Source organism: Rhizobium sp. M1 (assembly GCF_002531805.1).
GTDB classification, from domain to species: Bacteria; Pseudomonadota; Alphaproteobacteria; order Rhizobiales; family Rhizobiaceae; genus Rhizobium; species Rhizobium etli_C.
In genome coordinates, this window is the sequence record NZ_NWSW01000014.1 from 114,086 (window position 1) to 171,756 (window position 57,671).

A 57,671-nucleotide genomic window follows, 5' to 3' on the forward strand; every position below is an offset into this window, starting at 1 on the left:
CCCGAATTGCGGCGGCAATCTCGTTGCGAGGCCCATCCGGCCGGCGGCCATGCTCGCCAAACATCCGGCATCGACGAAACGCGTGCTGAAGGCCGAGGGCTGCGCGCCCAGGGCAGCTTGAGGGGAGCAAGATGATTCCAGGCGAGATCATTGCCGCAAGCGGCGACATCGAACTCAACGCCGGCGCACCGACGGTGACGCTGGAAGTTTCCAATACGGGCGATCGGCCGGTGCAGGTCGGCAGCCACTATCATTTCGCCGAGACCAATGCCGGCCTTTCTTTCGACCGGGCGGCGGCGCATGGCAAGCGGCTGGATATTCCAGCCGGAACGGCCGTGCGCTTCGAGCCGGGACAGACGCGATCCGTGACGCTGATCCCGCTTGCCGGCAAGCGCGAGGTCTATGGTTTCCGTCAGCTGGTGATGGGCAAGCTTTAACGGGAGGGATGCATGCGTTTGAACATCTGCCTCATCGGGGCGGCGATGCTGCTGGCCGCGGGTGGTGCCTCTGCTCAGGACATCGATTGCCAGAATCCCAAGACGCAATCGGACATGACCTCCTGCGAGGCGGCGCGCCACGAGACCGCGGACAAAGCTTTGAATGCGCAATATAAGAAGACCCGGGCGGCTCTTGCGGCGATCGACAAGGATCTCGATGGCGACATGAAGGGCGCCGAGCAGGCGCTGGTCAAGGCACAACGCGCCTGGATCGATTATCGCGACGCCGAGTGCGACGCCTTCGGTTTCCAGGCCCGTGGCGGCACGATGGAGCCGATGCTGGTCGCCGGATGTCTCGCCAACATCACTGACAAACGCACGCAAGAGCTGAAAGAGCTCGAAGACACGATGAGCAACTAAGGTGATCAGGAAGATCGTGATCGTCGGCAATGGCGAGGTTGGTGAGGGAGAGGCGGGCATCATCGATGCCGCCGATTTCGTCATCCGCTTCAACGATTGTCGTTCCTATGGCGCCGGCGGCAGCCGGACGGATGCCGTCGCGGTCTGCAATACCGGCCGGCCGGCCAAGGCGATGCTCGGTTCGCGTGAGTGGCGGACCCATCCTGGCGTCGTTTCGGCGCGGGAAATCTGGAGCGTGCGCGACCCGAAGAAATTCGCCGCCATGCGGGCGCCGCTTGCGGTCTCGCATCCCGATCTCGACGATTTCTGCGACGACTATACCGACGCGTTCAGCGTCTTCTGCGCGGAGACCGGCAAGACACATGTCGTCATCGACACGTCGATCCACGAGGCCGTCGATGCCTCGCTCTCGGTCTTTGCGCCCGCGCCCTATGTCGTGCCGAGCAGCGGCATGATCGTCATTGCCGAGGTGCTGAACACATACGCCGATGCCGAGGTGATGCTCGCCGGCTTCGGCCACGTCGGCTGGGAATGGCACCCGTTTGCGGCCGAACGGCAGCTTGTCGATAGTTATATTGCCGCGGGCCGCCTCAGGCGGCTCGGCGGAAAAATGCTTATCTCTTCCTCCCACGGAGCTTGATGAATGCCCTATAAGATCTCGCGCGCCGCCTATGCCGGCATGTTCGGACCGACGACCGGCGACAAGGTGCGCCTTGCCGATACGGAGCTCTTCATCGAGATCGAGAAGGATTTCACCACCTATGGCGAGGAGGTGAAATTCGGTGGCGGCAAGGTGATCCGTGACGGCATGGGCCAGAGCCAGGTGACGCGGGCGGACGGCGCGGTCGATACCGTCATCACCAATGCGGTGATTGTCGATCACACGGGCATCTACAAGGCCGATATCGGCCTCAAGAACGGGCGCATCGCTGCGATCGGCAAGGCCGGCAATCCGGATATGCAGCCCGGCGTCAATATCATCGTCGGCCCGGGCACGGAGGCGATCGCCGGCGAAGGCAAGATCGTCACGGCTGGCGGCATGGACAGCCACATCCACTTCATCGCGCCGCAGCAGATCGAGGAAGCGCTGATGTCGGGCATGACCTGCATGCTCGGCGGCGGCACGGGACCGGCGCACGGCACGCTCGCCACCACCTGCACGCCCGGCCCATGGCATATCGCGCGGATGATCGAAGCGGCCGACGCCTTCCCGATGAACCTCGCCTTTGCCGGCAAAGGCAATGCCTCGCTGCCCGGCGCGCTGACCGAGATGGTGCTGGCCGGCGCCACTTCGCTGAAGCTGCACGAGGACTGGGGGACGACGCCGGGCGCGATCGACTGCTGCCTGTCGGTCGCCGACGACTATGACGTGCAGGTGATGATCCACACCGATACGCTGAACGAAAGCGGCTTCGTCGAGGATACGATCGGCGCCATCAAGGGCCGCACCATCCACGCCTTCCACACGGAAGGGGCAGGCGGAGGGCACGCACCCGACATCATCAAGATCTGCGGTCAGCCGAACGTCATCCCGTCGTCCACTAATCCGACGCGACCCTATACAGTCAATACGATTGCGGAGCATCTCGACATGCTGATGGTCTGCCATCACCTGTCGCCGTCGATCCCCGAGGATATCGCCTTTGCCGAAAGCCGCATCCGCAAGGAGACGATCGCGGCCGAAGACATATTGCACGATATCGGTGCCTTCTCGATCATCTCGTCCGACAGCCAGGCCATGGGCCGCGTCGGCGAAGTGGCGATCCGCACCTGGCAGACGGCCGACAAGATGAAGCGTCAGCGCGGCCGGCTGAAGGAAGAAAAAGGCGACAACGACAATTTCCGCGTTCGCCGCTATATCGCCAAATACACGATCAATCCGGCGATCGCCCATGGCCTCAGTCATGAGATCGGCTCGGTCGAGGTCGGCAAGCGCGCCGATCTGGTGCTATGGAACCCCGCCTTTTTCGGCGTGAAACCCGATATGGTGCTGCTCGGCGGCTCGATCGCGGCAGCACCGATGGGCGATCCGAACGCTTCGATCCCGACGCCGCAGCCGGTGCATTACCGTCCGATGTTTGCCTCTTACGGCAAGAGCCTCACGAATTCCTCCGTCACCTTCGTCAGCCAGGCTTCGCTCGATGCCGGCCTGAAGGGCAGGCTTGGCGTTGCGAAGGAGCTGGTGGCGGTGAAGAATACCCGCGGCGGCATCTCCAAGGCATCGATGATCCACAATGACCTGACGCCGGAGATCGAGGTCGATCCGGAGACCTATGAAGTCAGGGCGAACGGCGAATTGCTGACATGCGAGCCGGCGACGGTGCTGCCGATGGCGCAGCGCTATTTCCTGTTCTAGGCCCGCTCGTTCCGTGCGCGCCGGACGGTTCCGATGAAAACAGGCATCCGCTGGCTGTTGCGGATCGTATTGCTGGTCGTTGCTCTGGCGACGGCCGGAACCTTCATTCCCCGGCCGCTGATTGCGCCGGTCGAAGCATCGTCCGCGCCGGCGGCCCACCGGATCTTGCTTCTGTCGGGACCGATCCATACCGATATTGCCATTCCGCTCGACGAGGAGACGCGGGCCGCCTTTTCCTTCCTCGACGATCCTGGTTTTCCGCTCGGCCATCCGAACGCGGAATGGCTCGTCATCGGCTGGGGCGGCCGCGCCTTCTATCTGGAAACGCCGACCTGGTCGGAGCTGAAGCCGCTGCCGGTGCTGCGGGCTCTGACGATCGACCGTTCGGTGCTGCACGTGGATCTCGCCGGTCATATCACCGAGCCGCAGCCGGCCGTTACGGCCTTCGATATCGGTGACGAACAATTGGCGCGGCTGCGCAGCTTCATCTCCGATAGTTTTGTCCGCGATGCCGGCGAGGTGAAGCTGATCTCAAACGCAGGTTACGGCGAGATCGACAGGTTCTTCGAGGCCAAGGGATATTTCAACGCCCTATTCGGCTGCAACACCTGGACTGCCGCAGCACTCCGTTCGGCCGGGCTTCGAACCGGCTTATGGAATCCGCTTCCGCAATCATTGCGATTATCCGCTGGTGTCTACAATTGACGCAGCTGGGGATCGGTCCCGGTGTAAACGGAATTGTGAACGGGACTCCCCATTTGGTTGTAAAAATCGCTGGGAAGCCGTGCGTTTTCCACAGGTAAACCATTCTGGAACAGGCAGGCTTTCCAACTGGAAAAAAGCGTTTAATATCAATTATCTCGACGTCCTTCCGCCCTGTCCGATTCAGGGATCGGATGTTTGCATCCCCTGCTAGAAAAAATCTGTCCGTCAAATCGTCCAAAACCATTCGAATTTTAACGAGCCGATTAAGACACCCGCAGCAATTGGGCTCTTATCAATGCCGTGAAACGCCCGGGCAGGAAGGTCGATTCTCATGAGAAGCTGGATGTCGCTGCAGGCCGGTTTCGGCGATTTTCAATATCGCAGGAACGTCTATCTCTTTGCGCTGAGGATGAGCTTTCTTGCCGTCATTCTTTCAGGCGTCATCCTCGCGCTGACGATACCGCCACTCGGTTTTTTCGGACTGCTGCCGGTGAACCTTTCGCATGCGATCGGCTTCGGTGCCGTTTTTTCCTGGCTTGTCGGCGGCACGGTTTGCGGCATGCTGTCGCTGACCGCAGGGTTTACCATGCATGAGTTGACAGTTTCGCGGGCGGAGTTCGAAAAGCTCAGCCGCACGGATACGCTCTCCGGCCTCTTGAACCGCCGCGCCTTCACGGAGGCGCTCGACAAAACCGAGGGCAATGCCTCGCTTGTCATTTTCGACGTCGACCGCTTCAAGGCGATCAACGACCGTTTCGGCCATGCCTGCGGCGATGCCGTCATCACCGCGGTCTCGGCCATGCTCATATCCGCCTTCGACGAAATGTCCGTCATTGCACGGCTGGGTGGGGAGGAGTTTGGCGTCATCGTCTCCGGCGAACCGCTGGAGGCGCGGATGGAACGCATCGAAGAGGTGCGAGCCCGGATCGCAAGCGGCGCCATCGCGGCCGAGGGGCACGATATCCGCATCACCGTTTCCGGCGGCGTTGCCGATCTCGCCGCCGGGCGCAGCAAGCAAGCGGTGTATGCCTCGGCGGACCGGGCGCTCTACCTCGCCAAGGCGCTCGGGCGCAATCGCGTCGTGCACGAACGGGAAGGCCTGCATCATGCCTGGCACGGGCTCGTTGAAAATGGCCTCGATGCCAAGGGCAGGGGAGCTGAGAGCGACAACGTGATGCAGGCCTACGGGATATAAACGCCCCGGTCTGAGCAAAAGGCCATTGGTGATTGCATCAGGAAAGACTATTTTGCATGTTCGTCTCAGCAAAACGGACATATCATGCAGCGCGTCACTTCCTATCTTCCCGCCGGTACCCCGTCCTCCCATCCGACCGCCCAGGTCAAGCTGCCGCACGATCTGCGCCATCTGCGCCGCAAGCTGCTGCATCTGGAAAATGGCGAGATGGTCATGCTCGATCTCAAGGACCCGGTGCTCTTCGCCAATGGCGATCTGCTGGTGCGCGAGGATGGGGAGCTGATCGAGATTCTGGCTGCCGACGAGAAACTCTTCGAAATTCGCGGACGCGACCGCACGCATCTCGTCGAGCTCGCCTGGCATCTCGGCAACCGCCATCTTGCCGCCCAGATCGAGGAAGACCGCATCGTCATCCTGCGCGACCATGTCATCCGCTCGATGCTGCAGGGCCTCGGCGCCACCGTGCTTGAGATCGACGAACCCTTTCAACCCGCGCGCGGAGCCTATCATTCCCATGGCGGCCATGCGCATGATCACGGCCATGCCGCTCACAGCCATGATCATGGACATGAACACGGTCACGCGCATGGCCACGACCATCAGCATGATCACAGCTGCGATCACGACCACGATCACGGGCATCATCACGGCCACAAGCACGATTGAGGCGCGATGACAGGGGACCGCCAACTGCAGGCATTGCTGCGCCTGACGGCGTGGCTCTCGCCGGCCTTTCCCATCGGTAGCTTCGCCTATTCGGGTGGGCTGGAGCGGGCGGTGGCCGATGGGCTCGTCGTCGATGCGGCTTCGCTTGCAAACTGGATCGGCACGCTGATCGGCCATGGTGCCGTCTGGAACGATGCGGTGCTTCTGGCCGAGAGCCACAGGCAACAGGCAGATGCCGCGCGCCTTGCTGAAACCGCCGCCCTCGCCGAGGCTCTTGCCGGATCGCGTGAGCGCCATCAGGAAACCATGCTGCTCGGTGACGCCTTCCTCGCGGCGGCGCGGGCTTGGCCGGACGAAGTGTTCGAGAGGCTGCCCGGCAAGACCGCTTATCCCGTCGCGGTGGGCGCGGTTGCCGGTGCGCATGGCATAAGGTCCGAGCAGGTGCTCGCAGTCTTCCTGCACGCCTATGCCTCGCAAGCGGTTTCGTCCGGTATCCGCCTCGGCGTTGCCGGGCAGAGGGACGGTGTTGCCGTGTTGGCCGGCCTTGAAGAGCCCATTGCGGAGGTTGCCCGACGGGCGGCGGCGTCGTCGCTCGACGATCTCGGGTCGGCGACCGTGCAGGCCGATATCGCCAGCCTGCGCCACGAGACGCAGGCGACGCGGTTGTTCCGCTCGTGAGGATATAAAGTTATCCGCAGAAACTGCGTCATTTGACGGTGGCGCGCGCCGCCGCCGTCGTTATCATCCGGTTCGATTGGAGTGAAACACATGAAATCAAGGAACGGACCTCTGCGCGTCGGCATCGGCGGGCCGGTCGGCTCGGGCAAGACGGCGCTGACGGAAAAGCTCTGCAAAGCGATGCGCGACGACTATTCCGTCGCCGTCGTCACCAACGACATCTATACGACCGAGGATGCCGAGGCGCTTGTGCGCATGCAGGCCTTGCCCTCGGAGCGGATCGTCGGCGTCGAAACCGGCGGCTGCCCGCATACCGCCATCCGCGAGGATGCGACGATCAATCTGCAGGCGATCGCCGGCCTCAACGAGCGCATACCCGATCTCGACGTCGTCTTCATCGAATCCGGCGGAGACAATCTGGCGGCGACCTTTTCGCCGGATCTTGCCGATATTACCATCTACGTGATCTCCGTCTGCCAGGGCGAGGAAATCCCGCGCAAGGGCGGGCCCGGCATCACCCGGTCCGACCTGCTTGTCATCAACAAAAAGGATCTGGCGCCCTATGTCGGCGCCGATCTCGAGGTGATGGACCGGGATGCGACGCGTATGCGCGCGAGCCGCCCGTTCGTCTTCTCGGACATGAAGCGCGGCGACGGCATCAGTTCGATCGTCAATTTCCTCAGGGAGCAGGGCGGGCTCTGAGCGGTCGGACCTGCCGCAGCAGCGAAAACGGCAAAACGAACGGGCCGGGAGTAATCTCCCGGCCCGTTTCATTGTCTGGATCTTGCTTATTCGGCTGCGAAAGGCGGCAGCCGTAGAACGTTGGTGTCGTTGCCTTTGGCACTCTTGCGCTTGCCTTCCGGCTTTTCGATCGCCGTCAGGCGCTCGTCCAGCGCATCGATATCGCTGCGGTTCTCGCGGGTCACGCGGGTGAGATCCTCGGGCGACAGAGGCAGTTCCTCCTCGTCCTTCCTGCCGACCATGCGGCCGAACATCCATCCGAGCAGGCGGGAGAGATCGTCCATGATCAGGAAGAAGGAGGGCACGACGACGAGCGAGAGGACCGTCGAGACGATGATGCCGCCGATCACCGCGATTGCCATCGGCGCGCGGAAGGAGCCGCCTTCGCCGACGCCGAGCGCGGAAGGCAACATGCCTGCCGACATGGCGATCGAGGTCATGATGATCGGCCGGGCGCGCTTGCGGCCGGCTTCGACCATGGCTTCGACACGGGCCATGCCCTGATGGCGCATCTCGATCGCGAAATCGACGAGCAGGATGGCGTTCTTGGTGACGATACCCATCAGCATCAGAATGCCGATCATGACGGGCATGGACAGCGGATTGCTGGTGATGATCAGAGCCGCCGCGACGCCGCCGATGGCCAGCGGCAGCGAGAACAGGATGGTGAAGGGCTGGATCACGTCCTTGAAGAGCAGGATCAGCACCGTCAGCACCAGCAACAGGCCCATCAACATGGCGTTGACGAAGCTCTGCTGCATCTCTGTCTGCACCTTGGTATCGCCGCTTTCGGCAAGGCGTACGGAGGCCGGGATGTTGGCCGCCTCGACGATCTCGCGGAAGCGGGCCGAAGCCGTGTCGAGCGCCACGCCCTGCGGCAGATCGGAGCCGATAGAGACGACACGGTTGCGGTTGTTGCGCTTGATCGAGCTTACGCCTTCCGAATAGTCGATATTGGCGACGCTCGAGAGCGGAACGGTGCCGCCGCTGGCGGTCTGGATCTTCAATGCCCGGAGGGCCGCAAGATCGCGGCGCATGTCGAGTGCCGCCTGCACCCGGATCGGGATCTGGCGATCGTCGAGCGAGATCTTGGCAAGCGCCGCATCGACATCGCCGATAGTGGCGACGCGGATCGTCTCGGAGATCTGCTGCGGCGTGATGCCGAGGCGGGCGGCCTCATCCTTACGCGGGTAGACCTGCAGTTCCGGACGGGGCAGGGCGCCGTCGGCGCTGACATTGGCGAGCAGCGGGTCGGCTCGGAGCTTGGATTCCAGGATGCCGACGGCGTCGTTCAGATCCTTCTCGTTCTTGGAGAGGAAGTTGAAGGAGAGGTCGCGTTCGCCGCGGTCGTTGAGTTTGAGGATATGGACGTCGGGAATGTCGCGCACCTTCGCGAAGACTTCCTTTTCGATATCCCATTGCGGGCGTTCACGGCCATGGACTTCCACCTTCGGCAGCATCGGGCCGATGACCGGGATGTCACCGAGCACATCGTTGACCACCTTCTTGACCAGCGACTGGTCAAGCTTGTCGAGTGCCAGCGTGATGGTCGCACGGCGCAGTTCGAGATCGCCCTTCGGCGATGCGCCGCCGAGGACGAAGACACTTTCGACGCCGTTGATGTCCTTGACCCTGTCATAGATCGCGTCCGTCGTCTTCTCGGTATCGTCAAGCCGCGCATTCGGCGGCAGTTCGACGGAGAGAACGATACGCGAAGCGTCTTCCGGCGGCAGGAAGCTGCCGGGCACGAACATGACCAGCGCGATGACCGAACCAACCGTGAAGAGGAGGGCCACAATCAGCGTCGTATAACGCCAATACCACCTGCGGGTCGTGCCGCTGACAAGGCGCGTATAGCCCTTCATCAGCAGGCTGTCATTGTCGTGATGGTCGTCAACGCCGTCTTCGGCGCGCATGAGATAGGCGGCCATCATCGGCGTGATCAGGCGCGCCACCATTAGCGAGAAGAAGACCGAGAAGGCGACTGTCAGGCCGAACTGGATGAAGTACTGGCCCGGAATGCCCGGCATGAAGGAAACCGGCACGAAGACGGCGATGATGGTGAAGGTGGTGGCGATGACGGCAAGGCCGATTTCATCCGCCGCCTCGATCGCCGCCCGATAGGGCGTCTTGCCCATCTTGATATGGCGGGCGATGTTTTCGATTTCGACGATCGCGTCGTCGACAAGGATACCGGTCGCAAGCGTCAGGGCGAGGAAGCTGACGAGGTTCAGCGAGAAGCCCATCATGTCCATGACCCAGAAGGTCGGGATCGCGGAGAGGGGGAGAGCGATCGCCGAAATCAGGGTCGCGCGCCAGTTCCGGAGAAAGAGCAGGACGACGATGACGGCGAGCAGCGCGCCTTCGAGCAGCGTGTGGATGGCGGCTTCGTAGTTGCCGTAGGTGAAATACACCGAATCGTCGATCATCTCGATCTTCACATTCGGGTTTTCGCTTCTGACCTTCTCGAGGCTCTGCGCTACGGTTTCGGCGACGCTGACCTCGCTGGCGCCCTTCGAACGGAAGACGCCGAAGGTGACAACAGGCGTATCGTTGAAGCGCGAGAAGGATTTCGGCTCTTCATAAGTGTCCTTGATGACGCCGAGGTCGGACAGCTTGACGAAACGGCCGTTCGGCAGCGCGATTGTCGTGTCGGCGAGTTCGGCGACATTGCGAGCATCGCCGAGGACGCGGATCGCCTGTTCGCTACCGGCCACCTGGCCGCGGCCGGAGCCGAGGTCGACGTTGGTGCCGCGCAGCTGCTGGTTGACGCTTGCCGCGGTGATGCCATGGGCATCGAGCTTGGCGGGGGTGAGTTCGATGCGCACTTCGCGCTCCGCGCCGCCGTAACGGTCGACGCGGCCGATACCGGCCTGGCCCTGCAGGGCGCGCTTGACCGTATCGTCGACGAACCAGGAGAGTTCTTCGAGCGACATGTCGGGCGAGGAAACGGCGAAGGTCTGGATCGCCTGGCCCTCGACGTCGACCTTGGTGACGATCGGCGTTTCGGCCGTCGCCGGCAGATCGCTGCGGATGCGATCGATCGCGTCCTTGACGTCCTGCACAGCCTGTTCCGTCGGCACTTCCATGCGGAACATGACATTGGTCTGCGAGCTGCCGTCGGTCACCGTCGACTGGATCTCGTCGATGCCGGTGATCGAGGCGATCGCGTCTTCGATCTCCTTCGTTACCTGCATTTCGAGTTCGGCCGGCGAAGCGCCGCTCTGCGTCACGCTGATCGAAACCAGCGGCACGTCGATGTTCGGGAAGCGCGTGATCGGCAGCGTGTTGAAGGACTGGATGCCGATGAATATCAACAGGCAGAAGGCCAGCAGCGGCGCGATCGGATTTCGAATGGACCAGGCTGAAAAATTCATCGGATGGTCTCTTTAGTTGGAAGCCGAGGGCTGTTCACGCACCGGCGTGATGTGATCGCCGTCGCGGACATAGGCGCCCGCCTTGGCCACGACCTCATCGCCGCTCTTCAATCCATTGACGATCTCGACATAGGCGCCGTCCTGGATGCCGGTCTCGATCTTGGCGAATTTTACCACACCATCCTCGACCTTGCGGGCCGACGAGCCTTCATTGCCCGTCAAGACCGCGGTCAGGGGAAGCGATACGCCTTGGGTCTCGCGCACGATGATCTCGGCACTGCCATACATGCCGGAGCGCGCCTTGCTGTCATCGTCGATGGAGATATGGACGAGGCCGAGGCGGGTGGTCGGATCGACGGTCGGCGACACCAGCCGCACTGCGCCGGAAAGCTTCTCGCGGCTGCCGGAAAGCGAAATCGTCGCCTTCTGGCCGGCCATGATCCTGACGATGTCGCTTTCGGCGACTTCTGCGACGAGCTCGATATCACCGTCGCGGATCAGGGTGAACAGCGGGTCACCGGTGCCGGCGGCAATGGCGCCGACCTTGGCGTTCTTTGCGGCGATCGTGCCGGCGACCGGCGTCTTCACATCGGTGCGGGCGAGCTTCAGATCGGCATCGGCGATCTGGCTGTCGAAGACCTTCAGATCGGCTTCGGCGACCTCGATCGCCTGTTCGGCGGAGACGACGCGGGCATTGGCGGCGGCGGCGGTTGCATCGGCCTGTTCGACCTGGGCAGTGGAAACCGTGCCCTTCTTGCCCATTTCCTGGGAGCGGGCCTGCTGCTGCCTGGCCTGTTCGGCGTTGGCCTGGGCCTCGATGAGCTGCGCGCGCAACTGGGCGAGGCTTGCCTCGCCCTTGGCCTTCGTCGCCATCATCTGGCTCTTCTCCAGCACCAGCGCGTCATCGTTGAGCGTCGCCAATGTGCTGTCGGCCTGAACCTTGTCGCCGACGTCGGCTTTCAGCGTGCGGATCGACAGGCCCTCGACCTGCGGCTGGATATAGACTTCCTCGACGGGTTTGACCGTTCCCGTGCCGATGACTCGGTCGACGAGAGTGCGGTTTGTCGCCGTGGTAACGACGATCGCCGGCAGGTTCTGCTGCGGTTTTGCGACTGGCGCTTCCTGCGAACATGCGGTGGATGCAGCCAGTGCCGCCGCAAAAAGGGTGGATACGCCTAAAATTCCAATCGGCCTGCGTGCCATGCGTCGTCGTCCAATCCTGTAACAAGGTTGGCCGAACTCGCGCGTCTGTCCTTCAGCTCGCGACCAGGCCACTGCCTTTCCTGCATTCTCAAGGGTATCCGCACATCATTTGCCGTCTTCATCCCTCGTCGGCAAATCGGCTTCTAATTGGTATCGATTTGCTCGATATGCAAGCCCGGCAGAAAACAATTCCCCATGAGCCGATAATAATTACCATCAGAACCTGAATCAATCACCGAAGGGTTATGCGAGCATGACGATGATTGATCCCGCCTCTACCGCAATGACGTTTGACGCCGGACAAATGCGACAGTTGCAGGGTGATTTTTCGTGCAAGCAGGAAAAATACGAAACGCGCGGAGATCTTCCCCGCGCGTTTCCCTCGCAATGTTGCCGCGATTACTTGGACGCAGCGTCGGTAATGTCGTGCGTCCAGGCGCCCGAGGGCTCCTTGCTGATGATCTTCTGATCAAGCAGCGCCTTTGCTGTGCGGGCATAGAGCGCCTCGTCCAGCTTGCCGGAGCCGTCACCGACGAGCTTGGCGACTTCGCCCATCATGCGCTTCTGGTGGTTTTCGTCCTGACCGCCATTGTCCATGACGATCTCGGCGGCTTCATCGGGGTTTTCGGTCGCATATTTCCAGCCTTTCATCGAGGCGCGGACGAACTTGACCATCTTCTCCTTGAAGGCCGGATCCTTCAGCTTGTCCTCCATCACGTAGAGGCCGTCTTCCAAGAGGTCGTTGCCCATCTCGGTATAGTTGAAGACCGTCAGTTCCTCCGGCTTGAAGCCGGCATCGATCGCCTGCCAGTATTCATTATAGGTCATGACCGAGATGCAGTCGGCCTGCTTCTGAACAAGCGGCTGCACGTCGAAGCTCTGCTTCAGCACAGTGACACCGTTCGGGCCGCCGTCGGTGGACAGGCCCAGCTTGTTCATCCAGGCGAAGAAAGGATATTCGTTGCCGAAGAACCAGACACCGAGCGTGTGGCCTTTGAAATCGGCCTCGGTCTTAACAGGGCCGTCCTTGCGGCAGATCATTTCCAGGCCTGACTTCTGGTAGGGCTGGGCGATATTGACGAGCGGTACGCCCTTTTCGCGGGCAACGAGAGCGCCGCCCATCCAGTCGACGATGACATCGGCGCCGCCGCCGGCGATCACCTGTTCGGGAGCAATGTCCGGGCCGCCCGGCTTGATGTCGACGTCGAGGCCTTCCTCTTTGTAAAAGCCTTTGTCCTTGGCGACGTAATAGCCGCCGAACTGGCCCTGCGTGACCCATTTCAGCTGCAGCACCACCTTGTCGGCGGCCATCGCGTGTGCGGCGGCCAGCGTCATCGCGCTCGCCATCATTGCAACCATCAACTTTCTCATTTTTTTATCCTTACCCTCTGAAGTTATGCCCGAACCCCGTTTGCGAAGCCCGTGCGCGTCTAGCCACCACGGATAGACGGATGCCAGAATGTCACCGCCCGTTCCGTCAGGGCGATGACGCCATAGAAGATCGAGCCGGCCAGCGCCGCAACGGCGATTTCCGCCCAGACCATATCGACATTCATGCGGCCGATCTCGGTGGAGATGCGGAAGCCCATGCCGACGATCGGCGTCCCGAAGAATTCGGCAACGATGGCACCAATCAGCGCCAGCGTCGAGTTGATCTTCAGTGCGTTAAAAATGAACGGCATGGCTGCCGGAAGCTTGAGCTTGAGCAGCGTCTGCCAATCGCTCGATGCATAGGTGCGCATCAGGTCGCGCTCCATGCTGCCGGAGGCGGCAAGGCCGGCGACGGTGTTCACCAGCATCGGGAAGAAGGTCATGATGATGACGACGGCGGCCTTCGAAGGCCAATCGAAGCCGAACCACATGACCATGACCGGAGCGACGCCGATGATCGGCAGGGCCGACACCATGTTGCCGATCGGCAGAAGGCCGCGGCGCAGGAAGGTGATGCGGTCAGCCAGTACGGCGACGGCGAAACCGCTGAGGCAGCCGACGGCATAACCGATCAGGACAGCCTTGAAGATCGTCTGCCTGACGTCATCGCCGAGGATCGGCAGGGAGGTCATGATGCGGGCGCCGATGGCGCTCGGCGGCGGCAGGATGATGAAAGGAATGCCGGCGCCGCGCGTTGCCGCCTCCCAAAGGATAAGGATCCAGGCACCGAAGATCGCCGGGATCAGCAGCTGGAGTGTCGATTTGCCGAAGGCGGTGACGGGTTGCTGTTTCGACAGCTCGGTGACGCATCGCCAAGCCAGCAGCCAGCAGGAAAAGAGCAGCAGGAAGAATGCCCGCGTCGCCATGCCCTCGTTGCCGGAGAGCGCGGAAAGCAGCATCCAGGCGGCGCCATGGGCGCCGATAAACAGCACGGTGGCGCGGTAGGCCGGCGGTTGCGGCGCGAAGGACAGCAGGGCGGCGGCGATGACGATGGTGAAGACGAGGCTTGCGGTGCCGTCGGTGAAGGGCTGCGCCGCGCCGTCGGCCAGCAGCGGCAGGCTGATCAGCGCTGCAAGGCAGAGGAGGAGGGCGGTCACGCCCTGCCAGGAGAAGGTCAGATGTCTCATGCCGGCCTCCCGCCCATGGCGCGGTCGACGATCTTGGCGGCAAGGCCGACGATCGCAACCAGAATGCCGGCCAGCAGCGATCCGGCGACGAGGGCCGCCCAGATATCGATGGTCTGGCTGTAATAGGAGCCGGCAAGCAGTTTCGAGCCGATGCCGGCGACTGCCCCCGTCGGCAGTTCGCCGACGATGGCGCCGACGAGGCTTGCGGCGATTGCGACCTTCATCGAGGTGAAGAGGAAAGGAATCGAGGCCGGAACGCGCAGCTTCCAGAAGGTCTGCATCGGGCTGGCATAATAGGTGCGCATCAGGTCGAGATGCATAATCTCAGGCGACCGTAATCCCTTCACCATGCCGACGGCGACGGGGAAGAAGGAGAGATAGGTGGAGATCAGCGCCTTGGAGACGAGGCGGGAGGCGTCGGAATCGAGGTTCAGGAGATGGGCGAGCGCATTGTCACCGGTCAGTACATTGTAGGAAATGATAACGATCATCGGTGCGATGGCGAGGATCGGTATGGTCTGGCTCGCCACCAGCCACGGCATCAGCGAGCGGTCCATGGCGCGGTTGTGCACGATCAGCACGGCAAGGAGAATGCCGAGCAGCATGCCGAAACCGAAACCGAGGAGGGTGGAGGAGAGTGTCACCCAGCTGTGATAGACAAGGCTGCGGTTGCTCGAAAGGCTGCGTAGCACGGTGTTCTCGTAGACATTTTGCGCCACCTGATGCGGCGCGGGCAGAATCGGCTTCGGCTGCGCCAGCGTCTTGCCGATGAATTCGAGCGTCGTCGGGGTGGCGCCGGCGCGACCGTCCATGTCGCGTTGGAACGGCGCGTTCATCAGGACCGCGGCGGCATACCAGATGGCGATGAGGACGAGCAGGATGGTGGTGACGGGGACGATCTTGTTTTTGAGGGTGTCGGGTTTCACGCTACGCGCTCCTTCAAAAAGGGAGCGGCGTGTTTTTCGACAGTCAAAAACACGTAGTCGGGGCCGTCCAACACTTGAGCGTTGTCGAAGCGCAGCACGTTGAAACCTTGATTGCGCAGGAACGCGTCCCGGACAAGATCATGTCGGCGGCCAGCAATTGTTTCGTGGCTATCACCGTCGACTTCGACGATTAGTCTTGCTGAAAGCCAGGCGAAATCGGCGATATACGGGCCGATCGGCGTTTCGCGCCTGAACCGGGCGCCATACGGCCTGAGATCTCGAAGCATATCCCACATGGCTGCCTCTGCCTTTGTGAGTTCACGGCGGAGGCGTTTTGCGGTTTCGCGGGTTTTTGGGGTGATGTTCGAATGTGGCATCTAGACCCCTCCCCAACCCCTCCCCACACGGGGGAGGGGCAAACCTGGGGCGCTCGCCGAGTTCTCCAGCGACCGGCGCGAAAGAGTATCAAGGCCGGCGGCGAGCTCGACGCTAAAGCCCCTCCCCCTTGTGGGGAGGGGTTGGGGAGGGGTCTTTTCCAACGACACGCGGCTACACCTCATGGCTATGCCCCGTCCTCAACCCCTCGCGGACGCGATGGGCGATCTTCAGAAACTCAGGGGTGTCGCGGATGTCGAGCGGGCGTTCGGCCGGCAGCGGCGAGTCGATCACGTCGGTCACACGACCCGGGCGCGGCGACATCACCACGATCTTGGTGGAGAGGTAGACGGCCTCGGGAATGGAATGGGTGACGAAGCAGATCGTCTTGTTGGTGCGGGCCCAGAGTTTCAGCAGTTCTTCGTTCAGATGGTCGCGGACGATCTCGTCGAGCGCGCCGAAGGGCTCGTCCATCAGCAGCAGGTCGGCGTCGAAGGCGAGCGCGCGGGCGATCGAGGCGCGCTGCTGCATGCCGCCGGAAAGCTGCCAGGGGAATTTCTTCTCGAAGCCGGACAGGCTGACGAGGTCGAGCGCTTCGGCGATGCGCCGCGTGCGGTCGGCACCGGAATATCCCATGATCTCCAGCGGCAGGGCGATGTTGTTTTCGATGGTGCGCCAGGGCAGGAGCGCCGGCGCCTGGAAGACATAGCCGTACGCGCGGGCCTTGCGGGCTTCTTCCGGCGTCATGCCGTTGATCGAGATCTCGCCCGACGTGCTCTTTTCGAGATCGGCGATGACGCGCAGGAAGGTCGTCTTGCCGCAGCCCGACGGGCCGATGAAAGAGACGAAGTCGCCCTTGCGGACATCGAGATTGACATCGCTGAGGGCCTGCACCGGGCCGTCATTCGCCTGGTAGGTGAGACAGAGATCCTTGGCGGATACGACGGAGGGTGCTTGCATCAATGCGACCATTCTTGTTTTCGCCGCGGGGAGGCGGTTTGCATGTTACCATCGCCACAGGCCCTGCCGGCGGCACATTTCATGGAGGAAGAGAATGGACGCGACATCACAACCCACCTGCCACATCGTTCGCCCCAAACATGCCTATGACGGCAAGCAGGGGCTGAGCTATTTTGAAGGGATCGCGGCCGAGACGGTCGGCGCCAAAGGGATCTGCATGCATCTGCTGACGATCCCGCCCGGCGTGCGCGCCAAGGCGCATCTGCACGAGGCGCACGAGACGGCGATCTACATGCTCTCCGGCGAGGCCCATACCTGGTACGGCGACCGGCTCGAGCACCACATCGTCGTCCATGCCGGCGACCTTTTCTATATCCCGGCCGGCGTGCCGCACATGCCGGCAAACCTCAGCAGCACGCCATGCACGGCGGTCATCGCCCGCACCGACCCGAACGAGCAGGAAAGCGTCGTGCTTCTGCCGGAACTGGACGCGCTGGTGCCGGCGTGAGGTCATCCGCATGGAGGCGTCGTTCCCCGGTTGATGGCCGTATCGTGGTGCACCATGTCACACGCCCGTTGCCGGAATGCCGCTGCGCTCAACCTTGCGCGGAGAGGTGATCTCCTTCCAGGTGGAGAGTGCCTTGCTGACGGCCGTCACTGGTTCGCGCCGGACGAACTCGCCATGGCCTTCCTGGGTCTTGATGGTGCCTTCCTCGATCGCGACGACGCCGCGCGTCAGCGTGTAGCGCGGCAGGCCGGTCACTTCCTTGCCCTCGAAGACATTGTAGTCGATCGCCGATTGCTGGCTCTTGGACGAGATGACCTTGGACCGCTTCGGATCCCAGACGACGATATCGGCATCGGCGCCGACGAGGATCGCGCCCTTCTTCGGGTAGATGTTGAGGATCTTGGCGATGTTGGTCGAGGTGACGGCGACGAATTCGTTCATCGTCAGCCGGCCGGTGTTGACGCCGTGCGTCCAGAGCATCGGCAAGCGGTCTTCCAGGCCGCCGGTGCCGTTCGGGATCTTGGTGAAGTCGCCGACGCCGAACCGCTTCTGCGCCGTGGTGAAGGCGCAATGGTCGGTGGCGACCACCTGCAGCGAGCCGGAGGCAAGGCCGGCCCAGAGACTGTCCTGATGCTGCTTGCTGCGGAACGGCGGCGACATGACGCGGCGGGCGGCGTGATCCCAGTCGGGGTTGGAATATTCGCTCTCGTCGAGCGTCAGATGCTGGATCAGCGGCTCGCCGTAGACGCGCATGCCCTTGGCGCGGGCCCGGCGGATCGCTTCGTGCGCCTGTTCGCAGGAGGTATGGACGATATAAACAGGGCAGCCGGCCATGTCGGCGATCATGATGGCGCGGTTGGTGGCCTCGCCCTCGACTTCGGCGGGGCGGGAATAGGCATGCGCCTCGGGGCCGTTATTGCCTTCGGCGAGCAGCTTGGCCGACATCGAGGCAACGACGTCGCCGTTTTCGGCGTGCACCAGCGGTAGGGCGCCGAGTTCAGCGCAGCGCTGGAAGGAGGCGAACATCTCGTCATCATCAACCATCAGCGCGCCTTTGTAGGCCATGAAATGCTTGAAGGTGTTGATGCCCTTGTCGCGAACGATGGTCTCCATCTCCTTGAAGACCTGCTCGCTCCACCAGGTAACCGCCATGTGGAAGGAATAGTCGCAATTGGCGCGGGTCGATTTGTTGTCCCACATGGTCAGCGCTTCGAGCAGCGACTGGCCGGGGGCGGGAAGAGCGAAATCGACCACCATGGTCGTGCCGCCGGAAAGCGCCGCGCGCGTGCCGCTCTCGAAATCGTCGGAGGAATAGGTGCCCATGAAGGGCATTTCCAGATGGGTGTGCGGGTCGATGCCACCCGGCATGACATAACAGCCGGAGGCGTCGAGCGTCTCGTCGCCAGAGAGGTCCGGACCGATCTCGACGATCTTGCCGCCGTCGATCTTGACGTCAGCCTTGTAGGTGAGGTCGGCCGTGACGATGGTGCCGTTCTTGATGACTGTGGTCATGGCTGCTGTTCCCTATTCTCTATCGTTGTTCGGCAGGCGCATAAAAGCTCGGCAATTCGGAGCTGAATTCGAGCCGGCCCTGCAAGGCCGCAAGGATCGTTTCGAGTACGGAGCGCCGCTCGCGCGAGATTTCCTGATTCCAGAAGCGCAGGACCGAATAGCCATTGGCATTGAGCCATTCGGTTCGGCGTTGATCGGTCGCGCTCTCGGCATGCTGGAAGCCATCGACTTCTACAATCAGTCGCTCTTCGCGACAGAGGAAATCGACGATGAAGGGGCCGAGCGGAACTTGTCGCGCGAATTTGTAGCCGTTCAGGCGTCGTGCGCGTAAGTCGCTCCAGAGGTGGTATTCCTCTTCGGTTTCGTTGCGGCGAAGCTGGCGGGCTTGCCCGGTTTTTGCGGGACGATGTTTACGGATATCCTGTCTGATAATTTTCGTCTCGCCCGGAGCCCGCTCATCCGCCCTTCGGGCACCTTCTCCCCGAGGGGAGAAGGGGGAAGCCGCAACGCCAGCCGTTCCCTTCTCCCCAGCGGGGAGAAGGTGGCCCGCAGGGTCGGATGAGGGGGCTCCGGGCGCGACATGAGACATCACACCACAATCTCCGCCGTCTCCACCACCGCATGGAACAGCACATCGGCGCCGGCCGTCGCCCATTCCTTGGAAATCTCCTCCGCCTCGTTGTGGCTGAGGCCACCCACACACGGACACATGACCATGGTCGCAGGCGCGACCTTGGCGGCCCAGCAGGCGTCGTGGCCGGCGCCGGAGATGAGGTTCATGTGGGTGTAGCCGAGGCGTTCGGCGGCGGAGCGGACCGAGGCAACAAGCTTTTCGTCGAAGGTAACAGGTGCGAAATGGCCGATCGCCTCGACGGAACAGCCGACACCGAGCGCGTCGCAGATGCCTGGCGCTTCCGCCTCGATCTTTGCCCGCATGCGGTCGAGCTTGGCCTTATCGGGCGAACGGATATCGACGGTGAAGACCACCTTGCCCGGCAGCACGTTGCGGGAGTTCGGCGAGAAGAAGACCTGGCCGACGCCGCCGACGGCGCCCGGCTGTTCACCCATCGCCACACTTTGCACCATTTCCAGGATGCGCGACATGGCAAGGCCGGCGTTGACGCGCATGTTCATCGGCGTCGAGCCGGTATGGGCCTCTTTGCCGGTCAGGGTGAATTCCAGCCACCACAGGCCCTGACAGTGGGTGACGACGCCGATCTGCTTGTCTTCGGCCTCGAGGATCGGGCCCTGTTCGATGTGATATTCGAAATAGGCGTGCATCTTGCGGGCGCCGACTTCTTCGTCGCCGACCCAGCCGATGCGCTTCAGCTCGTCGCCGAACAGATTGCCCTCGGGATCGCGGCGATTATAGGCAAAATCGAGGCTGTGCACGCCGGCGAAGACGCCCGAGGCCAGCATGGCCGGGGCAAAGCGTGCGCCTTCCTCGTTCGTCCAATTGGTCACAACGATCGGATGTTTGGTCTTGATGCCGAGATCATTCATGGTGCGCACGACTTCGAGGGCCGCGAGCACCCCGAGCACGCCGTCATATTTGCCGCCGGTCGGCTGGGTGTCGAGATGCGAGCCGACATAGACGGGCAGGGCATCGGGATCGGTGCCGGGGCGCGTGGCGAACATCGTGCCCATCTGGTCGACGCCCATGGTCAGGCCCGCTTCGTCGCACCATGTCTTGAAGAGGCCGCGGCCCTCGGCATCCGAATCCGTCAGGGTCTGGCGATTGTTGCCGCCCGCGATACCGGGGCCGATCTTCGCCATGTCCATGAGGCTGTCCCAGAGACGGTCGCCATTGACGCGCATGTTCTCGCCTGGTGCTGCCACCATTTTTATGCCCTCACCTGTTTGCGGCAGTCATGTGAAGTGACATGCCCGCCTGTTCCCGTGGTCTATTCCTGCGCCTCTTATTGGTTTTGTCGAGCGCCGGAAAATCGCCAGTTGCCTTTGTTTTTCATCTGGCGGATAATTTGACCGATTGGTAAACATTACAACTTCCACCGCCGGGCTCAAGACGAAAATCACGAAAATTGCCGATAAAAAAACGGGCAGTTGCTCAAGAAAGAGGCCGGTGTGCTTCCAGCCAAAACTTGAGCGAAGAAGTTGAATTTCAAGGGGAAACGACAGCCTGTGACCATACCGAGAGCAGCGAAAACCCTGAGGCGGACGCGAATCCAGGAGGAGAAGGAAGAGCAGATCCTGGAAGCGGCGCTCGACGTGTTTTCGGCAAGCGGCTTCCGCGGCTCGACCATCGACCAGATCGCCGAAGTGGCCGGCATGTCGAAACCCAACCTGCTCTATTATTTCCGCACGAAGGAAGCCATGCATCGGGCGCTGATCGACCGGGTGCTTTACACCTGGCTGGAGCCGCTGCGCGCCTTCGATGCCGACGGCAATCCGGAAGAGGAAATCCGCAGCTATATCAGACGCAAGCTGGAGATGGCGCGCGACTTTCCGCGTGAAAGCCGGCTCTTTGCCAATGAGGTGCTGCAGGGCGCGCCGCATATCGAGGACGAGCTGAAGGGTCCGCTGAAGGAACTGGTCGACGAGAAGGCGGAGGTCATCCGCGCCTGGACGAAATCGGGCAAGATCGTCAAATGCGACCCCTACCATCTGATCTTCTCCATCTGGTCGACGACCCAGCATTATGCGGATTTCGACGTGCAGGTGCGCGCGGTGCTCGGACAGGAGCATGCCGGCGAAGGCCGCTTCGAGGATGCGGCGCAGTTTCTGGAACAGCTCTTTATTGGCGGGCTGCGGCCGGATCGCTCCGAGAGTTGACGTTTATTGCCTTTTCGGCAGCGGTATGCGGGCGAGAATGTCCGTTACGCCTTCCATCGTATAGGGCTTTTGCAACACGGGCGCGTCCGAATGGCTGTTTGCCTGGGCGATGCCTTCCCCATAACCCGTGGCAAAAACGAAGGGCACGCCGTCAGCTGCCAATCGGTCGGCAATCCCGAAACTGGTCTCATCGCCGAGATTGACATCGAGAAGCGCCAGATCGAAGGACCGGCCGGCCAGGATTTCCATCGCCTCGGCAACGGTCGGTGCGGTTGCTACTTCGGCGCCTAGACGGCGCAGGATATCTTCGCCGTCCATGGCAATAATCAGGTTGTTTTCCACCAGCAGCACGTTCAGGCCGGAAAGCGGCTGTCCTCCTGCAATCACCTCGGGTGCCGCTGCTCCGTTCGGCGCTGAATCTGATCGATCGCTCGTCGGGCCGACGACATATCGCCCGGGAATGAAGAAATCCGCTTCGAGCCCGCCCTTGTTGTAGCGCAACTCGGCCTTGCCGCCGAGGTCATACGGAATCGAGCGCCGAATGATCGTCGAGCCGAAGCCGTGGCGCGTCGGTTCGGTGACGGGCGGACCACCTTTTTCCCGCCAGCCAATGCGCAGATTGCCTTCATCATCGCGGGACCAGCCGAGTTCGACGATGCCGCGGCCGGTGCCGGAAAGGCTGCCATATTTGGCGCTGTTGGTCATCAGCTCGTGGAAAACAAGGGCAGCGGTGGAAAAGGCCTGCGGCTCCAGCAGCACGTCCTCGCCGTGCATCTGAATGCGTTGCGCATTTTTGCCAAGATAGGCGGCGGTCTCGGCCAGCAGCAATTGCCGAAGCGAAGCCGGCGCCCAGTGATCCCTAGTAATCTGGTCATGGGCACGGGCGAGTGACTGGACGCGGCCCTCGATCTGGCGGACGTAGTCACCGAGGCTCACGGAGGTCGCCTGCGACTGGCGGATGATGCCGGTGATGAGGCTCAATATGTTGCGGACGCGGTGGTTGAGCTCGGCGATCAGCAGTTCCTGCCGCTCGTTTGCCGTCTGGCGCGCCATGCTGGCCTCGTCGGTGAGGCGCAGAACCACCTCGATCAGCGTGACCCGGATCGTTTCGGCGACACGACGCTCGGCTTCGCTAAAGGGCAGGGAGCGGCCGCGCACCAGTTCCGACCATGCCTCGAAACTCTTGCGCGGCGTCAACCTCGGGCCGTTGGGTCCGTATTCCACCGGCTTGTGCGGATCGCCGCCCCAACGGACGGTCCGCACCAGCTCCTGGCGGAAGAGCACGACATAATCGCGCGGTGAACGCGAGATCGGGATGGCGAGCATGCCTGCCACTGCACCGTCGACCTCAAGATCCGGGTAGGTGTCCCCCAGCCTGTCGACGGCATAGATGCGGCCGGCGGCAGTGCGGTTGAGGTGGCGGACAAGCGCTGCGAAGCTTTTCTCATCCGGTCCGATGCCGGCCAGCGCCAGCCGGCCGTTGATCCAGACACCGATGCCATCGGCAGGAATGGCTTCGGCCAGCGCTTCGACCAGCCAGGCGGGATCGTCGAGCAGGCTGGCATTGTCTGCCACGGCCGTCAGAAGCCGGTCGGCGATGCGGCGCGCCTTGGTCTCATAGTCCAGCGCCAGCCGGCGTTCACGGCTTTCGAGGCGCGAAGCGAACATCTGACCGAAGAGTTCGGCGGTGGAGCGGCTTTGGGCCGACGGCAGGCGCGGACCGTAGTGATGACAGGCAAACAGGCCCCAGAGCTTGTCATCCACCACGATCGAAATTGAGAGCGACGCCCCGACGCCCATGTTTTTGAGATATTCGATGTGGATCGGCGAGACCGAGCGCAATACCGACATGGAGAGGTCGAGCGGCTGACCGTGCTCGTCGAGGTGCGGCAGTATCGGGACCGGGACGGCGTCGACATCGGCAATGATGCGGAACAGGTTGCGCAGATAGAGCGCGCGGGCCTGTACCGGAATGTCGGAAGCCGGATAGTGCAGCCCCAGGAACGAGCCGATGCCGGCGCGGGCGGCTTCCGCCACCACTTCGCCGGATCCATCTTCGTCGAAACGATAGACCATCACCCGGTCGAAACCGGTCAGGGCGCGCGCCTGCCTTGCACCCTCGCGGAAGAAAGCTTCCATCGTTTCCGTGTGGTCAAGGCGAGACATCATGCTGCGCATGGAGAGAGAAGAGGTGTCGCGTCTGGCGTCCTGGCAGCGCTCGCCTTCGATGATGACCAGGTCCTCGTTCATGTGCACGGCAAGGTCGAACCTGTCTTGGCCGGGTGTCAGGACGACGCCGAAAATCCGCTCGACGTCGGGACCCCGCAGCGTCGTCAGCTTGTTGCGGATTGTGTGGAGCGCTTCGGGCGTGATCAGGGAGGCAACAGGGCGGCCGAGTGCGTCGGCCTGTGCAATGCCGAGGAACTCCACCAGATTTGCCGAGGCGCGGACGGCAATCCAGTCCGACGATACCGCCAGCAGAAAGCCGAAAGGCTGAACTGCGCCAAGTTGGTGGATCGGCTCGCGGTCGCAATTGGTGAGATCGACGGGTTCAAATGTGCCGCTCATGGGACGGCTTCCAGTTCGAGTTGCCCCGCTTGGAGAAAGAGGCCGAAAACATCGCGGGCGGCGACGACGGCAGCGTCGAAGTCGTCCAGATTGCTGGCATCGAGACGGTCCATGAAGATCCTCATGGCGCTCTTTGGACCTTGTGGCGTCAGGTAGCTGCTGGGCAGGTAGTCAGGCACGGCTTTGGCAAGCAGGGCGCCCCCGAGCTTGGAGCCCTCGAACACGTAAAGGGCTCCCCAGAGCGCTGCCTCGCCATGCAATGCCGGTGGCGCCAGGGGCGGGGGCAACGGATCGCCGAGCGCGTGGATATCGGCCAACAGCATTCGCGTGCGCCTGCGCTCCGGCCAGTCGGGCAGCAGGCGGTCTATACCGGCTTCCTCGAGCGCATTTTCGGCCGCAGGGACGACCCGGGCATGCGCGCGCAGGAATGTTCCGTACTGCTGTCTATCGGAGAGGTCGAACGTGCCGAAAAGCTTGTCGACCTCGGCGTGGCAATCTGCTGTTTGTGCGCGGAGCACGCTGCGAAGTGACATGCGGACCGTATTCTGGGTGATATGGCAGATGATGCCGTTTATAGGAGAACGACGAACTAGCGATATATTGCAGCATCGCAGTATTTCCAGAGAAACCCATAGAAAAACATGGGCTTCCTTTGCCGCTCGGTCCACTGCTCGGCCTAAGCGCAGGCTCTCCTTGCGGCGCGAGCGCTTTTCAATCCATCAGGCGAGGCAGATTTGCCGCCAGCATATTGATGGCGAGGCGCACCTTCGGCAGCATCACCGGCGATCTCGGCCAGACGGCATAGGCTTCGAAGATGGTGGACGGCATATCGGTCAGAACCCGCACGAGTTCACCTGACAGGACCCTGTCCCGCACCAGCCAGCAGGTCAGCCAGGCAAGCCCCCGGCCTTCGACGGCGGCGTCGGCTATCGAGGCGAGATCGTCGAGCCGCAGCCGCGATTTCGGCAGAACTTCGCGCGGGGGACCGACCGCCGCCGGGAAGATCCAGGGTCTGTCGTTGTCGCCCCTGCGATAGACGATACCCTGATGGTGGGCGAGCTCGTCGAGCGTTTGCGGCACGCCGTATTTTTCCAGATAGGCAGGCGAGGCGCAGACCGTCATGGACTGCCGGGCGATCGCCCGCGCCATCAGGTCGGGATTATCCTTCAGCGGGCCGTTGCGGACGGCAAGATCGAAGCCGCTCTCCAGGAGGTCGACGACGCGATCGCTGAAGGAGAAGTCGAGTTCGAGATCCGGGTGATCGTCGAGCAGGCGGGTCAGGATCGGGGCGGCGCAATGGCGTCCGAACAGCACCGGCATCGATACCCGCAGCCTGCCGCGGACCTCGCGCCTGCCAGATTCGAGCTGGGCCTCACCGATCCGGATTTCCTCGATGGCTCTCAGGCAGCGCTCATAGAAGAACCGGCCTTCGTCAGTCAGGCTCTGGGTCCGGGTCGTGCGGTTGAAGAGCCGGACGCCGAGCCGCTGTTCGAGCCTTGCGATCGTCTTGCTGACTGCCGAACGGGTAAGATGGAGCCGTTCGGCAGCGGCTGAGAAGCCGCCCGCCTCTGCCGTCTGGACGAAAATCGAAATCCCCTTTAGCTGCTCCATATTTGTTTCCATAACGGCACCATTCTGTCGATTTATTATCACAACAGCGGACCAATTTTCAACGATATACCTGCTGCTCCTCAATCGAGAAGGAGCAGAAAGATGCAGACGACAAGGCAGTGGCAGACCGAGGCAATCGGACCGGAAGCCGATCTGAGGATTGGTGAAGCCCGAATCCCCGAGGTGTCAGACACGATGGTCCGGGTGCGGACGCAGGCGGTTTCTCTCAATTTCCGCGACAGGCTGGTCCTGGAGAGCGGCATGGGGCTGCCGCTACAGTTTCCCTTCGTGCCGGCCTCGGACATGGCGGGTGTGGTCGAGGCCGTCGGGCCTGAGGTCACGCGCTTCAAACCCGGCGACCGGGTGATCTCCACCTTTTCCCCGGACTGGATCGAGGGCCGGGGGCCGGGCACGGCCCGCACTCCGCACTACCGGACACGGGGCGGCTTCTATCCGGGCGTGCTGTCTGAACATACCGTGCTTTCCGAGCAGTGGTTCACGCTTGCGCCTGCAACGCTCGATGCCGCCGAAGCAAGCACGTTGCCCTGCGCCGGCCTGACCGCCTGGTTCGCCCTCATTGAATGCGGCAGGCTCAAGGCCGGCGACAAGGTGTTGGTGCAGGGAACCGGCGGCGTCGCGCTCTTCGGCCTGCAGATTGCCAAGGCGCATGGCGCCGAGGTCTTTATTACGTCAGGCAGCACCGAAAAGCTCGAGCGTGCGTCCGCCCTCGGCGCCGATCATCTGATCAACCGGCACGACGGCGACTGGGTGGAGCAACTCTATCACTTGACCGGTGATTACGGCGCCGATCACGTGTTGGAAATCGTCGGCGGGCCGCATCTCGGCCAGGCGCTGAAGGCCGTGGCGGTCAACGGCCGCATCTCGGTGATCGGCGTGTTCGAGGGGTTCGACGTCTCGGGGGCTGCGGCACCCTTGCTTCTGAAGGCGCCCACCGTACAGGGAATTTCGGTCGGTCACCGCCGGGCGCTGGAAGATCTGGTGTGCGCCGTCGACCGGACCGGGCTGAAGCCTGTTATCGACAAGCGCTATGCCTTCGAGGAACTGCCGCAGGCGTTCGATCACCTCTATCGCGGCCCGTTCGGCAAGGTCGTCATCGAGTTTTGAAACACGCGCTCCCCTCGCGTCGTGGAGGGGAGCTTGCAGCTATTCGGCAGCGACGGCCTCGCTTTCGAAGGCGAAATCTTCATCGGCCCAGCCGGTCATGCCGCCGATCATGAGCTTCGCCCTCAGGCCGAGCTTGGCGAGGCGGAGAGCGGCCTTATCTGCGCCGTTGCAGTGGGGGCCGGCGCAATAGACGACGAACAGCGTGTCCCTTGCCCATTCCGACATGCGGTGCGCGGTCATCTTGCCGTGCGGCAGGTTGATCGCACCCGGCACGTGGGATTGCGCAAACAGGGCCGGCGAGCGCACGTCGAGGAGAACGAAATCGACCTTGGCGCCGGCAAAGGCGGCATGGACATCCGAGCAATCGGTTTCGAAAGCGAGCTTGGCGGCATAGTGGGTGGCGGCGAGATCTGGCTCGGCGGCTGGTATTTCGGCGACGGGGCTTGGCATCTGTCTTTCCTTTCCGTGTTGGAATTGCAGTTTGGTATCGCCGATGGTAGAGCTTTGCGAAATTGGCCATCATGACTGACAGCGTAAAAATCATGCCAAACACGTCGCCGCACCAGACGAAAGGACCGCTGGTCGCAGCTATCGTGAGCGGCAGGAATTAACTCCAAATCGAGGAAAAAACGGTTCGAATATGGGGTAAAACTAATTCCAGAATCGTTTTTTACCCGCAGAATCTGCTGCCAACTACTTGTTATGACTCAATTCCTCTATGCGAACTAAAAGTTCTTTGTTTTCCGTTTGGGCGAGGCGTATTTCTTCGGTCAGGACGTAATCCGTAAGCGAGCGGCTGAAGCGGGACGACGCAGTGATTAAATGCTTGCGGCACCTATTCCGAAAGGCGGCGAGTGGCATCGAGAGAGCCTGCCGACACTTTATCTGTCGACCTCGCAAATTGGTTGCCGCTCGAAATGTGAGAGGGATGATTGCCGGTGAGCCTGGATTACTAGCTAGCAATAATGCCGGCGTTGGGGTGCTGAAGCCTCCCCCGCAAAACGTTACCCGCAAGGTGGCTATCAAATTTATGCCGAGCTCGAACTCGTCAAGGCCATCTGCGTGATGCCTGCTCGTGAACGCCGGCTAGATGGTTTTTATGCCTGAGTTCGGCTGCTGCGGTTTCCATCGGACGCCAGCTCCTTCGAGATGGCTCGCCTCAATATTCGCAGCGATGAATTGGACTTGACCTTCGTCAAACACACGCCGGAGCTTCTCATTCGCTCTTGCCGTGATCGGTCTTTTTCCAAGTTCGAATTCACCCAAAGCTTTCTGGGTAATGCCAGCTTTCTTTGCCAGCTCTACTTGACTCAGTCCAATGAGCGCTCTCGCGGCTCTAATCAAATCACCGGTTAGTAAGGTACTCATTGGCGGCAATGAAAAGCGCCTACAAACAGCTAAGTCAAATAAGACGTAAATTACGTCAAATTGGGATTGAAACGAGTCATAAAAGATGTAATTGAGGACATCGTTAACCGCGTGGCTCTGTCGTGATTCCCTTGGGGCACCTTGGTTTCACGGATGCGCGAGGAGCACGATACCGCATGGCAAACAAGAATAGGGGCGGCATTGATGAGTCAGTTCGATTTACTTGAGGCGCGATGGAGGTGGTCCACTGCTTCCCGAACAATTGGACGACTTCGCAGTCTTGCCGACGACCTTGAGGCGCTGGCGGACGGGTGGCTCCCCGAGCGGTCCACTGCTCTGATGACTTCGTGGGCTTTCGCAACCCGTGCAGCCCCCTGTCTTGTGGGCCACGCGTTTGGCCATCCGAGCATCGATGACGGACGACGCGCTCTCACAAGCGAAGTCTACTACGTCGATCCCAGTCGTCGATTAGCGCGGACGCTCTCACGCTGGTACCAACTCGGCACTTACGATCCGCCGGAGCACGGCACCGATATCGTGCCGGTCAAAAACCGATAGCCAACGCTACCCAGTGGAATAGGAGACTTCGATGCCGACCAAACAATCCGGCAAACGACTTCGTGTGCCTTGGCGGAAAAAGCTCGGCGAGAACGACTTGCCCGTTACCTTGCCCGTGTTCATGGCGTACTGCGCCGTGGCCGGTTCACTTCGGTCATGGAATAGGCTCGGCACCAAGAGCATCGTGACGCTGGTCGCAAGCGATGACTTCTATTATCCGGTTTTCGCCGAAGCCGCTCGGTTCTTTGCATCGCAAATCTGGCATTCCCTGAGGTTTCACGGGAATGTTCTGCAATGGAGCGATAAGAATTTTCGTCATGAGGCGGAGGCGCTGCGTGACGAGAGGGCCATACTATTCGCCTCGCCGTTGTACGAAATTCAAGAAGACGATCGGCTGCTCTCGGACGCGGTGGTGCCCCTTGGCCCTCGTTCTGCGCGACATGCTGAGGCCGCGCTGCGGCGGGCGGGACTTCCCGTCACTAGCGAGAATGTTTCCCTCCTGCTAACCGAGCCGTGGTCTCGCCTGAGCAGAGCTTTCCAAGATCGCCGCAGTCCGCTGCAGGCACTCGAACGATTGCGAAGTCTTCCAAAGCCGGCACCTGCGCCAGTGGCCGACGGGGTGGCCGAGCGAACGCCGTCGAGCATCGGACCGACGCTTTCGCATATGCACGGTTTCGGCGACCTCATTGAATGGGGTTACGACCTCGCGAAGGATATCGCAGATTTCAGGGCAGGGATCATTCCATGGCGTGACGTCGAAACCGGGGTCTTGATTTCCGGGCCGCCGGGCGTGGGAAAAACTATGTTCGCCAGTGCCTTGGCCAACAGTTGTGCGATCCCTCTCATTTATGGGTCGGCATCGCGATGGCAAGAAGCCGGAGCGCTCGACGCGCATCTCACGGCGATGAGAAAGTCGTTTGCCGAGGCCATGGAGCAAGCGCCGTCGATCCTTTTCATCGATGAAATCGATGTCATCGGCAACCGCGTTGAGACCGACCGAAACAGCGCCTATATGCGTGCAGTGATCACAGCATTGCTCCAGCTACTTGACGGGTTTGAACGCCGTGAGGGGGTGGTCGTCCTGGGAGCATGCAACCATCCGGACATCCTTGATTCGGCGATCAAAAGGCCAGGGCGACTTGACCGTCATATCGCTGTGCCGTTGCCCGACGCAGGGGCGCGCAGGTCTATTCTCAAGTTTCACAGCGGCGTCACCATGTGCACCGCCGACTACGAGCTGTTCGATCTCGCCACCGAAGGTCTGACCGGCGCGGATATCGAGCGTTTGGTCCGCGATGCCAAGCGCTCAGCGCGACGGCAATCGCAGAGGCTGAACAGCGAGCATATCGTCAGCAATCTTCGCCCGCTTATCAAACTACCGGAGGCCTATTTACGCGCATTGGCTATCCATGAGGCTGGCCATGCTGTCGTCAGCTATGAGGTGGGACATTCGCAGGTGTCGTGCATGAGAATATCGCGCCACAAGGTCGACGGAGAAATTCGAGAACTTGGCTACGTCGAGTACCAGCTTCCTGTACCTCAGCGAAGGACGAGACAGTTCTTTGAGAACGCCATCGCAACTTTCTTGGGCGGGATAGCCGCCGAGTTGGAGGTGTTTGGGTCGTTCGCCGACGGGGCTGGCGGAGCCGACGGGGCCGACCTCAATCGCGCCACTGATCTTGCCACCGCTCTCGAAGGGTCGCTCGGCATGGGGCATACGCTGGTCACGGGAAGGTTCGAACAGAGCGAGTCCTCCAATTTACGCCTTTACCTGCCCGAACTGAGGCGTGAGGTACACGACATCCTCGAAACGCAGCTTGCGCGCGCGAGGGCAACTATTCGCGCACAACGGCCAGCGTTGGACGCGGTTGCCGACCGACTGCTCGAAGCGGGGGAGTTGGCGGGCGAGGAGGTGCGCGAGATCATCGGCCACCATCGCCGTTCCATCGTCAGCCTCGCAAAACCATCGCGAAGGGGGGGTATGTGATAGCCAAGCGATCGAAGCCGAGCAAACCTTTGGTCGTGAAAAAAGCCCAGCCTGGCTCGCTGGGCGAGGCGACGGACCTCGCGACCGCGTTAGAAATTTCTCGCGGGATGGGACACACTCTCCTCGTCGAAGGCCCCGTCGATCAACGCCAGCGATTGCGAGCTTACAACCCCGAGTTTCGGAGGCGTGTTTACGACCTCCTGCAGAGCGAATTCGACCGCGTGAAAGCCATCATTCGATCCCGTCGAACCGCCCTCGAGGCTATCGTCAAACGTCTTATGCAAACGAGAATGTTGTCCGACGACGAAGTCGCCGAGATCGTGCAGCGACGCTGGATGCCCACCCTCAGCTTGGCGAAGCTGCCGCGCCGCATGGGAGGAGGCTAGATGGTGCGGGGACGTCGACGAAGGCGGGCCCATCGCCGCGACAAGACAGGCCAAGACGAAGAAAAATCGTTTGGGTCCGGTCTCGACGAAATCGGCTTTCAGCCGCTTGGACGGAGCATTGTGGTTAAAACGGAGCGTGATGGGGATTTCCCATTGAGACACCCGGCTCCGAGCGATGCCTACTACGATTACTCGTCGGGCCGGATCGTGGTCGAGTTCGAAAACGGCGCGGCTTTCATGGTTCCGGCTCGATCGCTCGAAGGGCTGGTCCACGCGTCCGAGAACGACATCGCCGGGGTCGAAGTTCTTGGCGATACGGGCCTCCATTGGGAAACGCTCGATCGCGACCACGAGATCGCGCTGCTGATGAGCGGGGTTCTCGGCACTCCGAGCTTTATGGCGGAAATTGCGACACGCTCTGTGGAACAGCACGAGGACGTGCATGCCGGTGAGTTTTCTGCTTGGGCTCGGCCGGTAGACGAATTTCTCTCCTACAACATTCCCTATGATGATCTGCTGGGTTGGGAACATTACCACATGACCGCATACGAGGTCGGGTGTGAGGCGATGGTCGCTCTGGGACAGGCACAGCGGACCGTTGGTGGAGCAAAGCCCCGCCGACTTCCGGAACGCCCCAGCACGCCGCCGAGGTGGGACGATATTTCGACCGTTGTTATCTACGTCGCCGCGCAGAACGAGCAGCTGCGATTTTGGTCCTTCGACACTCCTGTCCGATCGTGGAAGGCAAGTGAGGGCAGGTCGGTGGCCAACATCGTGGCTGCCAACGGAGCCGGGCCGGCCTATACGACATCTGAGGTTTACTCGGTTCTGGAGGCTCTCGGACTCGTGCGAGCAGGGCGATGGACGGAAGTTGCCGAAACAGTTCTCTGGCGGGACAATCCGACTGAGTGGAACCTCGATTTCACGAGCGACGCCAGGTTCATCAGGGCGGCGTCCGACGCCGCCGCGAATGTGCCGGACGACATCCGCTCGCAGATTGACGCGATAGTCGAGTCTGCAAATGTGGAGATGCGGCTGGAGCAGACACCACATGTCGAGAATGCCGATGCCGAAACGGTGCCGCCGGGAACACCATCCGCTTCACGCGAAATGCTCGAGGATTCGCTACGACATCGTCTCGACGTCCTGTTTTTTTCGCCGGTGGCGTCTCAGCGGTTGGCTGTCCGATACCGAGGGGCAGTCCGCTCTCGAGATTCACTACGATGAGCTGGCGATTTCGATGAGAAAGGCCGTGATGTCGCGGCTCTATCCAAGCTCGCCGCTTTTCGCTCTCTGATTGGCACCTCTTGGCCCGCAATAGGACACCAACATGAAACTCTGGATCGCTTCCGACATCCATCGCGAGTTCGGGCAACCCTTTTTGCACACCCCGCCTGAAGGCACCGATGTCCTGGTTTGCGCGGGCGACGTCGGAACCAAAGGCGTTGTCCCGAGTCTTCGCTGGCTCGCCGACACCTACGCCCATACCATTCAAGTCGTCTTCGTGCCGGGCAATCACGAGTTCTACTCGACGTCTCTCGAGGAGAGCATTCGTGATGCCCGAGAATTCGCCGCGGGCGTTCCGAACATACACTTTCTGGAAAACGAGGCGGTCGAGATCGGCGGGGTCAGGTTCATCGGCGGAACGCTTTGGACCGATTTTCGCCTGTTCGGTCGAAATCCCGATGTCAGCATGTCGTACGCCGCAAGCGGAATGAACGACTTCAAGAAGATCAAATTCTCAAAGTCGCCGTTCGCAAAATTCAAGCCGATCCACGCCTATCGGAAGCATGTCGAAACACGGGATTTCATTGCGACGGAGCTTCGCAAACCAACGAGATCGAAGACTATTGTGGTTACGCACCACGCTCCGTCCCCTAAGGCGATCGACCTCGGTTTTCGGCATGATCCCTTGTCTGCTTGTTACGGGTCGGATTTGGAAGACCTGATGTACGAGGTCGGGCCGACATTGTGGGTGCACGGTCACGTCCATCACCGATGCGATTACGTGGTCGGCAATACGCGGGTTGTCTCGAACGCCCGCGGTTATCCACACGAGACGACCGGATTCGATCCTGCTTTCACCATCGAGATTTCTCCGAGCGACGGATCGAAGGGCGAGCTGGTAGGGTCAGCGTTGGCCCTCCTCGACCGGGCTCCCAACATCGACGCCGATCCCGGCGACCAGCTTCCGCAAAACGGGGGCAAGCAGAACTCATGATCCGCTTCAGACGAAGAAACATGATCGGGCCAAACCAGACCGATGTGTAGGAGGTCATATGTCGCATCCACCGACCAGCCACGTCCGCTACGACAGACGGTCCGACGCAATCGTCGTCGAATTCCACAACGGCTCCGCGTTCGTAGTTCCGGCCCGTTCCCTGGGAGGGCTGGCAAACGCGTCCGGTTGGGAAATCGCGAAAGTCGAGTTACTGGACGGATCAGCCCTGCATTGGGAAACTCTGGACCTCAGGCACGAAATCGGGCTGCTGATGGAGGGAGTCTTTGAGGCTGCGGCTTCGGAGGTGACGCAAAACCCGGGCGGAAGGCCAGGGGCGATGAAGGAGCCTCCGCCCGCCGTTTGGGTCAGGCCCGCAATTGAATTCTTGTCAAACAACCTTCCCGGCGACCGCGAATCTGGTTTTCAGCATGACTTTATCACCGCGTACCAGATTGGTTGCGAGACCCTTGTTGCGCTGGGTCAGGCGGACGAGACCACGCACGGAGCAGTGCCTCGCGACAATCCGGTATTACCCGCCGTGCTGCCCCGCTGGGACGATGTGGCGGTGGCGGTTATTTACCTCGCCGCTCAGAACGGATTGATATCCTTTCTCGCCTCAGACGATGGCGCATCGCAACCGCGCGGCAAACGAAGCCGGAATCTTCATCAGACAACCCGCGAAATGTGGGCCGCGCGCTCCCACCCCGAGGTCACGTCGGTGTTCCGTTCGCTGGGTTTGCTCGATGGAAACGAGTGGGCCGCGGCCTCCGAAACCATATTGTGGCGAGAAAACCCGGTGGAATGGCGTATCGATTTCAAGAACGATCCACGTTTCATTGTAACCGGTGTCACACCCGCACCTTGACGCCGCAGCCTATTTGTTGTGGCGAGCAGGTTCAGACTGAGACGTAATTGCAAAATTGGACTGCGTGAGCTACTTAGCGTCATCCACAAGGACCCGGTGAAACTCCGGGTGGCTCTTCTGGCCGCCGATCCGCCAGACAACACAGCAACGCAACCTATTCCATTTTCGAGGACCGAGTTTCGCTCGGCCCGTTGCCTCAACTGTGAAAAATCTCCCATGCGAACTCTTTCAAACTACCGTCAGGAGTGGTTCTCCAACATCCGTGGCGACGTGCTTTCGGGTATCGTCGTCGCTCTCGCGCTTATCCCGGAAGCGATAGGCTTCTCGGTGATTGCGGGTGTCGATCCCAAGGTCGGCCTGTACGCCTCCTTCGCAATCGCCTGCGTGGCGGCATTTGTGGGCGGTCGGCCGGGCATGATCTCTGCCGCCACGGCTGCGACCGCTGTCGTCATGATCTCGTTGGTCAAAGAGCACGGTCTTCAGTATCTGTTCGCCGCCACCATCTTGATGGGCGTCATCCAGATCGTCGCGGGATGGCTGAGGCTCGGCCGCGTGATGCGCTTCGTCTCCCGCTCTGTCATCACGGGCTTCGTCAACGCCCTTGCGATCCTGATCTTCATGGCCCAGTTGCCCGAACTCATAGGGGTCCCGACGCCCACCTACGTGATGATCGCAGGCGGCCTCGCCATCATCTATCTCTTTCCATACGTGACCAAGGCTATTCCATCGCCGCTCGTGGCCATCGCGGTCCTCACGGCCATGGCGTGGTGGTTTGGCATGGACCTGCGCACCGTCGGCGACCTCGGCGAACTTCCGTCTTCGATCCCATTCCTGATGCTTCCGCAAGTTCCGTTGACCTGGGAGACGCTGCAGATCATCTTCCCATATTCAGTGACGCTCGCTGCCGTCGGCCTGCTGGAATCGCTGCTTACCGCGCAGATCGTCGACGACATGACAGACACGCCCAGCAACAAGAGTCAGGAATGCGTTGGACAGGGCGCGGGGAATATCGCCTCGGCACTGATCGGCGGCATGGGTGGATGCGCCATGATCGGACAATCGGTCATCAACGTAACATCTGGTGGTCGAGGACGGCTTTCAACGTTCGTCGCGGGTGCTTTTCTGTTGTTCCTGATTGTCGTCCTTAACGACCTCGTCCAGATCATCCCCATGGCCGCGCTTGTTGCGGTTATGATTATGGTTTCCATTGGCACTTTCTCTTGGCGGTCGATCCTCGACCTGAGACGCCATCCGCTTCCGTCCTCCGTCGTCATGTTGGCAACGGTCATCACCGTCGTCGCAACGCATGATTTGGCGAAAGGCGTGATCGTCGGCGTCTTGCTGTCCGGCATCTTTTTTGCTGGTAAGGTAGCCCGTCTGTTCAGGGTCACGCGCGTGGAGGATGCCGAACAAAACAGTGTCACCTATGCAGTGGTGGGGCAGGTCTTCTTTGCGTCGGCGGAAGCCTTTATCCATGCGTTCGACTTCACGGATAAGGGTAAGCGGATCATCATCGATCTGACAAAGGCCCATCTCTGGGACATCACCGCAATTGGCGCGTTGGACAAGATCGTATTAAAATTCCGTCAGGCGGGCGACGAGGTCGAGGTCCTCGGCTTCAACGAAGCGAGTGCCGACATGATTGACCGCTTCGCGCTGCACGACAAGGATGAGCGGCTTGCGGCAAGCGCCTCACTGCACTGAACAACGTGGCTGCGTACATTCGCGCGCAGCCATCTGCCCCGCTACTGTTGCCTCTTGGTCTGCTCCAAGATCGAATGATTCCAAGGCAAAAGCTCAGCTATACGGCTCTGCCGGTGTCCGTTCACGATGGCGGTGAGTGTAGCGGTCAGATAGGCCAGAGGATCAACCGAATTGAGCTTGCACGTCTCGATGAGCGAGGCGATGGTGGCCCAGTTCTCTGCCCCGGCATCGTGCCCGGCAAAGAGTGCATTCTTGCGATTGAGGGCTATAGGTCTGATGGTTCGCTCGATACTGTTGTTGTCGATCTCGATGCGTCCATCGGTCAGGAAGAGCTTCAGACCATCCCAGTATTTGGCGATGTAGGCCAATGCCTCGCCGAGCGGCGACTTCGTTGCGACGCGGGCGCGGTGATGGACAAGCCAGGTCTGCAGTTCTGCCACACGCGGCGCTGACCGCTCTTGCCGTCCAGCGAGACGAGCCTGCGGATCAAGGCCGCGCAGTTCGGCCTCGATGCGATACAGCTCTCCGATCCGCTTCACTCCTTCCTCGGCAATCGGTGCTGAGCCATTGCGAGTGATCTCCACCAGCTTGCGCCGCGCGTGGGCCCAGCAATAGGCGAGCTGAATGTCTGGACCGACACGCTCAGGTGCGATCAGCCTGTTGTATCCGGCATATCCATCCACCTGCAGGACGCCGGAGAAACCCTGCAATATCCGTTCGGCATGGATGCCACCGCGACCGGGAGCGTAGGTGAAGGCGACACCTGGCGGCGCACCGCCGCCCCAAGGACGATCATCCCGCGCCAACGCCCAGAAGTATCCGGTCTTGGTTTTGCGGGAACCGGGATCGAGAACCGGAGCACGGGTCTCGTCCATGAACAGCTTGGACGAGCGCTTCAGGTCGGCAATCAGTGCATCAAAGACGGGCCGGAGTTCATAGGCAGCCCGACCGACCCAATCGGCCAGCGTTGATCGGTCGAGATCGATGCCCTGGCGGCTCATGATCTGGGCCTGCCGATAGAGCGGAAGGTGATCGGCATACTTGGAGACCAGCACATGGGCGACGGTCGCTTCCGTCGGCAGCCCTGCCTGGATTAACCGTGCTGGCGCTGCGGCCTGGACGATACCGTCGGTGCAGGCGCGGCAAGCATATTTGGGGCGACGGGTGACGATCACGCGGAACTGTGCCGGGATCACGTCCAGCCGCTCGGAGACATCCTCGCCAATGCAATGCAGGCAACCGCCGCAGGCGCAGATCAGGCTTTCCGGCTCGATCACCTCTTCGATACGCGGCAGATGCTTTGGAAGGGAGCCGCGATTGATCGCGCGTGGCTTGGTAATCCTGTATGCCGCAGGAGTGTCCGCCTCATCCTCGGCATGGATGACGGCCATCGCCGTTTCCAGGTCTTCCAGTGCCAGGTCGAACTGATCGGGATCAATCTTCTCGGATTTGCGTCCGAAGGCTGCCTGCTTGAACGCTGCGACCAGCTTCTCAAGCCGTTCGATCCGCTCATTCTTGCGGGCGATATGTTCGTCCTTGCTGGCTATTGCCGAGTCCTGTGCCGCCTCGCGTGCCTGCGCCGCGATCAGCATCGCCTTCAGGGCGGCAACATCATCGGGAAGGTCGGCGGCATCAAGCATGGCTGGAAGCTACCAAATCGAAGGCGGTTTTGCCTTCTGAATTTGCCGTGCTGAGTCATCGTGCCGCAGCTATTCGATGGCCTGCGGCGGTCTCGTCTGGACGGCATGAACCCGCCGCCAATCGAGGCCTGCGAACAGGGCTTCGAACTGGGCGTGGGTAAGCGTCATCAGTCCATCCTTGATGCCGGGCCAGGTGAAGCTGTGCTCTTCCAGCCTTTTGTAGGCCATGACGATACCGGAGCCATCCCAGTAGATCAGCTTCAGCCGATCTGCCTTGCGCGACCGGAAAACGAAGACCGTTCCGGTGAACGGGTCCTTGTGCAGCTCATTCTTCACCAGCGCCGCCAATCCGTCGTGGCCCTTGCGGAAGTCCACGGGCTTGGTCGCGACCATGATCCGCACCCGGTTCGACGGAAAGATCATGTCGCCGCCGCCAAGGCACGCGCGATTGCGGCGATCCGGGCAGCAGACGCACCTTCCTCAAGACGGATGGTGACGGGACCGAGGACGATCTCGGGACGACTGAGCATTTTAGGCGGGAGTTCCGAAACAGGCGGATCGACAATCACCGCCGCGAACTCTATCGCATCCTCCGGTGCTGGCAGGATCAGCTTGCCCTGCCGCGCCATCGTCCGCCAGGTGGAAAGGCTGTTGGCTCGCAATCCATAGCGCTGCGCAACTTCATTGACCGTCGTGCCAGGCCTCAAGCTTTCCGAAACGATCTTCGCCTTGATCTCGTCAGGCCAATGTCGGTGAGCCTCACGCCCGGTCTTCCTGGTTGTGAGAAACTCCAATGAGGTCTCCATGGAGAAACTCCCGTTCTTCATCCATGGAAATCTCGATCACAGACTAGGCGGCGAAGGACAATGTGGGGGGAGAACACCGGTTACGTTTCATTCATGCGTTGGACGATGCATGCGAGCACATGCCGGACAGCATCCGGGCCGAAGTCGATCGCATCGCTCGGATCACGGACGAAGATATCGCGGTGCACAGCGACCGAGGCGTCGATCCGGACGAGGGAGATTCCCAATCGGTAATGAGACTGCCGCCGAAAACGCCGGAGCAGGTGAGAGAAACCATACGGTGGATAAGGCGATATGACTTCGACGAGCTGTTCTACAAATTCTGGCGTCTCGGCGACGGCTGGCTATCGCGGAGTGAAGCAAAGCGCGCGCTGGAGATTTTCAATGATCCCCTTGCCATTGCGATGAGGAAGGCTGTTGCCGCTCGGCTTTATCCACATTGGCCGCACTTGGCTGAGTGAGAAGTTCCTGAGTTGGGGTCATTATTCTCCACAGGCCAAATCTCTAAAGCTCCACGACCTCAGCCATCTCGAGGTACCTACAGAAGGCATTTGCGAGCTGCATTTGGCGAGGCGTCTTGCACTCTACCTCGAACAGCTCTGGCGACGCGATCAGGATGGCCATGCATATCGCCCGGCTGATGGCCACGTTCAATCGGTTCGAACTGTAGAGAAATTCCATTCCCCGAGGTGCCTCTGCGTAGCTGGACGTGGCAGTCGAGTAGATCGCGATCGGGGCTTCTTGCCCCTGAAACTTGTCGACCGTCCCGACGTGCGCGCCAGGGATGCGTTTCTGAATCTCGAATACGTGAGCGTTGTAGGGTGCGATGATGATGATGTCTCCGAGCACCAGAGGTCTGGTTACGCCCTTGCGGTCGGTCCAATGCATTTGTGAACCCAGCATAGTTTCGACGATCTGAGCAACGGCCTCTGCTTCTTCGATGGAATGCGACTGGTTGCTGGAATGGCGAACGGGGACATAGCGCAAGCCAGTGCCCTTGAACGGGCCTGCCGAAGCTGTCCCCTGGACGCCGCATGCCTTCTTGGAGTCGAGTTTGCCTTCGTAGAACATCTCGGAGTTGAAGGCCGTAACGTCGGGGTGGAGCCGCCAAGTCTTCTCGAGGAAAAGACCCTGCTCAGGTGCTATGGTCTTCTGTCCCCGCAGAAGATGGTCAAGTGCGGATACTCCGGTCCCATCAGGATGCGAGCCTTGTGTTGGTTGCTCCAACTGTTGAGGATCGCCAAGGAGGACGAGTGTTGACCCCGCCTGCGAGACCGCCAGCACGTTCGCGAGCGACATCTGCGCGGCTTCGTCCACGAACAGCACGTCAACGCTGCCTGCGGCGTCCTCGCGAGCCCAAAAGAAGGATGTTCCGCCCATCAAATGCACGTCGCCGGAGGCGATCGCTATTACCGCCGCTCCATTGTCCACGTAGAACCGGACGTCGTCAGTATCCTCCACATTCGAAGAGAGTTTCTGGCCCGCTTGCACCTTGGTGCCTTCTTCCTTGGCGACCTCGATCGTTTTGTCGATCAGATGGCGGATGACCTTGTGGCTGTTGGCCGTGATTCCGACCCGCTTACCCAGTTTCAGTAGGGTGAAGATCATATGCGCGGCCGTGAATGACTTCCCGGTCCCCGGTGGCCCCTGGATTGGAAGCACGCCACCCTGAAGCTGCGGCGCGATGCGGACCGCGCAGGTCAGGGTGTCTTCCCCATCCCTATGTAGCGGCTCTGCGACCCGAGGCGGTTGGCGCAGAAGCAGATCGCGGGCAGCTTGATTGGGCCCGCTTCCCTCTATGCCATGGTCGGCAACATACTCGCCGAGCCGCAAGAGGGAGTTTTCTTGCTCGGGGGTGCGGATGAGCGTGTGAGCAAAGGCCCCGTCAGGATGGAGAGCAGCCGACTTCTTGCTCTTCCTGACATCAAGCGTTCGAGCATCCTGCGAAGTCGCCACCACTTTGCCAAAGGTCTCTCCGCCGGCGGCGCGAAGCTCGTCGTCCTCACGGATTTCCGTATCCTGCATATCGAATTCATAGCGGTCGGTCGGGATACCGCCCTTTGTCCGCTCGACCGTGCCTACGAACCGCAGCCCGCCCAATGCCGCCTTTTCGTCCAGCAGTTCCTCCGCGTTCAGGTCGCAAAGCCGGAAGTACTCCCACCAGGCTGCCTTCGCCTCCCGGCGGTGCCAGCCGAGGCTGTGGGCGAGAATCCACCTCCCGTGCTCGGCGGGTGTTCTTTCCGCGGCGTCGACCGGCACATCCCGTGTCAGCCGCTCGATGAGTTCCGCGACGCGCGCGTCGCGCTCTGAGACGCTTTCGCTTGGTTCTTCGTTCTCGGGGGAAGGGCGGTCGATAACGGTGCCTGAAGCGATGGCATCGGTGCGGAGCCGTTCGAGCCAGCCCCGCAATGCTTCCGTTGATCGGCAATCGTCGTCGTTGTAGGCGGCAACCACCGTTTTTGTGTCGTCAGATATCGAGCGGCCGTCATCGAGTTCCAAAGCCGCCTGAAGCGCGGAGAGCGCGACGTTCGCATCTCTCAACGGTGTCGAGCGCTCGAATCCGTAAAACGGCTCCAACTTCTTGATCGAGTAGCTCTCGACGCTTGCCCGTATGGCATTGCGCACGACGCTGTAGAGATCGACGAGTACGTAGCCGCGCAGGAGATTGTCTACCTCGCTTTCGCGCGTGGCATAACGCCCCATGAGCCGCTTCAATGTGGCCGGCTCATATGGAGCATAGTGATAGATGTGGAGGTCCGGGAATTGCGTGCGGCGTTCCGTGACGAAGCCCATGAACCGCTCGAAAACAACCTTCTCGGAGTTTCGGTCAAACGCCCAATCGGCAATGCGAACCAAATTGCCCGCTTCGTCACGATAATGATATCCGAATAGGTACTCGAGCCCGTGCTCGCCGATGAAGGGATCGCCTTCGATATCGAAGAAGATGTCGCCGGGCGATGGTTCGGGCAGCCGGCAGAGCCCGGTGGCCGATATCACTTCTAGCATTTCGAATTGCCGCTCGGCAGCCTCCCGGGCGCGCACCTGGATGTGGGCCTGGGCTCTCGCTTTTTCGAAGCTCGCAGGAGAACCGCGTTCGGGCTTCCACGGCATCGGCGAGGGGAGGTCAGCGAACGCCTTTGTCGTCCTAACAGAGTGCGCCCGCAACTCCGCAATCTGGGTTTTCGAAATATTGGCGACAAGGCACAGATGGTCGTCGTCGCGTCTCCGGGCATCGCACTGCTCGGCCCATCTGCAAATGTCGCAATGTTCCGTCGGCTCCGGGTAACGATCGCCCCGTCCGGCAGCCGTAGCCTCTTCGGTGGCCGTCCGCACTTTCCTGAAAAAAGCGGCAAAGTCAGAGACGCGGAAGGTCTGCGGCTCGAAGTTGGACCAAGGCACAACGACATGCACAAACTCCGGCGCAATACCCTGCATAGTATGGAGAAGCTCGGCGTAGAGGCTTAGCTGAAGCACCGTACCGCCTTTGGTCTCTCGGGAGAGCTTAGTATCGATGATCTCGTACGACCACGGACCCAAGTCACTGGTTCGTTCCACCCTCCGCAGAACGTCCGCCCTCCCGATCCATCGGCCGTCGCGAAGCGCCGCCTGCACCACGAACTGCTGCCCTGAACGCATCGCGTCCATGGTCGCGCCGACGGTGCCATCGGTGACTTCGACGCCCTCTATCACGGTCGCATCGAGGCCTTGCGCTCTCAAGTGATTGAGGAATTCCTGTTCATGCTTCAGCCCTCGTTCCCTCAGAACCTCGAGCAGGGGGTCCCAGCGCGCTGGTTTTGTGAGCGCTCCTTCCGCAACCTTGAGATCGAGCGCCGTCAAATGGTGACAACTCAGATGCCCGGCCAAGTCATGCGCGCTGAGGATGAGTTGGGTACCGATTCGCTGCATGATTCAACTGTAAGGGTTGGGGGACGCATTGTCGAATTCTTCGGCGGCAGTGAAACGGAACCGCCGGAATCAGCGCGGTTCGGCTCCATTTTTACTGGGGCAGAATGTAATCCGGCCAAAGTGCCGTAGATGATAGGCGCGAATGCGGGACGATGTCATTCGAGCCTCGCTTCGCTAAATCCTTCATTGAAATGAAGACCGCATCACCGTTCGCTTCCGGCCTCAACTGCGGCTGAATGTCTTCGGCCGAAACAACGACAGAAGCACCACCCTGCCGCAGGCGGACACGAATGCATTCGGAGGAGATCATTTCGGTTTCGAGATCGTCGCGACCTTCGAAAAGTTCCTTCAAACCCCCGAATTTCTCTTCGGGCATCTTCTCCGCGGACACGACCGCATCGTAAAGCAACTTCGTCTCGTTTTCGGTGGCCTCCGCTGGCCAGAGGATACGTTCGGCAAGCGATCGCTTTCTCTTCATCAACCGCTGCAGAAGGCAATCGAAAGAGCCCGCCCCAAGTCTAGGGTGAACGGCGAGGGGAATATGGACGGTTACAGGCTTCGTCTGGCCAATTCTATGGGTCCTGTCGTTGCATTGCTCTTCGACGGCCGGGTTCCACCAGCGAGTGAGATGGATAACGTGGTTGGCCGCAGTAAGGGTCAGGCCTGTGCCCGCAGCACGCGGCCCTAGTACAAGAACGTCAAATCCCTTGTCATCCACGAGATGTCTCTGGAAGCGGTCGGTGATGTCTTTCCGGGAATCGACTGTGTTGTCACCATTGATGATCATCACACGCTCAAGCCCAAATTCGATCCTCACCACCTCTGCGAACCATGCCTGCACGTCTCGGTTTTCGATAAAAACCAGCGCGCGTTCGTTTTTCGCTTTGATGTGACGAAGGATATCGATGGCTGCGGAAAGCCGCGCGGACGAGGCGTTGAACTCCTCGATGGTCTCTCCTTCGAGCAGTCCGGGATGCAACGACAGCCTTCTGATGTGCTGGAGGACGGCCAGCATTATCCCGCCCTTGTGGCGCGCCTCCTCGTAACGAAGCGCCTGTGTCGCGGGCATTTCTCGTGGATGGAATACACGTACCTTGGATGGCAGGCCGGGGGCGGCGTCGGTTTTCAATCGACGAAGCGCAAGCGCGGGCCGACCGTGTTGGCTCTTGAACAGCGCACTGTGGAGCGCTGTCATTCCGTCCTCTGTCGGCTTGTCGAAGATGCGGCGGAATTGGGCAAGAACTCCGAGCGCGCCGGGGAACAACTGGTCCATGATTGCCCAGATGTCCTTGGTGGCGTTTTCGAGCGGCGTCCCTGTCAGTCCAATTCTGAGGTCGGCGGTGATTGATTTGGCGGCTTTTGCCCGCATGGTGACGGGGTTCTTGAGATTCTGGATTTCGTCGAAGACCACCGCAGCCCAGCGGACGTCCATCAGGCTGATCGCGTAGTTGGCTAGCGTCTGGTACGTCGTGATAACAACCGGCGACCCGTTCTCGGATGCGGTCAACTTCTCGAGGCCGACCTGAGACGCACCTGTCCGGATGTCCTGACCGGAGGCATCTTCGCGCTTAAAGGCGTTGAGGTGATCACCGTAAAACCTGATTGGCTTTCCCAGGAAGCCGCTCTCGAGATGCCGCTCTATTTCCGCTTCCCAGTTCAACAAAAGCGACGTCGGCGCGACTATGAGAAATGGTCGATTGGGGAGCGCTCCGGCTACCATATGCGTTTTCAGCCACGCCAGAAGGGAAAGCGTCTGGAGAGTTTTCCCAAGACCTTGTTCGTCCGCATTCAAAATTCCAGGAAGTCCCGCCTTCCAGGCTTTGACCTGCCATTCGAACGATTTCACCTGGTGTGGCTGCAGCGGGGTTTCGATCGCAGGCGGCAGGTCCTCTGAGAGACCCGCGTCGCGGTCGCGCAGCGCGGCCGAAAAGTCCAATTCCCAGAAATTGTCGTGGGTGACTGGAAGATAGGCATCAAGCGAAACCGACGACTCCTCGGGGCCTTTCGCACGCAGGAATTCGGCAAGCCTCCTGGACAAGACCTCGATGACAACCGGTGTAACGGGGACCGCGCCTATCTCCAGATTTATCGAAGTATAACCCGCAGACTGCGCTTCTTTCAGTTCTTCGAGGACGCGTTCAAGGTCTTCATCTTGAATCAGCGCAAGGAGGTCCGCGAGTTCGGTCTCAGATTCCGGCAGCCAGCGTGTACCCGACCCGTGAATTCCATCGATCTCGAGCTTCTGCCATTTTCCGACACCGACTACCCGTGATATCCACTCGGGCGTTTCAACCCAGACACGACTGGTTTCCTCTTCGAGCTTTTCGGCACGCGCTTCCGGACTCATTAGTTCCGTGAGACGCCCGTCACGCATCATCTGCAGCTCGACGGCTTCGGCGATGATGCGGCCGGCATTCGCGATGAACTCGTTTCTGCCTTCTTCGCTTTTGAGAGCATGGTCGACGATCGTCTGGACGATCGGAGCTGCCGACGGCTCGACGATCAGGAACTTGCCATCTGCCACACGGAAAGCGGGTTGTGAGCCGCGACGGAGGACGGACTCACGAAACTCCGCGAGTTCCTGTCCACTCAGCGCCTCCTCAGCGTTCTCATTATTTGGGTCGGAATCCGGAACGTCGGACGAGTAGGGAAGCGGGAAGAACCGAGTGTCGTCGTCATCCTCGAACTTAATGCCAATTGAGCTGCAGGTGACGACTGAGATGTCTTTGAGAAACCCTTCAAGCGAAGCCTTGTCGTCTGTTTTCGGATCAGCTTCGAACAAGCGGCGAAACCTTCCAAGCAGCAGCCAGTGTTCGGTGATCGAGCCTGGGTTTCCAATTTCATCCGCTATTTTGATCGCTTCGTAAATTTGATGCGGCAGGCGCATCAAGTCCGTGGGCGGTCCGACGAAAGCTCCCTTCAGTGGGCGATAGACGTTGCGTCCGCCTTGTTCCCACCACCATTCGATTGCGAAATCACGGCTTCCAACAGTGCCCTTGAGGCGAGCACGAAAGTTCAGCCCTTGCAAAGTGCGCGGCAATCCTAGTGCCGCCGCGCTATTGGCGTCAACGGCCGCGACGAGAGCATGCCGGATTGTCAACTGCCCTTTCGAAATCGTGTGAGAGTTTCCGACTGGGTCGAGCTGACGAATTTTAATCAGTGCCAACGCTGCGGGAAGTTCTTCCTTTGGCAATGACCGAAGATCGGCCGGACGACCCTTTTTGAAGCCTGATAGCCATCCGCGCTTCTCCGGTTGGACCGTCAGACGGACGAATTCATCCTCGAGAGCGAAATCGAACTTCATTTCAGCACGCGCTCCTGTACCCAACGCATCCAGTTACCCTGCGGATCGTGCCGGCGGGCCATGGGATCGTCCGCGGGAAATGTGATGGCTTCGGCGTCGTAATAGTCCTTATAGAGCTGTGGTGCTCTCGGATCGTTGGCCTCGAACAAGTGCACACGGTAATCATGCGATCCCTCGACCACGATATAGCGCCCGACGCGCATGATGAGCAGGCAGGTATCCTTGCGCGACTTCGCGGTCTGCCGCCCTGCCATCTTGTAGGTTTCTTCGCCGGTTTGGGCATGGAGATAGTCAGCGATCTTGGCCGCGTTTGGAGAGAGGACTACCCACGCCTCCGTGACGACGCCGCGTTCGTGAAGTCCTTTCCAGAAATGATGTCTGGGCGGCCACATGGACGTCGTTGCTTCTGTCGCTTGAGTTATCACGCGTAACAACGCATCCATGCTCTTTCCAGCGAGCCACCTTCTTAGTACCTGCCTGGAGGCATCCGAGGTTAGTGGCCAGAACTCGCGTCTCGCGTTTCGGGGGTCGCCGTAGTCGTTCAGCAATCTATCAAGCAACTCCTGGCGATATGACGCCTCGGGCATTGCCTGATGCCAGGGCTCAACCAGCTTGTCGATCGCCCACGCAGCCATTTCGTCGCTGATCGGCGGATGCCCCTCAGGCCTTATCCATGTGAATATACGGTCCCGGCTTTCCCGGGTTGTTACGGGGGACATTGTCGCAAGCCAAACGAGGTGGATTTGGCGCATCAGCGGTCCGCTATGAGGCGACGCAATCCCACAACCTTGCAACCATTGAAAAGCGTCGGGCTGCTGGAGCATTCGTTCAGCAACGCGTCGTGTTCCTTGGTCCGTATCTAGCAAATCGGGGAGCGCCAGGAATACACGGGTCCAACGTGCCGGCAGGCTTGGGGATTTGTCCTGGATCAGGCCGGCAAGCCACCGTGTGCGGGCGCTCCCGCGTTCCCAGCCGTCGAAGTAAGCCTCGCAAGCCGCGTCGAGAACGGATCGGCTGGTTGTAGCCTCCATCTCGCGCATCGTGAATTCCTGGACGCGGCGCTCTTGAACCTCGCCGCGAAGAAAGGCGCGGCAAACCATCGAGACCATTCCGGTTGTGACACCGTCCCATTGCCAATCCGCGAGTGCGGACGACACTTTGGTTATCGCTTGCTGTACCGAAATAGCGGGAGTTTTCGACAGCCCTGGAAACGCTTCCTCCACAGCTCGTACAGAGCTTCGAAGACCATCAAGATTAGGCTTCTCACCGATCTGTAGTCGAGGGCGAGTCCTTATTTTTTCGAGAAGGCTCATTGGGAACCCAACTCGCGCTTGATGGTCGCGATATCGGCTTCTTTCGACGGCACAACCATTATAAAACGCAAATCGATACGGCGGTTTGCGTCCTGTCCCTTCTCGGTGTCGTTCGATTGGATCGGCCTGCCTTTTCCGAAACCCGAGACCGAAAGGACGGGCTGGCTGTTTCTGTTGTAGAACGCGACCAGATCGGGTTTCTGCTGGGTCATCAACGAATATATGGACGAGGCCCGTCGCGCGCTCAAATCCATGTTCAGGGTGTCGTTGCCTCGGCCATCGGTGTGGCCCTCGACCTGCAATGCGTCGATCAGTGCGTAGCCGGGATTGCACGATGCGGTAAAGGATTTCCGTGGACCCAGTGAATAGCAGCCGAGGTTGCGATCGAGGATTTCCGCGATGCGTCTCATCCGGGACTGACCTGCCTGCGTCGGCACATCCTGCCCAAAATCGAACAGCCCATCTCCCGAAAATTGTAAGGCGTCGTAATTCGCCGAAACCTGAACGTTAACGCCGGGGATTTCTCCGTCGATCTCTTTCTTGAGATTGGTCAGCAGCGCACGGCGGGTTTCGGCGACTCTGTTGTTGTAGATTTCCATCTGATTGGGAGCATCCGGCGCGGACTCAAGCCTTTTCAGCTGTTCAAGCTGGTCCTTCAACTGCTGGACTGCTTCGGCGACCTTGAGGTCCGGCGTCTCAACGATTTTTTGCACCTTCTTCAACTCGGTTTCGAGTGCCAGCTTCTCGGACTCGATGTTCTTCAGCCTGTCGAGCTGATGCTCGAGGTTTCGCTTTTCTTCCTGAAGTCTTTCGTATTGCCCTCGCGGTACCGTGTCGGAAACCGTGAACTGGCTGGCGAAGAATGCGAGGAGGATCATTATGATAAACAGGAAGCTGATCGTCATGTCGGCCATGGATATGAAGACCGACTCCTCTTCTTCTTCATGAGGGCGCGCCCTGCCTAATCCCCTCATACGGCGGGCCTCTCGCTTTCAGGACGAAACGCCTTAGCGTTCTCTATTACCGCCTGAAGTGTGCCCAATGCATCAGCATACTGAGTGTGGACTGAGTTCGAGTGAGCCTCGACTTCGCTGATTGATCGAGTGATCTCGTCGATGAAGGTTTTGAATGCCTTTTCCAATTGGCCGTCGTAGGCCACCGCACGCGCTTCGAAGCTCTTGATGTGATCCCTGATTGAGGTCGATGCGGCGACGACAAGGTCGCGCTCCGAAGACATTGTCTTTCGTGCGGATTCGACCATTTCGACGCTGACGTTGGCGATCTGCTGGGTTGCGGCAGCGGTCTTGTCGACCGCACGGACTATGGGCTCTGCGGCATTCGCCAGCCCGGTACCCGCCTTGGACAGGTTCTCGGATACGATCTCAAGTCTGCGCGCCGCTCCGTCCAAACCAACTGCGGTCTTTTCGGCTGCGCTGGTGAACTGTTCGGCCGCGCCACTGATTCCGACAGCCAGTTCGGCCAGTTTGGATGATGCGTCGTCCAGTCTTTGGCTCGACGTCTCCATTGCTGCTGCGAGCCCGGTGGAAAGAGAGCTGGCGATATCCTGGACCATCTGGCCAACGTGGCTCGCATTCGAGTTCACCACGTTTTCGAGCGGTTTCGAGATCGCGGCAATCAGGTCGTGATTGAGCTTCTGCATATGGTCACGCTGTTCCACGATCGCATTCAGCTGCCGTTCCGCCAGGTCCTCGAGGCTAACGAAGTTCATCCTGATCTCGATCTCGTGCGTCAGTTCACGCATTGCACGCTCGAGCCTATGCCCTCCACTGCGAAGCACCACCGTGAAGATGATCGAGCAAACGAGACCCGTCAGCGACATGATGAACTTCGCCGAGGCCACTGTCAGAAGCTGTGTCAGCGCGAGCTCGACCTGCGCCTGATCTCCTCCGGCCTGAAGGCTTTCCCCCGTTTGCTGGAGGGCGGCAATCAGACCCAGAAACGTCGCGGCAAGTCCGATCGATACAAGAAAGCCTGGCACGAAACGCCATCCAGAGACGCTGAAGCCCATGTCTTCCAGATTGAAGAAGGCCGACGGTCGTATCGAGTTTCGAATGCCATACGCATTGCCTGGCTTGGGCTCGATGGTAGTCTCGCTGAACTCGTTCCAGGTATCTGACAGATGCCTGGCTTCTGCGCCCTTCCAGGTCTCCAGTTCCTGTTTTATGGCAGAGAACTCGTCCCGGAATTTTTCAGCGCCGGTGGATCGTCGTATCAGCTTGGTCGCTTTGAGAAGCACCGATCTCCGAACTCGAACGATCAGGAGAAATCGAAGAACGAGAAGGCAGAGGATGGCGAGGAGAGTGACGCAAAAAAGCCCCGGAGCCTGAGGCTCTTTTAGCATGGACGCGACGAACAGTATTTCGTCGCGGGTCCAAAGCCCAACCTCATGGAAACTGATCACGCCGACTCTCCCTCACGAATGAACTGTTGAATCGTAAGTCCGGAGGCCCAGGAATGCTTCGAAGTCATTTTTCCTCGCTCCTGCCGATTGGCCGGCTTCGCGAAAGAATCATGCTGTGTTCGTACTTGCGACGGTAGACAATAAATACCGCGGCGAGATCAATGCAACCTCTAGTGCATCAATATTGGCTAAAGGGCTATTGGATTTTCACGACTCAAACTAATTCTGGGCGAGTTGCCAGGAGAGGTCATAATTGTGGAAAAAATACTTTGGATTAAAACAGGCTGGTCCGACTTCTATCGAGGCGGCCCGGTCGACGGGAACTTTGGTTGGCTGAACGCTCATCGTGGTACAGACAAGGAGGCGCGGGGCCACGAGGCCTTCAACTTCATGCCTTCTGCAGACGGCAGATATTATTGCTATGTGCCGCCGCAGACTCACGGCTACGCTCCCTACAACGAGGACAATGAGGGCTGGACCGTCATATGCCTAGCCAAAAACCCGCGACACAAGGGCGTTCATGTCGTTGGCTGGTACGAAAACGCGAGGTTGATGGGCACGTGGCTCGATCTGCCCGGTCACACGACGCCCGACGGAAGTGCAACCGCTTCGCCGTACGACTGGTCGTACTGCATCGAAAGCAAATCCGCATTCTTCGTCCCGCCAGAACTGAGAACCAGTCCCTTTTCGGACACTTCAGTCCGGCAGGGAAAGTACTCGTTTCTGACCGGGCCAAATGTCGAGACGACCGCGACAAAGCGGCGAATTCTCGCGTTGCTGAAATCGAAGATCGCGGACCTGCGAGGAATTGCGATTCACAACCCGACAGGTGAGACCGCGCCGAATCCCGAACTCGATGTCGGCGATCCATTGTCTGGCTTCGGGACACCCGAGCATCGAAAACGGGTGGAGATGGCGGCGGAGGAGGCGGTGAAAGCCCATTACGCAGCACAGGGTTACGCCTGGACTCGGGTGGCCCACTTGAACAATGGTTTCGACTTCGTTTTTCAAAAAGACCGGACTGTGCTCAACGTCGAGGTAAAGGGGACTGCGGGTCCGATCGAACGTCTCTTCCTGACCAGAAACGAACACAGTGTGAGCGGCACTCCGCAATGGCGACTTGCTATGGTGACGGACGCACTCGGCACACCCGTTGTCAGGGTCTACACTGACAAGGCTTTTCGTAAGGCCTTCTCCATTGAACCCTACGTGTACATTGGGAGACGGGTCTTCGAGCCTTGATGTCAACCTGACGTAATGCGCGGCAGACGCAACGGAATCACCTTTGGATTGATGCCGTTCGCGGTAGGGAAGGGAATTGGCAAGGCGGCGCGGAGCGATACGGATGGCGCGGGCGTTTTCTCCGTGCGTGCTGAACACCAGCACTGCCAATGCTCCGCGGGCACTGGATATCTGTATTTTGCGGGCGTGGTTCAGAGTTACCGAGACGGTTGAGCACAGCTGGCGGATACCGCGAAGTGCGGGATTTAGCTCCTTTACCCGTTCCGATGCCGCCGAACGTCTTCACGTAAACAGTTATTGAACGTTTTCTAGCAATACGTGTAGCCATTCTGTGACAGGAGTGATGAATAGATGCGGCAATCAGGACCGTTGGACGGTTCGAAATTTTAATAGGCGATATATTTCGGGCGCACGGATTCTTGGTTTTGAAAACGGGTGCCGTCCACCTCCCAGCTCTGTTCGGCGAGGCGTTCTGCTTGTTCAGCGTGGAGTCTACGAAGGACGTCGGGCAAAATCTGGTTGACCGTTTCCAGGGGCAGGTTTTCAGGCTCGACCGGAGTTTCGCCATCCCTCTTTCTTTCAGAGATGTGGCGGGCAACCGTATCCAACCAGGTAGTCGTCAGTTTGACGTCTTCGAGGCCATTCGGGAAAGCAGCCAGGCTCATACCCGCATCGTGTAGGAGGATGCTTGCGCCGAAAACGAATGCTTCGGCTGGGTTTAGGCTTATTGCGCCTTCGGAAACGAGAGACGCCGTGCCCCAGAGCGCATCAAGATGCGATATGTCGTGGACAGTCATTCCGGGCAGATCGGTCGATATACGCGACACGAGCTGCGTCGCCTTTTCGCGCATTGCGGTATACTGGTTACGGAAGAATTCTTGCTCCGCCGTGCTGGTATCTTGACGAGGGGTTTCGAAAGCCTGTCGCCAAAGCCAGGTCTGGCGAAAATCAAGATGATCCGTCACAATCTCACTCCGACTCGATCCATTCGAACGACCTTTCAATCACCGTGCCATGCAGCCGGCCATTCGCCGCTAACCGTGCCGCTGCACCGTGTACCCCGTAAATCCGAGAATCTTCGCTCCAGCCTTGGCCAGCTCGGCATCAAATCCGGCGATTTTCTCCGCTGTCGCGGCGACCAAAATTTGGGCGCGCGATCCGAAAGCGGCGGCCTCGAGGAGGAATGATTTGACGTCTTTGCTTTCGATTGCCTGCTGGTCAGGTTCATCGAAGGCGATGAAGCCAGGATGATTGGTCTCGAATTTCAAAGCAACGTCGAGGAGGGCGAGGTAGTAGCTCCATTTCATTCGGATCGCATCGCTCGCGGACATTTCGAAACCAAGCTCTCGGCTAACATGCTCGCCTGATTTGTCGAGAATGGTTCCGAACGGCCTGAAATCCTCACGGGAGATATGTATCTCGGAGGCGCGGAATGTCTTGAAGCTGAAATTCACCAGGCGCTTCTGAAGCCGCTCTTCAAAGAATTCAATCTTACCGATGTCAGTTTCGCTGAAGTCGTCGCTTTTGACCGCTAACAACTCCGGTCGCAATTTGTCGAGGGCGTCCGCGATGGACGAAAATCTATCCACCATCCCATCGGCTTCACTTCGCATTGATTCAAATCTTTTCAGGCGAGCCTGAAGGCGCACGAGCTGCTCAATCGATGACCGGGCAGTCGCGCCCGACGGCCGTCGAAGTGCTTCACCAAGCTGGCGGATTCGGGTTAATTTCTCCGAGAGCTCCGTTGCGACGGAGTCGTACATCAAGCGAAGGTTATTAGCCTCGACCTCCGAGGCGTTGGCGCTGGCTTTGTAGAGATCAATCTGAGATCGAATGAAACGGATGTTCTCCTCAATCGCCATGCCTTTGACTTGGACGACAGGCAAGAGCTCTGCATCGAGTTCTTGGTGACAGGTTGGACAGGTGTGTTCGGATACAGCTCTCCCGAGCCGAGAACCAAATTTCTCCAGCTTTTGGGCGTCTTGGTTGCGCGCGAGGTCTGTCTTCAGGGCGGCGATGCGATTTTGAAAGCCCTGAATTTCGCTACGGGTTATCGCCATATCGCGTCTTAGTTCGTCGACGCGTGTTTCCAGATTGGCAACATCATTCTGCGCCTCGGCAAGCTCAGCCCGTAGGGAAGGCACCGAATCCTCGATCGTCTGGAGTTCAGCCGCCTCCAGCTCGTCAACCTGTGACTTAGTGTAATCGACGGCTTCGTCGAGTGCGAGCCATTCCTCTTCCAGGTACACCTCCACGCCTATTGAAGGCGCGGAAGAGAACCCTTCGACGGGTCGCGACGGTATATTTTGAAGGCGGCTGAGATTGCCGAGTCTTGACGTCAGGTGTTGCCGAGCCTGCGACCAGTCCGACTCCAACCTGGCAATTTGCTTCTCGAGTTCAAGCCTCCGCCGTCGTCTATTGCCGACGTCAAGGTCCAGCAGGAATTCCATGACTCTCCGAGCCGTGTCCTGAATTCTAAGAAATGTCGGAAACGGACCTTGGATCGCCGACCATCCCCGCTTCTGTTCGACGAAAAGCATGGGAAAAATCGCAGCGAGATACAGTGGTATTTCCCGACCATCGAACGTGCTGACTTCCGGCAAATCCCACCCGATGAAACGAGCCAGATAGTTATGAAAACCATCTTCGCGTTGCACCGATCCTGGATCGTGAAGAAAGAAATCACGCCGGGATTCCGAGCCGTTGGCGTCGGTAATTTTCGCGCGAACCAAACGAGTGTCGGTGTCGCCCCGTACCACACGATGGACCGCCAGAATTTCTTTCCGATTGTTCTTCAGTTCGATTTCGACGGAAGACTTCAGTACCGGAAAGGAAGGTCCGTCAGCAACCTCTCTAAGGTATTCCGTCAATACGTGACCAAAGGGCGTCTCAACCCGTGGGCCGAGCATTCGCTCAAGGCCCAGCCCATAGAGGACAGCCTGCAGACTGGTGGATTTGCCGGAGGTATTCGGCGCTTTCACAACGTTGAGGCCGACCTGCAGTTCAAGTTCGGTGCCGAATGGGCCTGAAGCAGTCGTAGCGTGGATGAGTGCTTTAGAAATCGAGAACTTCATGATCCGCCTTGACTGTAAGGAATTCCGTGACGCGGGCTTCAGTGAGCTTCGACGAAAGGGAGCGAACGCGAGCCTTTTCCTGGACCATGATTTCGTCGTCGCTGTCGATCTCCTCCGCCAGCGATAAGCCTATCGCGGAAAGCTCGACCCCAACGCGATTGCTGACCGTTGTCCAATGCAACAGGGTCTCGCCAACCATTAGGTCTAGTGCTCGGCCGAGCGCCGGTTCAACCTTGATACGCCAACGGCTGGAATCCGCAGCGCCTACCAAAATATCTCCGAGCAGATCGGCATCGTTAAATGATCGAGCAGCGTCGTTGATAATATAGAGCCTGGCCAGGGACGAACGTTTTGCTCGGCTCTTGTTGAGGATCACGAGGTTCAAGGCGAAGCGCCAAGCAATCCGAAGGTCACCCGGAACGGGCGACGGTCGTTCTCGAAAAGTGAATGGTGTGTGTGGTTGAAGAATTGCCATTACGGTCCGCTATCAAAATCCAATGGGCATCGCATGAGCCAATCACTCAGTGTCCCTGCGGAAAGGTCAGATATGGTCGCATGGGCCACCGACGGCAAATCCTTGGCTAATCCCACTTCAATTCTCGCAAGGCTTTCACGCAGATGCTCGCTTGGAGAGGTTGTTCCGGCCGCGCCCAAAAGCTCGAGACGATTCTCTTCGGCGTTGATGGTCTGCCACGCTCGCTCCCATAAGACAGGGTGATCGGTCTTCAGTGTTTCGAGCGTGTTCTCTCGCCTTATGTGGTTTCTGATGTAAGTTTCTCGAAATCCAATCCGTCGTGCCTCGGAGGCTTTGGGGAATGCTCGGCCAAGCTTCTCATCCAGCGTTTGAACCAACTCTTTGTCTTTGGAATCGACCGCTTCGTCGGTCGTCGGTAAGATGATCAACTCGGGTCCGATAGGCAGCCTTCGGAGTTGCGCGATCTCGTTTGCGAAATCCTCTTGCGATTGAACGAGGGCCTCGAAATCGTTCGACAGGAATGGCAAGCCAAGCTTACGCATCTCAGTCCCTTTAGCACGTACATGCGCAATTACTGCTTTGTCATCGAGGAATGGGCAGAACAATATCCACCTGTTGCACTTCAGGCCTGCCAGGATAGCGCCGATGACTTGCTGCTTGTCGCGAAGTTTGGGAAGGTCGCGGGTCGCCTTCTGCTTCATCGCACTGCTGGCTTTCGCCGTATTCCCCGGCTCTTCCGGTGCGTAGCACTGATAGAGACAACCATCTGTCGTAAAAAATTCTAAGCCCGCGTCTCCTCCGACCCTGTCCGGCACAATTTGCACGTTCTGTGCGCCATGACGCAGTTGGACTAGAAGGTGCGCGCGGCGTTGCCACGACTTACCGTCCCAATTTCTTTGATACGTTTGGTCAAAAGGCCCGCCTTCAAAGGGTTGGTGATGAACTTTCTGGTTCAAGCTTTTCCCCCGAGCGAATGCCAAAGAACCCGATTTGATCGCAAATACAGTCCGTGCCAATAGATTAGTATTTGGTCTGGAATGCAATCATCGCGCGTCAATGTAAATGATTGATCCACAATCGCGGTGGCCTCATGGATGCAAATACTTTTACTTTGGCAAATTTCGGCCAACTTGCATCCGATCAGCTCGCTGCCGTGGACGCACAAGATGGAAAGGCGGTGCTTGCGAAAAGTTGTCAGGTGTGCAGCATAGACGTCGACCGACGGCCCCAGGTTGCCGATGCTGCAACGTGTTCGCACTGAACTCGTCTGCAAGTAGTTCTGGTAGTCCGTACATCTTTGTCTCCGATAGCGTTCCCCATTTTTGTCTGGGGAAGCCACCGGCGGAACACTGATTTCAGATTACCACAGGTCTCGTCCACTCGATACCTGAAGGCCATGCGCGTTGCGTTCGCGCAAGCAAATAGGCAGTCATCCTTGGCTTCTCTGTAGATTTTGACGATGCCTCGCATTTTACCGATCCGACAAACCGCCCTGACCACGACGTAACGCGACCGGGGGGTTCTACTTTCGATCGAAAACCCTGTTGAAACAATCCGGAAGGTCGTTCTGGCGCTATCTACCGGTCTGATCAATTGGTATTGATTTCGGCACGAGGTCTCCCCTCGCATACGCGCTGTAGTAACTGCGGCGTAAGAGCGAATGTATCTACAATATCGTGCGCGCCACATATGCCGGAATGCACATGGCGTGATTGGAGGGAGACCTCGTGCCGCATCCATTACGCGTTTTCGGTGGCGTCAGCTTCCGCGTCAGTATCCCGACGGAGATGACGGACATACGCACCTTACTCGGCCACCTTTGCCTCTCCGAGGCCGAATTGCGCAAGATTTGGTGGTTTCGAGGACGGATGTACAAAGACTTCCCCGTTCCTTCGAAATCCGGGAAGCCCAGAATTATCAGTGCGCCCGATCGGCGGCTGAAAATGCTACAGAGGACAATCGCGCCACTTCTCGATCAAATCTACTCGCCCAGAAATCCAGTCCATGGATTTGTCGCGGATCGATCCGTCAGGACTAATGCAACCTCACACCTGAAAAGCAAGTTTGTCGTAAACCTCGACGTCGAACGCTTCTTTCCGTCCATTTCGGAAAACCGTGTTGCCGGTCTTCTCAAGGCTGTCGGTGTTGACGAAACCGTGGCTGCTGTCATTGCCCGCCTTTGCACAAACCAAGGAGTTCTGCCGCAAGGTGCGCCGACCAGCCCGATCTTGTCGAACATGGTTTGCTTCAAACTCGACAAGGAACTTCAGATGATCGCCAAGGCGGCACATTGCATCTACACACGGTATGCCGACGACATCACCTTTTCGAGCTACCAACCGCCAGGAGGCTTGTTCGCCGAAGGCGTTCCGCCGACAGGCAACTTCGCCTCAGATTTGCTAGCGCCGAGGCTGGTCGAGGCATTCACGAATAACGGGTTCAAGCTCAATCCAGCCAAGTCCCACTACGGGGATAAGTACAGTCGCCGAATCGTGACCGGACTCAAGATCAATTCCGGTTTGAACGTCGACAGGCGTTTTGTTAGGAACATCAGAAGCACCCTGTACTCGATCGAGACCATAGGCATAGGGCCTGCGCAGAAGAAGTTCGAAGACGAGTACGGAGGCAAGTGCGACCTTGCTCAACACCTGAAGGGCAAGATTTCATGGCTGGGGAGCGTGAAAGGGCAATCCGATCCAATCTTCCGGGCAACAGCCGCCCGCTACAATTCCTCGTTTCCGACGCAGCCCATCAAGATTTCACCGACCCGCGCGCAAATCAGGAGCCGAGCCGTATGGGTGATCGAGCACTTTGAGGGCAAATTTGCCCAGGGAAGTGCTTTCTTTTTGAAAGACGTCGGCCTGGTTACTGCCGCGCATTGTGTCGAGGAAGCGCTTGGAGCGGAGATTGATGTCTATCACCCCTCGAAGCCATCGAACGGTTTCAAGGCAAAGGTAAGACAGCATCACACCGTCCGCGACCTCGCGATCCTGGACCATGACATTCCTGCTCACGAATTCTTCGAGTTCGAAATGGCGACTAGAGCGCCGTCACTCGGAGATGCGCTGATGGCGGCCGGATATCCCGGCTATGGACCCGGGGACAGTTTGAATGTTCGTTCGGGCCACATCAGCAGCTTCTCGGTAAAGAGTGCGGTTCCGCTTATCGAGGTCACGCAAAAGCTAACCCAGGGGATGTCGGGAGGGCCAGTTCTTGATGAAGAAGACAAGGTAGCTGGTGTCATTCACAAGGGCGGCCCAGAAGAAGGCAGGGACTTCGCGGTCCATATAGATGCTTTGACAGCCTGGCTCGATGGGCGCTAACCCACGCGTGGGATGAGTTGTTCGTAGATGCGGTTCATGATTTCCGACTGACAAAGACATTCGTGGCCATCCTCGACTCCAGTCCGAGAACGGCGTAGTCGCTATAATCATCAGAAGGTTCCGCGCAGGGACAAATCTATTGAAGCATCAGGGACAATACAGCGCGCTTGGGGACAAACCTTTTGAGCGATTCCAGCTGCACATGGTCGGCACGGCGATCGTGCCATCTTGACGACCAGCGCATCAAGATGAGGAAGTGTATGCGGGTTTCAGAACGTTCGAAGTCCGCCTCACGATAAGAGCCATTTCCGTGGTGGTTTTCGCAGCAAGAATACGATTATGATAATGAAATCATGAGAGCCA

General features: G+C 59.6%; 49 protein-coding genes and 1 other annotated feature (1 of these 50 cut by a window edge). Of the genes, 22 read left to right on the plus strand and 27 right to left on the minus strand.

Annotated features, from left to right (window positions below; genetic code table 11):
• The 10 genes from CO655_RS15345 to ureG form a co-directional block, all read left to right on the plus strand.
• A protein-coding gene (locus tag CO655_RS15345) for a DUF1272 domain-containing protein (protein WP_010027472.1) crosses the window boundary here: on the plus strand, positions 1–121 show its 3' portion. 131 nt of this gene lie to the left of the window's left edge; 121 of the gene's 252 nt are visible here — the last part of the coding sequence; its start codon lies off the left edge, out of view; it ends in the stop codon at positions 119–121.
• 10 nt (positions 122–131) lie between these two features.
• On the plus strand, positions 132–437 hold the full coding sequence (locus CO655_RS15350) for an urease subunit beta (RefSeq protein WP_004675639.1): 306 nt from the start codon (positions 132–134) through the stop codon (positions 435–437).
• A 12-nt stretch (positions 438–449) separates the two neighbouring features.
• Entirely contained in the window at positions 450–857 is a 408-nt protein-coding gene (locus tag CO655_RS15355; RefSeq protein ID WP_097604178.1) for a lysozyme inhibitor LprI family protein, read from the plus strand.
• 16 nt (positions 858–873) lie between these two features.
• Entirely contained in the window at positions 874–1,497 is a 624-nt protein-coding gene (locus tag CO655_RS15360) for a Urease operon accessory protein (RefSeq protein WP_170964927.1), read from the plus strand.
• A gap of 3 nt (positions 1,498–1,500) precedes the next feature.
• Entirely contained in the window at positions 1,501–3,213 is a 1,713-nt protein-coding gene (gene ureC, locus CO655_RS15365) for an urease subunit alpha (RefSeq protein ID WP_097604180.1), read from the plus strand.
• Between the two features lie 33 nt (positions 3,214–3,246).
• Entirely contained in the window at positions 3,247–3,918 is a 672-nt protein-coding gene (locus tag CO655_RS15370; protein WP_097604181.1) for a TIGR02117 family protein, read from the plus strand.
• A gap of 331 nt (positions 3,919–4,249) precedes the next feature.
• Positions 4,250–5,113, plus strand: a complete 864-nt coding sequence (locus CO655_RS15375; protein ID WP_097604182.1) for a GGDEF domain-containing protein — start codon at positions 4,250–4,252, stop codon at positions 5,111–5,113.
• A gap of 84 nt (positions 5,114–5,197) precedes the next feature.
• A complete protein-coding gene (ureE, locus tag CO655_RS15380) occupies positions 5,198–5,779 on the plus strand; it encodes an urease accessory protein UreE (protein WP_010031000.1) in 582 nt (193 codons plus the stop codon).
• A 6-nt stretch (positions 5,780–5,785) separates the two neighbouring features.
• The gene (locus CO655_RS15385; RefSeq protein ID WP_010030998.1) at positions 5,786–6,457 is read left to right on the plus strand and encodes an urease accessory protein UreF; all 672 of its coding nucleotides are present in this window, start codon (positions 5,786–5,788) and stop codon (positions 6,455–6,457) included.
• 90 nt (positions 6,458–6,547) lie between these two features.
• A complete protein-coding gene (ureG, locus tag CO655_RS15390) occupies positions 6,548–7,159 on the plus strand; it encodes an urease accessory protein UreG (RefSeq protein WP_038690830.1) in 612 nt (203 codons plus the stop codon).
• Positions 7,160–7,245: 86 nt separating this feature from the next.
• On the opposite strand, the gene CO655_RS15395 is transcribed toward ureG, so the two are convergent.
• From CO655_RS15395 to CO655_RS15425, 7 genes are all read right to left on the minus strand, one after another.
• The gene (locus tag CO655_RS15395) at positions 7,246–10,575 is read right to left on the minus strand and encodes an efflux RND transporter permease subunit (RefSeq protein ID WP_097604183.1); all 3,330 of its coding nucleotides are present in this window, start codon (positions 10,573–10,575) and stop codon (positions 7,246–7,248) included.
• A 12-nt stretch (positions 10,576–10,587) separates the two neighbouring features.
• Positions 10,588–11,778, minus strand: a complete 1,191-nt coding sequence (locus CO655_RS15400) for an efflux RND transporter periplasmic adaptor subunit (RefSeq protein WP_010032551.1) — start codon at positions 11,776–11,778, stop codon at positions 10,588–10,590.
• A 399-nt stretch (positions 11,779–12,177) separates the two neighbouring features.
• On the minus strand, positions 12,178–13,149 hold the full coding sequence (locus CO655_RS15405) for an ABC transporter substrate-binding protein (RefSeq protein WP_097604184.1): 972 nt from the start codon (positions 13,147–13,149) through the stop codon (positions 12,178–12,180).
• Positions 13,150–13,208: 59 nt separating this feature from the next.
• Positions 13,209–14,336 (minus strand): ABC transporter permease, encoded by a 1,128-nt coding sequence (locus CO655_RS15410; RefSeq protein ID WP_097604185.1) that lies wholly within the window; start codon positions 14,334–14,336, stop codon positions 13,209–13,211.
• Positions 14,333–15,262 (minus strand): ABC transporter permease, encoded by a 930-nt coding sequence (locus tag CO655_RS15415; RefSeq protein ID WP_010029812.1) that lies wholly within the window; start codon positions 15,260–15,262, stop codon positions 14,333–14,335. Before CO655_RS15415 ends, CO655_RS15410 begins: the two co-directional genes overlap by 4 nt.
• A complete protein-coding gene (locus CO655_RS15420) occupies positions 15,259–15,639 on the minus strand; it encodes a DUF559 domain-containing protein (protein ID WP_097604186.1) in 381 nt (126 codons plus the stop codon). Before CO655_RS15420 ends, CO655_RS15415 begins: the two co-directional genes overlap by 4 nt.
• Before the next feature lie 172 nt (positions 15,640–15,811).
• On the minus strand, positions 15,812–16,597 hold the full coding sequence (locus tag CO655_RS15425; RefSeq protein WP_097665385.1) for an ABC transporter ATP-binding protein: 786 nt from the start codon (positions 16,595–16,597) through the stop codon (positions 15,812–15,814).
• Positions 16,598–16,691: 94 nt separating this feature from the next.
• On the opposite strand from CO655_RS15425, the gene CO655_RS15430 reads away from it, so the two are divergent.
• Positions 16,692–17,105, plus strand: coding sequence for a cupin domain-containing protein (locus tag CO655_RS15430; protein WP_097604187.1), 414 nt, complete (start codon positions 16,692–16,694; stop codon positions 17,103–17,105).
• A gap of 57 nt (positions 17,106–17,162) precedes the next feature.
• Here the strand turns inward: CO655_RS15430 and hydA are convergent, their stop codons facing one another.
• Genes hydA through CO655_RS15445 form a run of 3 tightly spaced genes read right to left on the minus strand, consistent with a single transcriptional unit; the run spans position 17,163 to position 20,459 of the window.
• Positions 17,163–18,617, minus strand: coding sequence for a dihydropyrimidinase (gene hydA / locus CO655_RS15435; RefSeq protein ID WP_097665340.1), 1,455 nt, complete (start codon positions 18,615–18,617; stop codon positions 17,163–17,165).
• A 19-nt stretch (positions 18,618–18,636) separates the two neighbouring features.
• Complete coding sequence (locus tag CO655_RS15440; protein WP_097665341.1) at positions 18,637–19,206, minus strand: endonuclease domain-containing protein; 570 nt, start codon at positions 19,204–19,206, stop codon at positions 18,637–18,639.
• Positions 19,206–20,459 carry a Zn-dependent hydrolase gene (locus tag CO655_RS15445; RefSeq protein WP_097604190.1) on the minus strand — a complete coding sequence of 418 codons (1,254 nt, stop codon included), beginning with the start codon at positions 20,457–20,459 and terminating at the stop codon, positions 19,206–19,208. The genes CO655_RS15440 and CO655_RS15445 overlap by 1 nt, the downstream gene beginning before the upstream one ends.
• Before the next feature lie 273 nt (positions 20,460–20,732).
• Here CO655_RS15445 and CO655_RS15450 point away from each other — a divergent pair, with 273 nt between their 5' ends.
• Positions 20,733–21,410: a TetR family transcriptional regulator C-terminal domain-containing protein gene (locus CO655_RS15450; RefSeq protein WP_010028901.1), complete on the plus strand. Its 678-nt coding sequence runs from the start codon at positions 20,733–20,735 to the stop codon at positions 21,408–21,410.
• Positions 21,411–21,413: 3 nt separating this feature from the next.
• Here the strand turns inward: CO655_RS15450 and CO655_RS15455 are convergent, their stop codons facing one another.
• From CO655_RS15455 to CO655_RS15465, 3 genes are all read right to left on the minus strand, one after another.
• Positions 21,414–23,978 (minus strand): HWE histidine kinase domain-containing protein, encoded by a 2,565-nt coding sequence (locus CO655_RS15455; protein ID WP_097665342.1) that lies wholly within the window; start codon positions 23,976–23,978, stop codon positions 21,414–21,416.
• On the minus strand, positions 23,975–24,511 hold the full coding sequence (locus CO655_RS15460) for a biliverdin-producing heme oxygenase (RefSeq protein ID WP_097665343.1): 537 nt from the start codon (positions 24,509–24,511) through the stop codon (positions 23,975–23,977). The genes CO655_RS15455 and CO655_RS15460 overlap by 4 nt, the downstream gene beginning before the upstream one ends.
• A 178-nt stretch (positions 24,512–24,689) precedes the next feature.
• Complete coding sequence (locus tag CO655_RS15465) at positions 24,690–25,589, minus strand: LysR family transcriptional regulator (RefSeq protein ID WP_097665345.1); 900 nt, start codon at positions 25,587–25,589, stop codon at positions 24,690–24,692.
• Between the two features lie 102 nt (positions 25,590–25,691).
• Here CO655_RS15465 and CO655_RS15470 point away from each other — a divergent pair, with 102 nt between their 5' ends.
• A complete protein-coding gene (locus tag CO655_RS15470; protein WP_097665346.1) occupies positions 25,692–26,714 on the plus strand; it encodes an NAD(P)-dependent alcohol dehydrogenase in 1,023 nt (340 codons plus the stop codon).
• A gap of 39 nt (positions 26,715–26,753) precedes the next feature.
• Here the strand turns inward: CO655_RS15470 and CO655_RS15475 are convergent, their stop codons facing one another.
• On the minus strand, positions 26,754–27,164 hold the full coding sequence (locus tag CO655_RS15475; RefSeq protein WP_097665347.1) for a rhodanese-like domain-containing protein: 411 nt from the start codon (positions 27,162–27,164) through the stop codon (positions 26,754–26,756).
• A gap of 636 nt (positions 27,165–27,800) precedes the next feature.
• Complete coding sequence (locus CO655_RS15480) at positions 27,801–28,082, minus strand: helix-turn-helix transcriptional regulator (RefSeq protein WP_097665348.1); 282 nt, start codon at positions 28,080–28,082, stop codon at positions 27,801–27,803.
• 589 nt (positions 28,083–28,671) lie between these two features.
• Between CO655_RS15480 and CO655_RS15490 the strand changes: the two genes are divergently transcribed.
• The 6 genes from CO655_RS15490 to CO655_RS15515 all read left to right on the plus strand — a co-directional run bounded on the left by CO655_RS15490 (position 28,672) and on the right by CO655_RS15515 (position 35,803).
• A complete protein-coding gene (locus CO655_RS15490; RefSeq protein ID WP_097665350.1) occupies positions 28,672–30,627 on the plus strand; it encodes an AAA family ATPase in 1,956 nt (651 codons plus the stop codon).
• Positions 30,624–31,013, plus strand: a complete 390-nt coding sequence (locus tag CO655_RS15495; RefSeq protein WP_141514320.1) for a hypothetical protein — start codon at positions 30,624–30,626, stop codon at positions 31,011–31,013. Before CO655_RS15490 ends, CO655_RS15495 begins: the two co-directional genes overlap by 4 nt.
• Complete coding sequence (locus tag CO655_RS15500; protein WP_097665352.1) at positions 31,014–32,240, plus strand: DUF2442 domain-containing protein; 1,227 nt, start codon at positions 31,014–31,016, stop codon at positions 32,238–32,240.
• Between the two features lie 103 nt (positions 32,241–32,343).
• The gene (locus CO655_RS15505; protein WP_097665354.1) at positions 32,344–33,234 is read left to right on the plus strand and encodes a metallophosphoesterase; all 891 of its coding nucleotides are present in this window, start codon (positions 32,344–32,346) and stop codon (positions 33,232–33,234) included.
• Positions 33,235–33,292: 58 nt separating this feature from the next.
• Positions 33,293–34,099, plus strand: a complete 807-nt coding sequence (locus CO655_RS15510; protein WP_097665355.1) for a DUF2442 domain-containing protein — start codon at positions 33,293–33,295, stop codon at positions 34,097–34,099.
• Between the two features lie 86 nt (positions 34,100–34,185).
• Positions 34,186–34,241: a sequence feature (sul1 is cis-regulatory element that is thought to sense ions involved in sulfur or methionine metabolism; They are found in Alphaproteobacteria), on the plus strand.
• A 74-nt stretch (positions 34,242–34,315) separates the two neighbouring features.
• Entirely contained in the window at positions 34,316–35,803 is a 1,488-nt protein-coding gene (locus CO655_RS15515) for a SulP family inorganic anion transporter (protein WP_097665356.1), read from the plus strand.
• A gap of 41 nt (positions 35,804–35,844) precedes the next feature.
• Here CO655_RS15515 and CO655_RS15520 read toward each other — a convergent pair whose 3' ends face one another.
• The 3 genes from CO655_RS15520 to CO655_RS33415 all read right to left on the minus strand — a co-directional run bounded on the left by CO655_RS15520 (position 35,845) and on the right by CO655_RS33415 (position 38,249).
• Positions 35,845–37,443: an IS66 family transposase gene (locus tag CO655_RS15520; RefSeq protein WP_097665357.1), complete on the minus strand. Its 1,599-nt coding sequence runs from the start codon at positions 37,441–37,443 to the stop codon at positions 35,845–35,847.
• Positions 37,444–37,512: 69 nt separating this feature from the next.
• Positions 37,513–37,866 carry an IS66 family insertion sequence element accessory protein TnpB gene (gene tnpB, locus CO655_RS33410; RefSeq protein ID WP_141514321.1) on the minus strand — a complete coding sequence of 118 codons (354 nt, stop codon included), beginning with the start codon at positions 37,864–37,866 and terminating at the stop codon, positions 37,513–37,515.
• Positions 37,863–38,249 (minus strand): transposase, encoded by a 387-nt coding sequence (locus CO655_RS33415; RefSeq protein WP_245423825.1) that lies wholly within the window; start codon positions 38,247–38,249, stop codon positions 37,863–37,865. The genes tnpB and CO655_RS33415 overlap by 4 nt, the downstream gene beginning before the upstream one ends.
• A 119-nt stretch (positions 38,250–38,368) precedes the next feature.
• Here CO655_RS33415 and CO655_RS15530 point away from each other — a divergent pair, with 119 nt between their 5' ends.
• A complete protein-coding gene (locus CO655_RS15530) occupies positions 38,369–38,710 on the plus strand; it encodes a hypothetical protein (RefSeq protein ID WP_141514323.1) in 342 nt (113 codons plus the stop codon).
• Positions 38,711–38,753: 43 nt separating this feature from the next.
• Here the strand turns inward: CO655_RS15530 and CO655_RS15535 are convergent, their stop codons facing one another.
• The 5 genes from CO655_RS15535 to CO655_RS15555 all read right to left on the minus strand — a co-directional run bounded on the left by CO655_RS15535 (position 38,754) and on the right by CO655_RS15555 (position 49,194).
• Positions 38,754–42,155, minus strand: coding sequence for a TM0106 family RecB-like putative nuclease (locus CO655_RS15535; protein WP_097665359.1), 3,402 nt, complete (start codon positions 42,153–42,155; stop codon positions 38,754–38,756).
• Positions 42,156–42,246: 91 nt separating this feature from the next.
• Positions 42,247–45,459 (minus strand): DEAD/DEAH box helicase, encoded by a 3,213-nt coding sequence (locus tag CO655_RS15540; RefSeq protein ID WP_097665360.1) that lies wholly within the window; start codon positions 45,457–45,459, stop codon positions 42,247–42,249.
• A complete protein-coding gene (locus CO655_RS15545) occupies positions 45,456–46,772 on the minus strand; it encodes an EH signature domain-containing protein (RefSeq protein ID WP_097665361.1) in 1,317 nt (438 codons plus the stop codon). The genes CO655_RS15540 and CO655_RS15545 overlap by 4 nt, the downstream gene beginning before the upstream one ends.
• A complete protein-coding gene (locus CO655_RS15550; RefSeq protein WP_245423827.1) occupies positions 46,769–47,686 on the minus strand; it encodes an OmpA family protein in 918 nt (305 codons plus the stop codon). Before CO655_RS15550 ends, CO655_RS15545 begins: the two co-directional genes overlap by 4 nt.
• A 56-nt stretch (positions 47,687–47,742) precedes the next feature.
• Positions 47,743–49,194: a methyl-accepting chemotaxis protein gene (locus CO655_RS15555; RefSeq protein ID WP_176539257.1), complete on the minus strand. Its 1,452-nt coding sequence runs from the start codon at positions 49,192–49,194 to the stop codon at positions 47,743–47,745.
• 255 nt (positions 49,195–49,449) lie between these two features.
• On the opposite strand from CO655_RS15555, the gene CO655_RS15560 reads away from it, so the two are divergent.
• A complete protein-coding gene (locus CO655_RS15560; RefSeq protein WP_097665363.1) occupies positions 49,450–50,436 on the plus strand; it encodes a DUF3883 domain-containing protein in 987 nt (328 codons plus the stop codon).
• Positions 50,437–50,822: 386 nt separating this feature from the next.
• Here CO655_RS15560 and CO655_RS15565 read toward each other — a convergent pair whose 3' ends face one another.
• From CO655_RS15565 to CO655_RS15585, 4 genes are all read right to left on the minus strand, one after another.
• A complete protein-coding gene (locus tag CO655_RS15565; protein ID WP_097665365.1) occupies positions 50,823–51,401 on the minus strand; it encodes a hypothetical protein in 579 nt (192 codons plus the stop codon).
• A 69-nt stretch (positions 51,402–51,470) separates the two neighbouring features.
• Positions 51,471–53,510 (minus strand): hypothetical protein, encoded by a 2,040-nt coding sequence (locus tag CO655_RS15570; protein ID WP_141514324.1) that lies wholly within the window; start codon positions 53,508–53,510, stop codon positions 51,471–51,473.
• Positions 53,491–53,895 (minus strand): hypothetical protein, encoded by a 405-nt coding sequence (locus CO655_RS15580; protein WP_097665368.1) that lies wholly within the window; start codon positions 53,893–53,895, stop codon positions 53,491–53,493. The genes CO655_RS15570 and CO655_RS15580 overlap by 20 nt, the downstream gene beginning before the upstream one ends.
• An 89-nt stretch (positions 53,896–53,984) precedes the next feature.
• Entirely contained in the window at positions 53,985–54,941 is a 957-nt protein-coding gene (locus CO655_RS15585) for a hypothetical protein (RefSeq protein ID WP_141514325.1), read from the minus strand.
• Positions 54,942–55,712: 771 nt separating this feature from the next.
• Here CO655_RS15585 and CO655_RS15590 point away from each other — a divergent pair.
• Positions 55,713–57,308, plus strand: a complete 1,596-nt coding sequence (locus tag CO655_RS15590) for a reverse transcriptase domain-containing protein (RefSeq protein WP_245423829.1) — start codon at positions 55,713–55,715, stop codon at positions 57,306–57,308.
• Positions 57,309–57,671: the final 363 nt, after the last annotated feature.

Excerpts from the sequence above, each read along its gene's own strand:
- CO655_RS15350 (WP_004675639.1), top strand. The coding sequence starts at position 132 with ATGATTCCAGGCGAGATCATTGCCGCAAGCGGCGACATCGAACTCAAC.
- CO655_RS15355 (WP_097604178.1), top strand. The coding sequence starts at position 450 with ATGCGTTTGAACATCTGCCTCATCGGGGCGGCGATGCTGCTGGCCGCG.
- ureC (WP_097604180.1), top strand. The coding sequence starts at position 1,501 with ATGCCCTATAAGATCTCGCGCGCCGCCTATGCCGGCATGTTCGGACCG.
- CO655_RS15370 (WP_097604181.1), top strand. The coding sequence starts at position 3,247 with ATGAAAACAGGCATCCGCTGGCTGTTGCGGATCGTATTGCTGGTCGTT.
- CO655_RS15375 (WP_097604182.1), top strand. The coding sequence starts at position 4,250 with ATGAGAAGCTGGATGTCGCTGCAGGCCGGTTTCGGCGATTTTCAATAT.
- ureE (WP_010031000.1), top strand. The coding sequence starts at position 5,198 with ATGCAGCGCGTCACTTCCTATCTTCCCGCCGGTACCCCGTCCTCCCAT.
- CO655_RS15385 (WP_010030998.1), top strand. The coding sequence starts at position 5,786 with ATGACAGGGGACCGCCAACTGCAGGCATTGCTGCGCCTGACGGCGTGG.
- ureG (WP_038690830.1), top strand. The coding sequence starts at position 6,548 with ATGAAATCAAGGAACGGACCTCTGCGCGTCGGCATCGGCGGGCCGGTC.
- CO655_RS15395 (WP_097604183.1), bottom strand. The coding sequence starts at position 10,575 with ATGAATTTTTCAGCCTGGTCCATTCGAAATCCGATCGCGCCGCTGCTG.
- CO655_RS15400 (WP_010032551.1), bottom strand. The coding sequence starts at position 11,778 with ATGGCACGCAGGCCGATTGGAATTTTAGGCGTATCCACCCTTTTTGCG.
- CO655_RS15405 (WP_097604184.1), bottom strand. The coding sequence starts at position 13,149 with ATGAGAAAGTTGATGGTTGCAATGATGGCGAGCGCGATGACGCTGGCC.
- CO655_RS15410 (WP_097604185.1), bottom strand. The coding sequence starts at position 14,336 with ATGAGACATCTGACCTTCTCCTGGCAGGGCGTGACCGCCCTCCTCCTC.
- CO655_RS15420 (WP_097604186.1), bottom strand. The coding sequence starts at position 15,639 with ATGCCACATTCGAACATCACCCCAAAAACCCGCGAAACCGCAAAACGC.
- CO655_RS15425 (WP_097665385.1), bottom strand. The coding sequence starts at position 16,597 with ATGCAAGCACCCTCCGTCGTATCCGCCAAGGATCTCTGTCTCACCTAC.
- CO655_RS15430 (WP_097604187.1), top strand. The coding sequence starts at position 16,692 with ATGGACGCGACATCACAACCCACCTGCCACATCGTTCGCCCCAAACAT.
- hydA (WP_097665340.1), bottom strand. The coding sequence starts at position 18,617 with ATGACCACAGTCATCAAGAACGGCACCATCGTCACGGCCGACCTCACC.
- CO655_RS15440 (WP_097665341.1), bottom strand. The coding sequence starts at position 19,206 with ATGTCTCATGTCGCGCCCGGAGCCCCCTCATCCGACCCTGCGGGCCAC.
- CO655_RS15445 (WP_097604190.1), bottom strand. The coding sequence starts at position 20,459 with ATGGTGGCAGCACCAGGCGAGAACATGCGCGTCAATGGCGACCGTCTC.
- CO655_RS15455 (WP_097665342.1), bottom strand. The coding sequence starts at position 23,978 with ATGAGCGGCACATTTGAACCCGTCGATCTCACCAATTGCGACCGCGAG.
- CO655_RS15460 (WP_097665343.1), bottom strand. The coding sequence starts at position 24,511 with ATGTCACTTCGCAGCGTGCTCCGCGCACAAACAGCAGATTGCCACGCC.
- CO655_RS15465 (WP_097665345.1), bottom strand. The coding sequence starts at position 25,589 with ATGGAGCAGCTAAAGGGGATTTCGATTTTCGTCCAGACGGCAGAGGCG.
- CO655_RS15470 (WP_097665346.1), top strand. The coding sequence starts at position 25,692 with ATGCAGACGACAAGGCAGTGGCAGACCGAGGCAATCGGACCGGAAGCC.
- CO655_RS15475 (WP_097665347.1), bottom strand. The coding sequence starts at position 27,164 with ATGCCAAGCCCCGTCGCCGAAATACCAGCCGCCGAGCCAGATCTCGCC.
- CO655_RS15480 (WP_097665348.1), bottom strand. The coding sequence starts at position 28,082 with ATGAGTACCTTACTAACCGGTGATTTGATTAGAGCCGCGAGAGCGCTC.
- CO655_RS15490 (WP_097665350.1), top strand. The coding sequence starts at position 28,672 with ATGCCGACCAAACAATCCGGCAAACGACTTCGTGTGCCTTGGCGGAAA.
- CO655_RS15500 (WP_097665352.1), top strand. The coding sequence starts at position 31,014 with ATGGTGCGGGGACGTCGACGAAGGCGGGCCCATCGCCGCGACAAGACA.
- CO655_RS15505 (WP_097665354.1), top strand. The coding sequence starts at position 32,344 with ATGAAACTCTGGATCGCTTCCGACATCCATCGCGAGTTCGGGCAACCC.
- CO655_RS15510 (WP_097665355.1), top strand. The coding sequence starts at position 33,293 with ATGTCGCATCCACCGACCAGCCACGTCCGCTACGACAGACGGTCCGAC.
- CO655_RS15515 (WP_097665356.1), top strand. The coding sequence starts at position 34,316 with ATGCGAACTCTTTCAAACTACCGTCAGGAGTGGTTCTCCAACATCCGT.
- CO655_RS15520 (WP_097665357.1), bottom strand. The coding sequence starts at position 37,443 with ATGCTTGATGCCGCCGACCTTCCCGATGATGTTGCCGCCCTGAAGGCG.
- tnpB (WP_141514321.1), bottom strand. The coding sequence starts at position 37,866 with ATGATCTTTCCGTCGAACCGGGTGCGGATCATGGTCGCGACCAAGCCC.
- CO655_RS33415 (WP_245423825.1), bottom strand. The coding sequence starts at position 38,249 with ATGGAGACCTCATTGGAGTTTCTCACAACCAGGAAGACCGGGCGTGAG.
- CO655_RS15530 (WP_141514323.1), top strand. The coding sequence starts at position 38,369 with ATGCCGGACAGCATCCGGGCCGAAGTCGATCGCATCGCTCGGATCACG.
- CO655_RS15535 (WP_097665359.1), bottom strand. The coding sequence starts at position 42,155 with ATGCAGCGAATCGGTACCCAACTCATCCTCAGCGCGCATGACTTGGCC.
- CO655_RS15540 (WP_097665360.1), bottom strand. The coding sequence starts at position 45,459 with ATGAAGTTCGATTTCGCTCTCGAGGATGAATTCGTCCGTCTGACGGTC.
- CO655_RS15545 (WP_097665361.1), bottom strand. The coding sequence starts at position 46,772 with ATGAGCCTTCTCGAAAAAATAAGGACTCGCCCTCGACTACAGATCGGT.
- CO655_RS15550 (WP_245423827.1), bottom strand. The coding sequence starts at position 47,686 with ATGGCCGACATGACGATCAGCTTCCTGTTTATCATAATGATCCTCCTC.
- CO655_RS15570 (WP_141514324.1), bottom strand. The coding sequence starts at position 53,510 with ATGAAGTTCTCGATTTCTAAAGCACTCATCCACGCTACGACTGCTTCA.